The sequence below is a fragment of the Stenotrophomonas sp. PS02300 genome, assembly GCF_029959395.1.
GTDB lineage: Bacteria > Pseudomonadota > Gammaproteobacteria > Xanthomonadales > Xanthomonadaceae > Stenotrophomonas > Stenotrophomonas maltophilia_AD.
Window position 1 is genome coordinate 1 of sequence record NZ_JASCOP010000014.1, and the last position, 54,284, is coordinate 54,284.

Annotated in this window: 47 protein-coding genes; 21 read left to right on the plus strand and 26 right to left on the minus strand. The window is 63.2% G+C overall.

Annotation, left to right across the window (positions count from 1 at the left end; translation table 11 throughout):
• Window positions 1–95 precede the first annotated feature (95 nt).
• Window positions 96–521, minus strand: a complete 426-nt coding sequence (locus QMX79_RS04730) for a VOC family protein (protein WP_282244898.1) — start codon at window positions 519–521, stop codon at window positions 96–98.
• A gap of 30 nt (window positions 522–551) precedes the next feature.
• Entirely contained in the window at window positions 552–971 is a 420-nt protein-coding gene (locus QMX79_RS04735) for a YciI family protein (protein WP_184124501.1), read from the minus strand.
• A gap of 212 nt (window positions 972–1,183) precedes the next feature.
• Between QMX79_RS04735 and QMX79_RS04740 the strand changes: the two genes are divergently transcribed.
• Window positions 1,184–1,558, plus strand: coding sequence for a YciI family protein (locus tag QMX79_RS04740; protein WP_282244905.1), 375 nt, complete (start codon window positions 1,184–1,186; stop codon window positions 1,556–1,558).
• Window positions 1,559–1,679: 121 nt separating this feature from the next.
• On the opposite strand, the gene QMX79_RS04745 is transcribed toward QMX79_RS04740, so the two are convergent.
• Window positions 1,680–3,764, minus strand: coding sequence for an NHL repeat-containing protein (locus QMX79_RS04745; RefSeq protein WP_282244907.1), 2,085 nt, complete (start codon window positions 3,762–3,764; stop codon window positions 1,680–1,682).
• 143 nt (window positions 3,765–3,907) lie between these two features.
• On the opposite strand from QMX79_RS04745, the gene QMX79_RS04750 reads away from it, so the two are divergent.
• Window positions 3,908–5,425 (plus strand): hypothetical protein, encoded by a 1,518-nt coding sequence (locus tag QMX79_RS04750; protein ID WP_282244909.1) that lies wholly within the window; start codon window positions 3,908–3,910, stop codon window positions 5,423–5,425.
• Window positions 5,426–5,440: 15 nt separating this feature from the next.
• Here QMX79_RS04750 and QMX79_RS04755 read toward each other — a convergent pair whose 3' ends face one another.
• Both QMX79_RS04755 and cycA read right to left on the minus strand, forming a co-directional pair.
• Window positions 5,441–6,214, minus strand: a complete 774-nt coding sequence (locus QMX79_RS04755) for a lytic transglycosylase domain-containing protein (protein ID WP_282244911.1) — start codon at window positions 6,212–6,214, stop codon at window positions 5,441–5,443.
• A gap of 80 nt (window positions 6,215–6,294) precedes the next feature.
• Window positions 6,295–7,668: a D-serine/D-alanine/glycine transporter gene (cycA, locus tag QMX79_RS04760; protein ID WP_282244913.1), complete on the minus strand. Its 1,374-nt coding sequence runs from the start codon at window positions 7,666–7,668 to the stop codon at window positions 6,295–6,297.
• Window positions 7,669–7,901: 233 nt separating this feature from the next.
• On the opposite strand from cycA, the gene QMX79_RS04765 reads away from it, so the two are divergent.
• Both QMX79_RS04765 and QMX79_RS04770 read left to right on the plus strand, forming a co-directional pair.
• Window positions 7,902–9,503, plus strand: coding sequence for an EAL domain-containing protein (locus QMX79_RS04765; protein ID WP_282244914.1), 1,602 nt, complete (start codon window positions 7,902–7,904; stop codon window positions 9,501–9,503).
• Window positions 9,504–9,642: 139 nt separating this feature from the next.
• Complete coding sequence (locus QMX79_RS04770) at window positions 9,643–11,253, plus strand: ABC-F family ATP-binding cassette domain-containing protein (protein ID WP_282244915.1); 1,611 nt, start codon at window positions 9,643–9,645, stop codon at window positions 11,251–11,253.
• 9 nt (window positions 11,254–11,262) lie between these two features.
• On the opposite strand, the gene QMX79_RS04775 is transcribed toward QMX79_RS04770, so the two are convergent.
• The gene (locus tag QMX79_RS04775) at window positions 11,263–12,594 is read right to left on the minus strand and encodes a GTP-binding protein (protein WP_282244917.1); all 1,332 of its coding nucleotides are present in this window, start codon (window positions 12,592–12,594) and stop codon (window positions 11,263–11,265) included.
• A gap of 69 nt (window positions 12,595–12,663) precedes the next feature.
• Between QMX79_RS04775 and QMX79_RS04780 the strand changes: the two genes are divergently transcribed.
• Window positions 12,664–13,035, plus strand: a complete 372-nt coding sequence (locus tag QMX79_RS04780; protein ID WP_282244919.1) for a MerC family mercury resistance protein — start codon at window positions 12,664–12,666, stop codon at window positions 13,033–13,035.
• Window positions 13,036–13,088: 53 nt separating this feature from the next.
• Here the strand turns inward: QMX79_RS04780 and QMX79_RS04785 are convergent, their stop codons facing one another.
• Entirely contained in the window at window positions 13,089–13,424 is a 336-nt protein-coding gene (locus QMX79_RS04785) for a hypothetical protein (protein ID WP_282244921.1), read from the minus strand.
• A gap of 111 nt (window positions 13,425–13,535) precedes the next feature.
• Between QMX79_RS04785 and QMX79_RS04790 the strand changes: the two genes are divergently transcribed.
• A complete protein-coding gene (locus QMX79_RS04790) occupies window positions 13,536–13,961 on the plus strand; it encodes a hypothetical protein (protein ID WP_282244923.1) in 426 nt (141 codons plus the stop codon).
• A 342-nt stretch (window positions 13,962–14,303) separates the two neighbouring features.
• Here QMX79_RS04790 and QMX79_RS04795 read toward each other — a convergent pair whose 3' ends face one another.
• The gene (locus QMX79_RS04795) at window positions 14,304–14,789 is read right to left on the minus strand and encodes a transposase (protein WP_282244925.1); all 486 of its coding nucleotides are present in this window, start codon (window positions 14,787–14,789) and stop codon (window positions 14,304–14,306) included.
• Between the two features lie 97 nt (window positions 14,790–14,886).
• Window positions 14,887–15,708: a hypothetical protein gene (locus QMX79_RS04800; RefSeq protein ID WP_282244927.1), complete on the minus strand. Its 822-nt coding sequence runs from the start codon at window positions 15,706–15,708 to the stop codon at window positions 14,887–14,889.
• A 151-nt stretch (window positions 15,709–15,859) separates the two neighbouring features.
• Between QMX79_RS04800 and QMX79_RS04805 the strand changes: the two genes are divergently transcribed.
• From QMX79_RS04805 to QMX79_RS04815, 3 genes are all read left to right on the plus strand, one after another.
• The gene (locus tag QMX79_RS04805; RefSeq protein ID WP_282244929.1) at window positions 15,860–16,294 is read left to right on the plus strand and encodes a hypothetical protein; all 435 of its coding nucleotides are present in this window, start codon (window positions 15,860–15,862) and stop codon (window positions 16,292–16,294) included.
• Between the two features lie 4 nt (window positions 16,295–16,298).
• Window positions 16,299–17,141, plus strand: a complete 843-nt coding sequence (locus QMX79_RS04810; RefSeq protein ID WP_282244931.1) for an MnmC family methyltransferase — start codon at window positions 16,299–16,301, stop codon at window positions 17,139–17,141.
• 115 nt (window positions 17,142–17,256) lie between these two features.
• Window positions 17,257–18,186, plus strand: coding sequence for a GAF domain-containing protein (locus QMX79_RS04815; protein WP_282244933.1), 930 nt, complete (start codon window positions 17,257–17,259; stop codon window positions 18,184–18,186).
• 279 nt (window positions 18,187–18,465) lie between these two features.
• On the opposite strand, the gene QMX79_RS04820 is transcribed toward QMX79_RS04815, so the two are convergent.
• The 4 genes from QMX79_RS04820 to QMX79_RS04835 all read right to left on the minus strand — a co-directional run bounded on the left by QMX79_RS04820 (window position 18,466) and on the right by QMX79_RS04835 (window position 21,487).
• Window positions 18,466–19,278, minus strand: coding sequence for an alpha/beta hydrolase (locus tag QMX79_RS04820; protein WP_282244935.1), 813 nt, complete (start codon window positions 19,276–19,278; stop codon window positions 18,466–18,468).
• Window positions 19,279–19,415: 137 nt separating this feature from the next.
• Window positions 19,416–20,360, minus strand: a complete 945-nt coding sequence (locus QMX79_RS04825; RefSeq protein ID WP_282244937.1) for an XVIPCD domain-containing protein — start codon at window positions 20,358–20,360, stop codon at window positions 19,416–19,418.
• A gap of 3 nt (window positions 20,361–20,363) precedes the next feature.
• Window positions 20,364–20,981: a hypothetical protein gene (locus QMX79_RS04830; protein WP_282244939.1), complete on the minus strand. Its 618-nt coding sequence runs from the start codon at window positions 20,979–20,981 to the stop codon at window positions 20,364–20,366.
• A 134-nt stretch (window positions 20,982–21,115) separates the two neighbouring features.
• Entirely contained in the window at window positions 21,116–21,487 is a 372-nt protein-coding gene (locus QMX79_RS04835) for a helix-turn-helix domain-containing protein (protein WP_282244941.1), read from the minus strand.
• Between the two features lie 109 nt (window positions 21,488–21,596).
• On the opposite strand from QMX79_RS04835, the gene QMX79_RS04840 reads away from it, so the two are divergent.
• The 3 genes from QMX79_RS04840 (at window position 21,597) to QMX79_RS04850 (ending at window position 24,591) form a co-directional block, all read left to right on the plus strand.
• Window positions 21,597–22,586, plus strand: a complete 990-nt coding sequence (locus QMX79_RS04840) for an MDR family oxidoreductase (RefSeq protein WP_282244943.1) — start codon at window positions 21,597–21,599, stop codon at window positions 22,584–22,586.
• Window positions 22,587–22,723: 137 nt separating this feature from the next.
• A complete protein-coding gene (locus tag QMX79_RS04845) occupies window positions 22,724–23,848 on the plus strand; it encodes a hypothetical protein (RefSeq protein WP_282244945.1) in 1,125 nt (374 codons plus the stop codon).
• A gap of 74 nt (window positions 23,849–23,922) precedes the next feature.
• Entirely contained in the window at window positions 23,923–24,591 is a 669-nt protein-coding gene (locus QMX79_RS04850; RefSeq protein WP_282244947.1) for a hypothetical protein, read from the plus strand.
• Window positions 24,592–24,638: 47 nt separating this feature from the next.
• Here QMX79_RS04850 and QMX79_RS04855 read toward each other — a convergent pair whose 3' ends face one another.
• Entirely contained in the window at window positions 24,639–25,781 is a 1,143-nt protein-coding gene (locus tag QMX79_RS04855; RefSeq protein ID WP_282244949.1) for a YncE family protein, read from the minus strand.
• Window positions 25,782–25,979: 198 nt separating this feature from the next.
• Here QMX79_RS04855 and QMX79_RS04860 point away from each other — a divergent pair, with 198 nt between their 5' ends.
• Complete coding sequence (locus QMX79_RS04860) at window positions 25,980–26,195, plus strand: hypothetical protein (RefSeq protein WP_282244951.1); 216 nt, start codon at window positions 25,980–25,982, stop codon at window positions 26,193–26,195.
• 36 nt (window positions 26,196–26,231) lie between these two features.
• On the opposite strand, the gene QMX79_RS04865 is transcribed toward QMX79_RS04860, so the two are convergent.
• The 6 genes from QMX79_RS04865 to QMX79_RS04890 form a co-directional block, all read right to left on the minus strand.
• A complete protein-coding gene (locus QMX79_RS04865) occupies window positions 26,232–26,669 on the minus strand; it encodes a hypothetical protein (protein ID WP_282244953.1) in 438 nt (145 codons plus the stop codon).
• Window positions 26,670–26,701: 32 nt separating this feature from the next.
• Window positions 26,702–27,565: a hypothetical protein gene (locus QMX79_RS04870; protein ID WP_282244955.1), complete on the minus strand. Its 864-nt coding sequence runs from the start codon at window positions 27,563–27,565 to the stop codon at window positions 26,702–26,704.
• 359 nt (window positions 27,566–27,924) lie between these two features.
• Window positions 27,925–31,761 (minus strand): XVIPCD domain-containing protein, encoded by a 3,837-nt coding sequence (locus QMX79_RS04875; protein WP_282244957.1) that lies wholly within the window; start codon window positions 31,759–31,761, stop codon window positions 27,925–27,927.
• Between the two features lie 11 nt (window positions 31,762–31,772).
• Window positions 31,773–32,273 (minus strand): hypothetical protein, encoded by a 501-nt coding sequence (locus QMX79_RS04880; RefSeq protein ID WP_282244959.1) that lies wholly within the window; start codon window positions 32,271–32,273, stop codon window positions 31,773–31,775.
• A 264-nt stretch (window positions 32,274–32,537) separates the two neighbouring features.
• A complete protein-coding gene (locus QMX79_RS04885) occupies window positions 32,538–33,425 on the minus strand; it encodes a hypothetical protein (protein ID WP_282244962.1) in 888 nt (295 codons plus the stop codon).
• Between the two features lie 83 nt (window positions 33,426–33,508).
• Window positions 33,509–34,615, minus strand: a complete 1,107-nt coding sequence (locus QMX79_RS04890) for a hypothetical protein (RefSeq protein ID WP_282244981.1) — start codon at window positions 34,613–34,615, stop codon at window positions 33,509–33,511.
• Between QMX79_RS04890 and QMX79_RS04895 the strand changes: the two genes are divergently transcribed.
• Genes QMX79_RS04895 through QMX79_RS04905 form a run of 3 tightly spaced genes read left to right on the plus strand, consistent with a single transcriptional unit; the run spans window position 34,506 to window position 37,602 of the window.
• Window positions 34,506–35,369, plus strand: coding sequence for a hypothetical protein (locus QMX79_RS04895; protein WP_282244964.1), 864 nt, complete (start codon window positions 34,506–34,508; stop codon window positions 35,367–35,369). The two genes, QMX79_RS04890 and QMX79_RS04895, sit on opposite strands and share 110 nt — an antisense overlap.
• A gap of 24 nt (window positions 35,370–35,393) precedes the next feature.
• A complete protein-coding gene (locus QMX79_RS04900; protein WP_282244966.1) occupies window positions 35,394–36,731 on the plus strand; it encodes an XVIPCD domain-containing protein in 1,338 nt (445 codons plus the stop codon).
• 55 nt (window positions 36,732–36,786) lie between these two features.
• A complete protein-coding gene (locus QMX79_RS04905) occupies window positions 36,787–37,602 on the plus strand; it encodes an NYN domain-containing protein (RefSeq protein WP_282244968.1) in 816 nt (271 codons plus the stop codon).
• A 296-nt stretch (window positions 37,603–37,898) separates the two neighbouring features.
• Here the strand turns inward: QMX79_RS04905 and QMX79_RS04910 are convergent, their stop codons facing one another.
• On the minus strand, window positions 37,899–38,252 hold the full coding sequence (locus QMX79_RS04910) for a SymE family type I addiction module toxin (RefSeq protein ID WP_282244970.1): 354 nt from the start codon (window positions 38,250–38,252) through the stop codon (window positions 37,899–37,901).
• Window positions 38,253–38,833: 581 nt separating this feature from the next.
• Between QMX79_RS04910 and dcm the strand changes: the two genes are divergently transcribed.
• Genes dcm through QMX79_RS04925 form a run of 3 tightly spaced genes read left to right on the plus strand, consistent with a single transcriptional unit; the run spans window position 38,834 to window position 41,875 of the window.
• On the plus strand, window positions 38,834–40,084 hold the full coding sequence (gene dcm, locus QMX79_RS04915; protein WP_282244971.1) for a DNA (cytosine-5-)-methyltransferase: 1,251 nt from the start codon (window positions 38,834–38,836) through the stop codon (window positions 40,082–40,084).
• A 2-nt stretch (window positions 40,085–40,086) separates the two neighbouring features.
• The gene (locus tag QMX79_RS04920; RefSeq protein ID WP_282244972.1) at window positions 40,087–40,518 is read left to right on the plus strand and encodes a very short patch repair endonuclease; all 432 of its coding nucleotides are present in this window, start codon (window positions 40,087–40,089) and stop codon (window positions 40,516–40,518) included.
• A 19-nt stretch (window positions 40,519–40,537) separates the two neighbouring features.
• Window positions 40,538–41,875 carry a type II restriction endonuclease gene (locus QMX79_RS04925; protein ID WP_282244973.1) on the plus strand — a complete coding sequence of 446 codons (1,338 nt, stop codon included), beginning with the start codon at window positions 40,538–40,540 and terminating at the stop codon, window positions 41,873–41,875.
• 37 nt (window positions 41,876–41,912) lie between these two features.
• On the opposite strand, the gene QMX79_RS04930 is transcribed toward QMX79_RS04925, so the two are convergent.
• From QMX79_RS04930 to aceE, 5 genes are all read right to left on the minus strand, one after another.
• Window positions 41,913–42,662, minus strand: coding sequence for a hypothetical protein (locus tag QMX79_RS04930; RefSeq protein ID WP_282244974.1), 750 nt, complete (start codon window positions 42,660–42,662; stop codon window positions 41,913–41,915).
• Window positions 42,659–43,441, minus strand: a complete 783-nt coding sequence (locus QMX79_RS04935) for a hypothetical protein (RefSeq protein WP_282244975.1) — start codon at window positions 43,439–43,441, stop codon at window positions 42,659–42,661. The genes QMX79_RS04930 and QMX79_RS04935 overlap by 4 nt, the downstream gene beginning before the upstream one ends.
• Window positions 43,416–45,323 (minus strand): hypothetical protein, encoded by a 1,908-nt coding sequence (locus QMX79_RS04940; protein ID WP_282244976.1) that lies wholly within the window; start codon window positions 45,321–45,323, stop codon window positions 43,416–43,418. The genes QMX79_RS04935 and QMX79_RS04940 overlap by 26 nt, the downstream gene beginning before the upstream one ends.
• Window positions 45,324–45,623: 300 nt before the next feature.
• The gene (locus QMX79_RS04945; RefSeq protein WP_282244977.1) at window positions 45,624–49,340 is read right to left on the minus strand and encodes a hypothetical protein; all 3,717 of its coding nucleotides are present in this window, start codon (window positions 49,338–49,340) and stop codon (window positions 45,624–45,626) included.
• A gap of 331 nt (window positions 49,341–49,671) precedes the next feature.
• On the minus strand, window positions 49,672–52,359 hold the full coding sequence (gene aceE / locus QMX79_RS04950; protein ID WP_282244978.1) for a pyruvate dehydrogenase (acetyl-transferring), homodimeric type: 2,688 nt from the start codon (window positions 52,357–52,359) through the stop codon (window positions 49,672–49,674).
• A 413-nt stretch (window positions 52,360–52,772) separates the two neighbouring features.
• Here aceE and QMX79_RS04955 point away from each other — a divergent pair, with 413 nt between their 5' ends.
• Both QMX79_RS04955 and QMX79_RS04960 read left to right on the plus strand, forming a co-directional pair.
• The gene (locus QMX79_RS04955) at window positions 52,773–53,276 is read left to right on the plus strand and encodes a PadR family transcriptional regulator (protein ID WP_282244979.1); all 504 of its coding nucleotides are present in this window, start codon (window positions 52,773–52,775) and stop codon (window positions 53,274–53,276) included.
• 93 nt (window positions 53,277–53,369) lie between these two features.
• A complete protein-coding gene (locus QMX79_RS04960) occupies window positions 53,370–54,164 on the plus strand; it encodes a siderophore-interacting protein (protein ID WP_282244980.1) in 795 nt (264 codons plus the stop codon).
• The last annotated feature ends 120 nt before the right edge of the window (window positions 54,165–54,284 follow it).

The following is a 54,284-nucleotide window of genomic DNA, read 5'->3' on the forward strand; positions in this document are numbered from 1 at the left end:
CTCCTGTTGGGGGGGGCGCCGGGGTCTGGCGGGGGCGATTCTCTGGGGTCGGGGTGGGGCCGCCCCCGGCCCGCCGCTACCGGTTGGGGGCAGGATCAGTACGGCTTCATGCAGTTGACCATCCACGGCTTGCCGTAGCGGTCTTCGAGCATGCCCCAGCGCTTGGCCCAGAACGTTTCGCCGATCGGGAACGTGACCTTGCCGCCTTCGGACAGTGCCTTGAACACACGCTCGGCCTCTTCTTCGGTTTCCACGTCGATGTTGATCGTGGTGCTGCCCTGGCCCGAAGAAGGCGGGCCATCGGCGGCCATCAGGATCGCGCTGCCCACTTCCAGCTGGCTGTGCGCGATCAGGTTCGGATCGGCCGGGCCAGGGTTGTCGCCGCAGCCGTCCATGTTGTCGCTGGGCGGCATGTCGCTGTACTTCATTTCCGAGGTGACCTTGCCACCCAGCACCTGGGCATAGAACGCCATGGCTTCGTGGGTCTGGCCGCTGAAGCCAAGGAACGGAATCAGTTTCATGGGAATCTCCTGAAAAGCACGGTGGGTGGGTCAGTCGGCCTGGCCGATCTGCTCGCGCAGACGCTGTTCCTGCGCACGTAATTCCGGGGTGAAAACCTCGCCAAAATCTTCTTCGGTATAGAACGGGCGGATCTCCACCACGTCGCCCGGCAGGAACGGGGCGCGCTTGAGCCATTCGGTGGCTTCGTCCACCGAGCGCACCTGCCACAGCCAGAACCCGGCCACCAGCTCGCGGGTTTCGGCGAACGGCCCGTCGATCACCTGCGGTGCCGCACCCGTGTAAGCGACCCGGCGGCCATGACTGCTGGGCCGCAGCCCATCACCGGCCAGCATGATCCCGGCCTTCACCAGTTCCTCGTTGAAGGCACCCATGTCCCGGAACTGCGCCTCGGTGGGCAGTACCCCGGCCTCGGTGGCTTCGGTCGCCTTCACGATCACCATGACTTTCATCGGCTTGTCCTCGTTGTCGGCCCGGTTGGCGGGCCCTTCACTGGTTACGACGCCCCAGTGGAACGGAAATCGACATGGCTGCCAAAAAATATTCCGATGCCGCAAGAAGGTGACGGTCACAGCCCTGAACAGGCCGGCGGCGCTGCACTGCAACAGGCTCGTAGCGCCGGCTGGGGCATCATGGGCGTCCCCTGTCCAGCGGTGCGCCGGCCATGCAATTCCTGCTGCTGATCTACATCGACGAAGCCCTGATCCAGGACGTGCCCGCCGAGGAATACGACGCCATGATGCGCGGCTGCATCCAGCACGCTGACAAGCTCAAGGCCGAAGGCACGCTGGTCGCTTCGCAACAGCTGGAGCCGGTTGCCGAAGCCCGTACCCTGCGCACGCGCCAATCACAGGCCCGGATCACCGACGGCCCCTTCGCGGAAACCCGCGAACTGCTCGCTGGCTTCAACCTCATCAACGCCCGCGACCACGACGAAGCCCTGCGCATCGCCCAGGCGTTCCCGTGGTCCCGTTACGGCAGCATCGAAGTCCGCCCGGTAGCCGACTTCGAAGCAGAGCGCCGCCGCGTCGGCGCCTGACGCCTGACGCCCTGCACCGTGGCGGCGCCGCTCTGGTGGGGTCGGTTCCCAAACGACTGCACGCACATTCCGCGACCGCTTTAACGCATCGCCCCATGCAACCTGGGCTGTTGCTTCACAATCACGGCAACACCGTAACCTTCAACTCCCGCGCCCCTACCGCCTCATTCCCGCTGTAATCGCGTGCACTCCCGCGAATGATGTAATCCCCCGCCGGCAACGCCTCCGGCTGCCAGCGCCCGGCTTCCACCAACCCATCGCGCACGGTGTTGGTCACCAGGTAGCGGAACCGGGTCACCGCGCTGCCGTGCACGGTTATCCCGCTGTCAGGCGCATACGCCACCACCGTGGCGCTGTCCTCGCGCGGCATCCGGTTGAACACGATGTTGAAGCGCGGCTGCTCGTACCCGGCCAGCGGCGTGCCAGCCGCATCCAGGATCTGGTATCCCACCTGGTACGCCCCCAACCGTCGCCGTGGCAGGTTGTTGTCCACCTGGTCCCACGCCTCAACCACGATCTGTACGCCCGGCCCCGTGCGCGGAACCGGCACGCGCCCGTTCGCGCCGGCCTTGATCGGCTGGTCCAGGTCATCCAGCACCGCCACCTCGGTAATGCGCGGCGCAAAACTGTCGGCATAGCCCACGAAGCCCAGCGCCACGGCGTTACGCTGGAAGCCACCGGCGCCCACGCTCAGATGCACGTGCGCCATGCGGTTGATGCTGCCCAACGGCTCACCGGCCTTGAAGCGCGTGCCCCGGCGCACCCGTACCCGCTCCAGCTTGCCGTCCAGGTCCCGCAGCTGCGGCCAGCGCGCGTCGAACGCGCGGTCACGCGCATCGCGGCCCACTTTCATATGGATGTAGCGCAGCCGATCCAGTGACAGCCCTTCAGCCTGCCCGCCCACCGACCAGCTCGGGAACGGGCTGCTGACCTTGGCATCGGTCATCGCCAGCACCGTCTGTCCCACGTCGCCACGGATATCGAAGCCATCGTGCAGATGGTGGCGGCTCTCGCCACTGAAGTTGCCGCGCACCTCGCCCAGCGTGCCCACCACCTCATGCCAGCCCAGCTGCGGGGCCAGCGGCCAGCGCCCGCCGGTGTCGGGCAGCGCGGCATCGGCGGCGGGTCCAATCAATGCCGGCGCGGGCGTGGTGCCGGAAGCCAGCGCGCGCAGGCGATGCACCCGGTACGACGCCGCATCGGATACATACAGCCCGCCCTCGGCATCCAGTGCCAGCCCACTGGGCCGCGAGAAGCGCGGCTGCGCCGACGCGCCGGTAAGGTCCACCACGTGGCCCAGCGCCGACAACTGCACCACCTTGCCGTCGAAATCGCTCACGTACACCACGTCATCGTGGGTCACCGCCAGCGCCAGCGGCCCGTTGAGCAGGCTGCCGCGGGCCAGCGGCGTATCCACGGTGCCGTTCGGCGCCAGCCGGCGGATCGCGCCGTTGAGCAGGTCGGCGATCAGCAGGTTGCCATGCGAATCCAGCGCCAACGCTACCGGTGTATCCAGCCGCGCACCCACCCCTGCACCGTCCACGTTGCCCGGTGCATCGCCGCCGGCCAGCGTGCGCACCTGGCCATCGGGCTCGATCACGCGGATGCGGTCGTTCCAGGTATCGGCCACGAACACGCGGCCATCGGCGCCCACCGCCACGCCCATCGGCCCATCGAAGCGCGCCTGCGCGGCCGGGCCATCGGCGTAACCCGCGGTGCCATCACCGGCGATCGTGCTGACCACACCATCGGTGCCGATCCGGCGGATCACATGGTTGCCGGTGTCAGCCACGAACACGTTGCCGGCCGCGTCCAGCGCAAGGGCCGACGGCGTATTGAACTGCGCCTGCAGCGCCGGGCCATCGCGCCAGCCCTCCCCCTGCCCGGCCAGCGTGTCCACCCGCCCATCGGGAAACACCCGGCGGATGCGGTTGTTGTCGCCCGCATCTGCCACATACAGCACGCCGTGCGCATCCAGCGCCAGGCCGTAGGGATCGGCAAACTGCGCCTGCGCCGCCGCGCCATCGCGCAGCCCGCCCACGCCGTCACCGGCCAGCAGGCTGACCTGCGGCGTCCAGCCCAGCACCGTGGCCACCGGGCCCGGCGGCGGTGCCGGTGCGGCCGGCTCGCGTACGAAGGTCCACGCCAGTGCCGCTGCCACCGCAACGCCCACCAGCGCCACCATTACCCATCGTCCGCGCGTCATCGCTGTCCTTGCCTGCTGCCAGTTCGGGACACGACCTTAGCCGCTCGCCGCATGCCTGCAAACCCTGCGTGCGTCCGCATCGACTTGTGTGGATGCCGCGTTCCGGTTTCAATCGAGGCTTACGCCACGCAAGGACGCACCGCATGACCTGCCGTACCGGCACCGCCCTCGCCCTGTTGCTCTCGCTGTTCGCCACGCCCGTCGCCCGCGCGCACGCGGCCGCGCATGACACCGTGGATGCAGCTGCCAGCACCGCGCCTGCCGCTGACGCTGGCTTCCTGGCCGACGTGGCGGCGGCCGGCGAACAAAGCGACCGCGGCGACAGCCTGGGGGCGTCACTCGCGTTCGAACGCCTGCTCGCCGATCCACGCCTCGCACAGCTGGACGACGCGCAGCGCAGTGACGTGTGGCTGGCCGCGGCAAGGGTGGCCGGGCTGCAACGGCAGGACGCGCTGGCCGCGCAGCGCCTGGACACCGCGCTGTCGATCCATCCGGGCAACGCCACCGCACGCTTCCTGCTGGCCAGCGGCCAGCTGGTCGACAATGAAGTGGAAGCTTCGGCGCGCAACATCATCCGCGCGATCGGCGATACCGATGGCGTGCCGGACCTGCACAAGGACATGGTCTGGCAGCTGGACCTGCTCCTGAAGGACACCCCAGCGACCCGGCTGGACCTGCTGCAGGCGCTGTTCGACCGCAACTGGAAGAACGACGACATCGATCCGGCCGCACTGTGGGTCACCCTGGCCACGCTGCAGGTTGAAGCCGGGCAGCGCGACAAGGTGCGTGCCACGCTGGAGCGGATCGACCAGCCGCTGGCGCTGATCACCCTGCGCAGCGACAAGCGCTTCGACCGCTACCTGCCGCGCACCGACCCCCGCTTCGATCCGGTGGCATCGGCGCAACGGCATATCGACCGCCTGCGCGTGCAGAGCATGCTGGCGCCGGCGCTGGATGAGGTGGCCGTGGAGCTGGCCTACGCGCTGCTGGTGGCCGGCAAGCCGCAGGAAGTGATCGGCATGACCCAATGGCTGGCCGACTTCGCACCCAACGCCACCACCGTGCCCGCGCCGGAAGAGGTGGAATCGATCGGCTGGCTGCTGGACCTGCGCTCGCGTGCGCAGCACCAGCTGGGCCAGATCGATGAAGCCGTGGAGACCCAGCAGCTGGCCGTGCGCATGACTTCGCAGAGCGGCCTGGCCAACCAGCCGCTTGGCCTGGCCGTGCTGTACATCGGCCTGCACCGCCCATCGATGGCCCGCCAGCAGGTCAGGGACCTGGAGCACCTCAACGCGCTGGGCGAAGGTGCACGGCAGCTGGTGCAACTGCTGGCCGCGCTGCAGCTCAAGGATGACGCCGCTGCGCAGGAAGCACGCGATGCGTTGTTCGCTGCGCGGGAAGCGGACGCCGCCCACTACATGGCCGGGCTGGTGGCCGACAACCGCCTGGACGAAGCGGTGGTGGCACTGACCGCACGCCTGGACGACCCGATGGAACGCGGTACCGCGCTGCTGGAGCTACAGGACACCCGCATGTCGCCGACGTTGCCGGGTGATATCGAGTCCAACGCACGCTGGGAACAGTTTGCGCAGCGTGCCGATGTAAAGAAGGCGGTACGCCGTGTCGGCCGGGTCGACAGCTACCCGCTCTATAACGAGTGATGTGGGTTCCCCCGGCTATCGCGCCGGGGTTTCCGCCTTGAACCCCATCGCCTCGCGGTAGCGTGCGTACAGCGTGCCCACCTTCTCCACGTAGGCCAGCGTTTCGGCATACGGCGGCACGCCCTTGTAGCGGGTCACCGCACCGATGCCTGCGTTGTAGGCGGCTGCCGCCAGCGTGCGGTCGCCCTTGTAGCGCGCCAGCAGCGCCTTCAGGTACCGCGCGCCGCCGTTGATCGACTGCTCGGCGGACAAGGGATCGGACACGCCCAGCTCGGTGGCGGTATCGGGCATCAGCTGCATCACCCCCTGCGCGCCCTTGGGCGACACCGCGCCGGCATCGAAGCCACTTTCGGCATGGGCAATCGCGCGCAGCCAGGCATCGTCCACGCCCGTGGCACGTGCGGCCGCCTTGAACTGTTTCGCATGCCGGTTGAGCTGCGGCGCGCCGACCTTGCCCAGCCCTTCGTGCGCCGGTTCGCCCGGCGGCGTGGCCACCGTGAACTTCAGGAACACCCGCGAACCGGGCAGGTTGCGGGTGGAATACACCAGTTGCCCATCCTGCTCGCGCTCATACAGGGTGCCGCTGAACACCCCCATGTTGCCCCACAGGTTCGGTGCCTGCACCGCGTTGTCGTCGATCTGCTGCGCCTTGCACTTCGAGCCCGGCTCCGGCGCCGTGGCCAAGCTCACCGTGTTGTTCTGCACGCAGCGGTACACCGTGCGCGCGGCCGCCGTGCCGGGCAACAGCAGCGGCAACAGGGCCAGCACGGCAGGCAGCAGGGGCTTCATGGCTCCGGGGCCGCCCGGGGGCGGCCAGATCGAGGGGTGGCGCGATCATCCGGCTGGCGGTGCGAACTGCAGGTGAAGCCCTATCGGGCGGTGGCCTTGCGTATCGCGTAGCCCACGCCCAGCAGCAGGAACCACAGCGGGCTGATCGCCAGCGCCTGCAGGGTATCGGGCTGCAGGGTCAGCAGCACCAGCACGCACGCGAAGAACACCAGGCACACCCCGCACATGAAGATGCCGCCCGGCATCTTGAATTTCGACGCCACGTGCAGCTGCGGCCGCTTGCGGCGGTACACGATGTACGAACACAGGATCAGCGACCACACGAACATGAACAACACCGCCGCCAGCGTGGTGACCAAGGTGAAGGCCGTGACCAGGTTCGGGATCAGGTAGATCAGCATCGCGCCCAGCAGCAGGCAGATGCAGGAGAACAGCAGCCCGCGTGCCGGCACCGCCGCACGCGACAGCCGCTTGAACAGGCCCGGCGCATGCCCTTCCTCAGCCAACCCGTAGACCATGCGGCTGGTGGAGAAGATGCCGCTGTTGGCCGACGACGTAGCGGAGGTAAGCACCACGAAGTTGATCAGGCTCGCCGCCGCCGGAATGCCGGCCAGCACGAACAGCTCCACGAACGGGCTCTTGCCCGGCACCACGTCGCGCCAGGGCGTGACCGCCATGATCGCCACCAGCGCCAGTACGTAGAACACGATGATGCGGATCGGAATGGAGTTGATCGCCTTGGGCAGGTTGCGCTCCGGGTCGGCCGTTTCAGCGGCCGTGGTGCCCACCAGCTCGATGCCGACGAAGGCGAACACCGCGATCTGGAAACCGGCGAAGAACCCGGCCAGCCCCATCGGGAACACCCCGCCGTCGTTCCACAGGTTGGCCAGCGAGGCCACGTGCCCCGACGGCGCCTTGAAGCCCCACGCCACCAGGCCCAGGCCGGTGATGATCAGCGCGCAGATCGCGATGATCTTGATGAGGGCGAACCAGAATTCCATTTCGCCGAACAGCTTCACCGTCACCAGGTTCAGGCTCATCAGCAGCACCACGCACATCACCGCCGGTATCCACGGCGCCAGGTCCGGGAACCAGAACTGCGCGTAGGCGGCAATGGCGATCACATCGGCGATCGCGGTGATGATCCAGCAGAACCAGTACGTCCACCCGCAGAAGAAGCCGGCCCAGGGGCCGAGCAGGTCGGTGGAGAAATCGATGAACGACTTGTACTCCAGGTTGGACAGCAGCAGCTCGCCCATCGCGCGCATCACGAAGAACAGCATCGCGCCGATGATCAGGTACACCAGCACGATCGACGGCCCGGCCAGGCTGATGGTCTTGCCCGACCCCATGAACAACCCGGTGCCGATGGCGCCGCCGATGGCGATCAGCTGCAGGTGGCGATTGGACAGGCTGCGCCGAAGATGTTCGGGCGGGGCGGCGGGGTCGGACATGGGCGGGGCCGGGCAGGGACGAAGTGCCGACCATAGAAGACAGCCGCAGGTTTGACTACTGCCGATAGGCGTCAGTCATGGTTGCCCGGGCTGACGGCTTCACCTTCCCCATGCGACCTGATGCCGACACTGGGGAAATACCGACAGGAATCTACGTGAAGCCCTGTTCCAAACGAGCGTTCCAGATGGTCATATAGGGCTCAATCCAGGCCCCGACGGGCAGAGAGGTCCGCTTGAAGCGCGCCAGCACCATCGCCGCCATCGCGCTTGCCGCCCTCCTCGGGGCCATCCTGCCTGTGGCCGCGCTGGTCTACATCAGCTGGAGCCGCGCCCAGGTCGCCGAGACCGACCGCCTCGAGCGCACCGCCGAACGCACCCTGCAGCGCGCCCACCGCGCCTACGAGGCCGGCCTGCTGGCCCTGCGCAAGCTCAACCAGGCGCAGCTGCCCGGCTGCTCGCCCGAGCACCTCAAACTGATGCGCAGCCTGGCGCTGGGCACCACCTCGGCCGAACAGGTGGGCTACTTCGAGGAAGGCCGGCTGCGCTGCACCTCCTGGGGCATGGTCGACGACCTGGTGCCCGAACCCACCCCGGACCACATCACCGCCGACGGCGCCTCCATCACCTTGGGCGTGCGCCCGGTGGCCGGCGATGGCGCAGCCTCGCTGCTCTCGCTGCAGCTGGGCCGCCACGACATCCTGATGGACCCCTCCCGGTTCGTGGATGTCATCGCCGAACCCAACGTGCGGCTGGCGGTGGCCACCCCCGATGGCCGCCTGATTGCCCAGCAATCGATGGCCGACCCGGAACTGCTGCAGCGGCTGCTGCGCGAGCCGCACAACGGGCATACCCCGCGCACGCTGTTTGCCAGCGCACAGGACCAGGAATGGCTGGCCATCGCCATCGCTCCCCGCGTCGGGCTGATGGCCGCCTTCCAGCAGCAGTTCTGGCAGCTGGTGCCGCTGGCCGTAGTGGGCGCGGTGCTGGCCACCGTCGCTGGCATCTGGCTCTCGCGCCGGCGGCTGTCGCTGCGCAACGAACTGTCCAGCGCGGTGCGCCGCCGCGAGTTCCGCATGGACTACCAGCCCATCATCGAACTGGACACCGGCATCTGCGTGGGTGCCGAAGCGCTGGTGCGCTGGTCGCGCGCCGACGGCACCCAGGTACGGCCGGATCTGTTCATTCCGGTCGCCGAGGAAACCGGCCTGATCGAAGCGCTCACCGACCACGTCATGGATCTGGTGATCAGCGACATGCGCGAGCTTCTCATCCACGACCGCAGCGCGCATATCGCCATCAACCTCTCCGCCGGCGATGTCAGCAGCGGGCGGGCGCTGAAGGTGCTGTCGGGCAAGCTGGTCGGCAGCGGCATCCACCCGCAGCAGATCTGGCTGGAAGCCACCGAACGGGGCTTCCTCGATATCCAGGGCGCACGTACGTCTCTTGCTGCCGCGCGGCGTGCCGGGCACTGCGTGGCCATCGACGATTTCGGCGTCGGCTACTCCAGCCTGCAGTACCTGCAGCAGCTGCCGCTGGATGCATTGAAGATCGACAAGTCGTTCATTGATTCCATCGGCACCCACAGCGTCACCAGCCCGGTCACCTCGCACATCATCGACATGGCCAAGACGCTGGGGCTGTTCACCGTGGCCGAGGGCATCGAAACTTCCGCCCAGCTCGCCTACCTGCAGTCGCGGCAGGTGGAGTTCGGGCAGGGCTGGCTGTTCTCGCGCCCGCTGCCGGCCCCGGAGTTCATTACCTTCCATGAGCAGCGGCGCACGCAGTATGGGAAGGCGCCGGAGGACATGCAGAACCCCAATTCGATCACCGAGTAGCCATATAATGCACACGCGGCATCCAGCCGTCCCCGTAATGAGGTGTGCCTGCATGCGCCAGTAATGCCGCCGTCGTTTGACGGCCAGTCTCCTTCCCGCCCTGTTCGCAGGGGGAGTCCTTGGCATTGCTGGAGGTCGCATGACCGCATTCACCCTCACGCTCGACCGCGTGACGTTCATCCTGCCCGATGGCCGGGTGCTCTTCCCTGAGCTTTCTGCTTCGTTCGATACCACTCCCACTGGCCTGGTCGGTCGCAATGGCGTGGGCAAGAGCGTGCTCGGCCGCCTGCTGGCCGGGCAGTTGCAGCCCAGCAGTGGGCACATCCAACGGCAAGGCCAGGTACACCTGTTGGCCCAGCACAGTGGCGTGCTGCCCGGCCGCATCGTCGACCTGGCCGGCGTCGCCCCGGTACTGGATGCGCTGGACCGGATCGAAGCCGGCAGCGTGGACCCGCACGACTTCGCCCTGGTAGCCGAACGCTGGACCCTGCGCGAGCAGTTGCAGGCGCAATGGCAGCGGCTCGGCCTGCCCGAGCTGGATCCCGCGCAGCCAGCCGCCACCCTCAGCGGCGGCCAAGCCATGCAGGTGGCGCTGGCCGGTGCCCTGCTCTCCGACGCGGATGCCTTGGTGCTGGACGAGCCCAGCAACCACCTCGACAGCGCACATCGAACGCGGCTGATCGATGCGCTGGCGCAATGGCGCGGCGGTCTGATCGTCATCAGCCACGACCGCGCACTGCTGCGCGAGATGCAGCGCATTGTCGAGCTCACCCCCAGCGGGCTGCGCAGCTACGGCGGCAACTACGACCTGTATGCCGGGCAGAAGCAGGCCGAGCTGGCCAATGCCGAAGCAGAGCTGGCCCTGCGCAGGCGCGAACGCCGGCAGGAGCAGGCCGCACTACGCGAACAGCGCGAGCGGCAGGAACACCGCCAATCACGCGCGCAGCGCGATGCCCGCACCGCGAACCAGGCGCCGATCCTGCTTGGGGGCATGAAGAACCGCGCCGAAAACAGCGCCGGCCGGCTGCAGGCGCAGCAGCTTGAACGGCGTGCAGCGGCCGACAGCCGTGTACGGGAGGCGGCAGCGGCTGTGGAGGAGGCCGCCCAGATCGCGATGCTCGGGCCCAGCCTGGCGGCGCCCGGTCCACAACAGGTCGCCACGCTCACCAACGTGCAGCTGCCGTGGGTCGAGGCGCCCTGGCAGGACATCACCCTGCACCTCCAGCGCGGCGACCGCATCGGCGTGCGTGGCCGCAACGGCAGTGGCAAGTCCACCCTGCTGCGGGTGCTGGCCGGTGAACTGCAGCCGCTCCGTGGCGAGGTCAAGCGCGCGGCCACCACGGCCCTGCTCGACCAGACCCTGTCCTCGCTACCCGCGCAGGATTCGGCACTGCAGCTGTTGCAGCGCGCGAACCCGATGGCCAGCGAGGGCACCCTGCGCACCCAGCTGGCCTTGCTCGGCCTGGATGCCGAGCGCAGCCTGCGTCCGCTGGGCACGCTGAGTGGCGGCGAGCGGGTCAAGGCCGCGCTGGCTGCGGTGCTCTACGCGGAAGTGCCGCCGCAGCTACTGCTGCTCGACGAGCCCGGCAACCACCTGGACCTGGCCTCGCTGGCCGCACTGGAGCAGATGCTCAACCAGTATCGCGGCAGCGTGGTGATCGTCTCGCACGACCAGGCCCTGCTGGATGCGGTGCAGCTGACCCATCAGCTGGATGCCAGCGAGGAGGGTTGGCAGTTGAAGCTGTTGTAGTCGCGTACATCAAGTGCGCGCCCAGGCAGGAAATGCATCCGGCAACAGCTGCCACAACATCGGCCCGGCCTGCATCTCGCCGTCATCCAACAGGCACGCATCCAACTCCGCACGCACCGCGTGCTCATCCATCCCCACCCCGATCACCGCCAGCTCCTGGCGGCGATCGCCCCACCACGGGTGCCACATCCGGCGCATCGCCTGGTATTCGCCGGCATCGGCGACCTCATGCACGCCGGGCAACGGCGCGGTCCAGCACCCGGCCTGCTGCCGCACCCAGCCCACATCGGTGTACGGCACACGCGGCGGCGGCAACAGCGGCACCGTGTCTTCCAACCCGGCCTCCACCCGCTCGCGCGCCGCGTACCAGAACCCTGCCGCCTGGGTGCGCGTGGCCGCGCCAACGCTGGACAGCTCACCCACCCAGTCCATGCGGTTGGCCAGCCAGAAGAAGCCCTTGCTGCGGATCACGCTGCCCAACCCGTGCTCCAGCAGGCGCGCGAAGCGCTGCGGATGGAACGGCCGGCGCGCGCGATACACGAAGCTGGTAATGCCGTACTCCTCGGTTTCCGGCGCGTGCTCGCCCCGCAGCGCCTGCATCCAGCCTGGCGCCAGCTGCGCGCGCACGAAATCAAAGCGGCGCGTGTCCAGCAGCTCATGCGCCGGGACATCACCGTTGCGCGACAGCAGCAGCCGCGCATCGCGGTTCATCGCGCGCAGCACCGCCAGCGTCTGCTGCAGCAGGTCATCGTCCACCACATCGGCCCTGCTCACCACGATCACGTTGGCGAACTCGATCTGCTCGGCCAGCAGGTCCACCACCCCGCGCGTGTCGTCCGCCCCGGCCTGCTGCCCGTGGTCGGCCAGCAGCGCGTTGCTGCTGAAGTCCCGCAGGAAGTTCTGCCCATCCACCACCGTCACCAGCGTATCCAGCCGCGCGATGTCGTTGAGGCAGAACCCGGCGTCATCGCGCACCGAGAACGTAGCTGCCACCGGCATCGGCTCGGCGATGCCGGTCGATTCGATCAGCAGGTAGTCGTAGCGCCCTTCGGACGCCAGCCGCTTCACCTCCTGCAGCAGGTCATCGCGCAGCGTGCAGCAGATGCAGCCATTGCTGAACTCCACCAGGGTTTCCTCGGTGCGGCTCAGGGCCGCCCCGCCGTCGCGCACCAGCTGCGCATCGATGTTGATCTCGCTCATGTCGTTGACGATCACCGCCACCCGCAGCCCCTCGCGGTTGCGCAGCAGCTGGTTGAGCAGGGTGGTCTTGCCCGCGCCAAGGAAGCCGGACAGCACCGTGACCGGCAGGCGGGAGTCGAAAGAGGTGGCAGAGGCAGTCATGGTGGCGAAAGCTTGGAAGTGGACTTAAATGTTACTATATAACATCCATCGTTCCAGACCCCTTCCCCCATGAAGACCACCAACGCCCTGCTCGACGCCGGCGCCATCGCCCTTTCCAGCCTGTGCCTGCTGCACTGCCTGGCCCTGCCGCTGCTCGCCGCCGCCCTGCCGCTGATGGCGGTGTGGGCCGAAGCGGAGTGGGTACACATCGTGTTCGTGGCCATCGCCGCCCCGACCACCGGCTTCGCGCTATGGCGCGCCCACTGCCAGCAACCGCTGCCGGCCGTGGCGATCATCAGTGCAACCGCCGGTCTGCTTTTGCTTCTGGCGGGCGCAGCAGGGTGGCCGAGCCACGACGCCGAGACCCCCATGACGGTAGCGGGCAGCCTGCTCCTGGCCAGCACCCACATATGGAATGCCTGGCGCCGCCACCGTCATTGAACTCGCGTGGCCCCACAACCGCGTAGAGCCACGCAGGGCGTGGCTCTACGGAGTTAAAGGCGCAGCAGCATTCCTGCCAGGAACAACGACAGCGGCAGCGCGCTGATGACCGCGCCCACAATGCCCACCCATGGCCAGCGCTCGCGGCGTACGCGCGAGCCGATGGTCAGCAGCAGGCCCAGTACCGACGACGCCAGCACACCCACCGCCACCCCGGCGCTTCCGACCAGCAGCCGCCCCATCTCCGGTGATGCCTGCGCTACCGCATAGGCCGCCGCGAGGATCGCGGGCGCCACCAGCCAGCTGGCGGTGCCAAGCAGCGGCCACCGTTGGCCTGCACCAGGGGAATCGACACGGTTGTGCAGCGGCTGGGAAGTGGGTTGTGACATTTACTTGCTCCGTAGGTCTCCCCAACCGTACACCCAACGCAGCGCGTACACACCGCCTGCGCAGGCAAAGGCTCACGATGACCGTGAACCTGTCCCTGGGGGGGATCCGCCATGCGCACATCGCCGTTCCTGCTTCTGCTGCCCAGCCTGTTGCTGCTCTCAGCCTGCCGAGACCGTGACAACACCGCCGGTGTGTTCTCTTCCGACCCGCTGCTGGGCTGCTTCGCCACCCACCCCCGCAAGCCGGCCGAATTCCGCATCGAACAGCAGCAGGGGCAGTACTTCGTCTCCTTCAACCGCGACGAGCAATGGCAGCGCGACACCACGCCGCTGCAACTCTCCTCGCGCGCCGATATCGCCCGCTTCTTCAAGGATGACGCCGACCAGATCGACAAGGCGCTGGTGCGCCCCACGGGCGGCTTCGGTATTTTCCACTTCAATCCCGGCGCCACCCTCAAGGGCAAGGACAAGGACAGCGACTACATGGCGCTGGTCCTGATCGGTGCCGGCCCGGTGTTCCAGGTGACCTGCCCCTGAGCGCCTCACCCAAGGCGCCGCCCTGCGGCGAACCGCGGATATGCAGTTGCCGCCGGGGTTTCCTCGTCGGTGCGGATCCCCACCGCACCAAACCCCGGTGTGACGTCCGCACGTAGCGGCGCATGTGCCGCCGTGCTCCCGCTCCCCTGTACGGCCGGCCCGCGCAGGCAGTGGAGCCTGCCTGCACCGGCGCAACCGCCCAACGCCACGTCCGCCCTCGCTGCAGGGCCACACCCGGTAGCGGCATACGGCGGCGCGAATCCCCGCGCACAGGACGCGCCAGCCATCCGAGTCGGCCGCCCACCATCCAGCGCACGCCGCGCGGCACGACCCGCCCGTACTTCAGCATGGCCCGCCCTCCCTGGCGCAGCGGCGGTGGATGGAGCTGTAGGGCCACTCGCAGGCCTCGCGCACGAACCCGTGCTGCACGGGATAGCTATGCACGTAGGCGATGTGGCGCTGCACGTCCTCAGCGTCGAGCAGACGACGTTCGCGGAAGTCGGTGTGCCAGAGCGGACGAACCGTGCGGTCACGGCGCACCATCGCGCGGGGTGGATGGCCCGGCAGCTGGCGGTCGAACACCGCCTGGATCTGCAGCCATCGCCGGTGGCCGCCTTCGTCCCCATCCGGCAAAGTCCACACCCCGTGCAGATGATCGGGCAGCACCACGATGGCATTGATCCGGAACGGCCGCGCCTGCTGCGCTACCCGGAATGCAAGCCGCAGTACCTGCGCGTGCTCCACCAGCAGGCGGCTGTAGCGATCACGAAGATGCGCGCTGAAGAAGTACGCGCTGCCGGGTTCCCAGGAGAGGTGTTCAGTAGCCATGCGCGCAGTGTGCAAATCTGCGCGAGCACGAACGATCAGGTCAGTGCGTGCAGCCGTGTCGGCGTGACACCTGACCAGTCGTCAGGCTGGGGCATGCTCAGGGCGCAGCGCGCGCGCCACCCAGCTCCTTCACACACTGCTGCTCCGCCGCAGCAGCCACCCTCGACGCAAGATGGATGTCGGCGTCCATCGCCAACCGCTGGGCAGCCTGCGAGGTGGTCGGCAGGAGCCGGCGCAACGCGTCACTGACAGGCACCGACCAACTGTGCGGGCCCGCGTTCGCGGGTCCCGGCACAGGCAGCTCACCCAGCGTCCATGGCAGCATGAGCAGCGCCTGCGATTTCGACGAGATCACCCGGTCAGGCGCGTTGCGGAACGAGATCACCACCCGCATCTCGGGGTAATCGTCGGTCCACGGCATCCCTTCGTAGTAAGCATCCAACTGGGTACGCAACGCAGCGCCACCCAGATGCGAAAACATGCGGTTGCGGATCTCCTCTTCCGTGTCACAGCCGGGCACGTTACCGCGTGCGGAGATCAACGCGTTCTCCATCATCCACGCCGCCGGCACCCTGCGTGCCACTACCTGCACTGCCCGCTCGCGCGGCCAGGGTGGTGCCGACAGCGCCCACACCAGTTCTCCCACCCGCTGCGCCGGCACCGTGGCCTGCGTGGTTTCAACGCCCTTGGCGGTTTCCACCTTCGAGGTACGGGTAAACGCGCGTTGGCCGCCACTGCGCTGCAGCCGGTGGACTTCGTCTGTATGGCTCCAGCCGCTGTACTGGTAGTGGATCTCCACCGAGCGCACGTTGTCTATCGCGGCCGGTGGCGGCCCACTGCCCGGCACGGCGCACGCCACCAGCAGCACGGCAGGTACGCAGCCAAGGAAGCGCAGAACGACGCGGTGGAATATAGGCATGCTGTCATTCTAGACCCGTCCACAGGCGACGCGCCGCACAGTATTGAGCCTCTCAATCGCTCCAGTTCCGGCTCTGCGACGCAGTGCACGGCGACGGTCCGATAGACCGGGACAAAGTGCCCTCACCTCGGCCCATCGCGCAGCCCCTTCCATGTTCTCCGTGCTTCTGTTCCTGCTTGCCAGCACCCGTTCCGAGCCGTTCCCACCCGGCTACCACGACCGCCCCGGATTCTCGGACGACGGCACCCACATCATCATCCGTACCGCGCTGTGGGACGACTTCAGCGGCGGCAAGGCCCCCGTGGAGCAGGTCTTGATTCCCAACGAGGACGGCTCCTTCACCTACCAGTACGCGCGCCAGTCCCGCGCCACGCGGATCTACCACGCCACCTACTGCTGGTTCCACCATATGTCCCCCGAAGACTCGACCTTCAGCGGCCCCGGCACCTACGGTGGCTGGAGCTGCGGCCGCAGCACGGAACATCCACCGGCGCCCCTGCGTGAACCAGCCCGGCGGCCATCTCGGTTACGATGCCCACCCCTTCCTGCCCGTCGGCCGGCTGCCCCACAGCGCGGTCCGCCCTGATCCCGTGACCCATTACACCGGCCCCCTGCTCACCCGCCCCCTCGCCGAAGCCCTGGTCCGCGCCCGCGATGCAGGTGCTCCCGAGTGGACCGGCTCGCTGGATCTGGCACGCTCCACCGGCACGGCCACGCTGGGCGCGGAAAGCTGGCAGTGGAAGGGCGAAACCTATGCCTACCCGGGCAAGACCAAGGACCGCACCCTGTACTACTGGGATGGCGAGGAATTCCTGGCGGTTTCCCGGTTCGGCTCGGCGCTGATCAAGCTGGTGCCCACCGAGTGGGACGCGCCCACCTTCGAGATCGACGGCATCAAGATGCTGCCCAGCGCGCAGGTGTCGCCCTTTGAAGATGCGCGCCGCAAGGTGGCGCTGGTGGCACCGGCTGGCAAGACGGTGCTCGATACCTGCGGCGGGCTGGGCTACTTCGCCGCCTGCTGCCTGGAAGCCGGGGTGACCCGCATCCAGTCGTTCGAGAAGAATCCGGATGTGCTGTGGCTGCGCACGCTCAACCCGTGGTCGCCCGACCCGGATGCGCCCAGCAGCGGCGGCCGGCTGTCACTCACCCAGGGCGATGTATCGCAGGCGATCGAGGCACTGGAAAGCAGTTCGGTGGATGCCATCCTGCATGACCCGCCGCGCTTCGGCATCGCCGGCGAGCTGTACTCGCAGGTGTTCTACGACCAGCTCGCGCGGGTGATCCGCAAGGGCGGGCGCATGTTCCATTACACCGGCGCGCCCAACAAGCTCACCAGTGGCCGCGACGTGCCGCGTGAGGTAGCCAAGCGGCTGGAGAAGGCCGGCTTCAAGGCCGAGCTGGCGCTGGATGGCGTGCTCGCGGTCAAGCGTTGAACTGCACCAACCGCACGCCCACATGAATCGGCAGGCGGCTCTCTACCCAGGCTTAACCTGAACGCTCTGCGGCTGACCTAGGCTTGGGCCATGTCCACGTCTTTCAGGTAGCTGCATGACTCCAAGCCCCTTTGCCACTGTCGACGAAACCGAGCGCCAGCGCGCCCTTGATGCACTCCACATCGTAGGCAGCCTTCCCGAACCCGCCTACGACGACATCGTCAAAGTCGCCGCCGCTGTCTGCGGCACCCCGATGGCGCTGGTGACCCTGATCGACCGCGACCGCCAGTGGTTCAAGGCCCGCACCGGGCTGGAAGGCATCCAGACCGAACGCAACGTTGCCGTCTGCGACCACGCCATTCGCCAGCCTACCCAGCTGATGGAAGTAGGCGACCTCTCGCAGGACGCGCGCTTCGCCGACAACCCCGTGCTGAAGGACATCGGCGCCCGCTTCTATGCCGGCATGCCACTCGTTACTGAAAGCGGCGCCGCAGTAGGCAGCGTGTGCGTGGTGGACCTCAACCCGCGCGAGCTCAATCCGACCCAGCGTGAAGCCCTGCAGGCCCTGGCCCGCCTGACCATGAACCTGATGGAAGGGCGCAGCCGCGAACGCGAGCAGCAGGTGGCGGCCATCCTCGACCACGGCATCGCAGAAGAGGCAGCCATCGCCCCCGACGCCGCCGGCGCCTACACCGTGGTCATCCTGGAACTGCAGAACCTGTCCGAACTGGCCCAGCGCCTCGGCGAGCGCACCCTGGAGCGCCAGCTGCAGCAGCTGGACCAGGCGCTGGAGCAATGCCTGGACACAGCGCGCGGCGACAGCATCAACCGCGTCACCGGCAGCGGCGAATTCATTGCCGTGCTGGGCAGCAGTGAGCCCAGCGACACGCTGGCAAGGTTCGATCAGGTAGCCCGCAATCTCCAGGAGAACGCAGGCGCCACCCTGCTGCGCGGCGCAGCATCAACCACCACCGCCGAATCCAACACCGCCGTATTCCTGCGTGCCGACCAGGCCCTGAGCGCCGCAAAAGACGCCCTGCGCTGAGTAACGCAGGGCATCCACCACCTTCGGACCAATCACCTACGGTTCGTGGGCCGATCACCCTCGTAGAGCCACGCCCTGCGTGGCTGAACGGGCCGACCCAGCTCAATCCCCCCGAGGCAGCTTCGCCGCCCACATGTTATCCACCAGATTCGGATAAGCGCGCCCATTCTCCTCAGCCCGCTGCCGCGCCGCATCCTTCTGCGAAGCGGACAGCGGCTGCCCTTTCCCGGCCTTCTTGGGACTGGGCTTCTTCCAAGGCGGCGTAGTGCTCTTTCTCACTTATCGGCCCAGAAATTCCACCAACGCCGCGTTGAACTGCTCCGGATGACTCGCATTGCACCCATGCGGCGCATCCTCAAGCACCACCACCGAACTACCGGCAATGGCAGCATGCGTACGCTTGCCCGAACCCTCAAACGGCACGGTCCCGTCGCTGTCACCATGCAGCACCAGCGTAGGTACAGTCACCTTCTTCAGATCCTCACGGAAATCGGTAGTACCAAACGCCTTCATGCACCCCAGCGCAGCGGTCTGATCCGACTGCTTGCACAACGCGATCGCTTCCTGCCGCTGCTTCTCGCTGACCTTCAGCACACCCTTGGCGCTGAAGAAGCCCGTAGTGAACCCATCAAAGAAAGAATCCCGGTCGCTCTCCAGATCCCGCCGCATCTGATCGGCCTTCGACTGCGTGAGCGGCCCCTCGGGGTTGTCAGGCGTCTGCAGCAGGTACGGCGGCACCGCCGCAGCAAACACCACGCTGTGCAGCCGCTCCTCGCCATGCCGCGTGATGTAGCGCGCCACTTCACCACCGCCCATCGAGAACCCCACCAGCGTGACATCGCGCAGGTCCAGGTCGTTGATCACACCGGCAAGATCATCAGCCAGCGTGTCGTACTCATACCCATCCGCAGGCTTGTCCGAACGCCCAAAGCCGCGGCGATCGTAGGCAACTACCCGATAACCAGCGGCCTTCAGCACAGGCACCTGCGCCTCCCACGATTCGGCCGACAACGGCCAGCCATGGATGAGTACAACAGGGCGGCCGGTACCACCGGAATCTTCAACGTGCAGGCGAACGCGGGGTGCAGTCATGGGGGAGCCTTCGTGTTTGGAAATGAACCTTGACGATAGACAACCCGCCAGCCCACTCCCGTGAACGAATCCGCCGGCACCATGACGTGGCATGCACGCGCACCAGACCCGCTCTCCACGCGCCGCGACCAGGGCTCTTAGCCCATTTGGCGGGCGCTGACCTCACGCTGCTGGGACTGTGCCTGCTCGTTCTGTGTCACCAGCTGCTGTTGGGCCAGCTGTTCGCCGCGTTCCAACGAGGCTTCCACCGGCGTTTGCGCCGCCAGAGCAGTTGGCATGGAAGCACGCAGATGCCCCGGGTCGGTGCGCTCGCCCTGCACCACGAAGATGTTTTCCGCTGCCGTCGCGTTCGGGGTGCGCTCACTGAGCATCACGTGATCCACGCGCGACAGCCCATTCTCCTTGGCGAGCACATACAGGCTTGCGCTGACACGCTCACTGGTGGGGTCGAAGGTGCGGCCATTGGCGGCGTCCAGTTCCGCCACCTTCTCACGGATCTGGGACAGCATGGGGTCGCCCCTGATGCCCTCGTACGAATCATTCTCGGAGATCATGCGCTGCAGCAGCGACCGCTTTGGCATCGGGTTTTCATGCTCGGTGTTGAGCTTGCTGCCCGGAATCTGCTCTGGGATGCTCTTGATCTCGCGCTTGTTATCAAGTGGCTTGAGCGCACCTTCGAAGGACTGGTCCTGCCCGGATTTGGTTTGCCGGTGGATGCCGGCATGGTTGAGCGAACCCCAGGTGAAGTCGATACAGCTGTTTGAGAAGCCGTTGTACTCCATGTTGAACCCATGCTTGGCGGCATTGGCTCCGTACGTGAGGATCTTGTCGTACTGCTCTTTGCTGATCTCCATCGTTCGTGAGTAGAACGGGTTCTGGTACTCATCCACATCCCGCCCTGTGACGGCGCCGGGCCCGCTGCTTGCGCCGTGCCTGGCGGGCGCGAATCCAAAGCTGCGCGTCTCACCATCATGCGCAACAGCAAGGTACATGTGCCCGGCCGCCGAGGTTCCGCCGCTCTTCAGCGGCGTTCCGGGAGCAGCGACATAAATGGTTACCGTGTAAGGCGCTTCCTTGCCCATATCTTACTTACCCCTTCCCATGTAGGCGATGAGAAGCTCTACCGGTTCTGGGCCAAGCCCGGGATGATCCTGGTCCAGCTGTATGGTCAACCGGTAGTGTCCAGGCGTTGCATCCTGAGTTCCTGCGAACATCAGAACGTCATGGAAAAGCGCGTCGTCGAACAATCCTGCGTTCTCCAACTGCGATCTCTCGACATCGGAGGAAGTAACCCCTGGCACTGCACCATCAGCGCCTATCGCAACCCGGTCCTGCAGGTCTGGTGTGTTACGGAAGAGCGGGATCTGGCTTATTGAGTCCTGCTCGATGCGCAAAAGGCGTACCCGGGCTGACAGGTGCGAGCGGATGATCTCACTGGATCGCTTGAGGCCGGCTTCAGTATCGGGCGTTACTACGCGAAGCCCCAACAGCAGCGTGGACGATGCGTTCTCAATCGGAGGAGGAAGCTCGAACTCGAGATTGACGATCTCACCGGCTTTATCCAGTGCGACTGACCTGATGAGCGGGACTTCACTACGCATCGCAGGGTTCTCCTTGGTGACCCTCTGAGTGGGCTGTGCGTTCTCCGTGCTTTGCCCGCAGCCCGTGACGCCGGCCACGACGAGCATGGTCAGCGCGCTCAACAGAATCGAAGTTCTGGTCCTTTGCTTCATTGACTACGCCTCTTTCGGATACGTGCAATCCTATCGCCTAGGCAGTCTGGAGCACCTGAGCACGCTGAAGAATAGGAAAAGCCCTACTCACAGCTTGAGCCACGTCACAGTTCAGTCGCGTCGCCGTCGCCCCTCTTCGCGGCCTGCTCCCGATTCTTCTTCTTATACGCCGTCCCCCAATCCCGCATCGCCAGCAACACCGGCACCAGCGTCTGCCCCAGCTCCGACAGCCGGTACTCCACCTTCGGCGGTACCTCCGGGTACACATGCCTCACCACCACGCCATCGGCCTCCAGCTCCCGGAGCTGGCTGGTCAGCATCGATTGGGTGGCGTTGGGAATCAGCCGGGTCAGCTCCATGAAGCGCTTGGTGCCGGACACCAGATAGAACAGGATCACCGGCTTCCACGTGCCGCCCATGACCGAAAGCGTAGCCTCTACGCTGCAGCCGGTTTTGCCATATACGCGCCGTGCCATTACGGGATACTCCTGAAAACCGTAGTACCTATGGAAAAGCATAGTTCTTGTGACATCCACGGCACGACCATAGCATGCAGCTCATGTCCCCCGAAGGTGATGCACGCCCATGAAATTCAATGCCCTGCTGGCCAGCAAAGACGATGGCCAGGTATCCACCACGCTGGTGAGCTTTGACGAAGCGGACCTGCACGACGGCGATGTGCTGGTGCAGGTGGACTACTCCACGCTGAACTACAAAGACTCGCTGGCGATGACCAACCGCTCGCCGATCATTCGCAGCTTCCCGATGATTCCCGGCATCGACCTGGCCGGCACCGTGGTCGAATCCAGCCACGCCGGTTTCCGCGCAGGCGAGCGCGTGGTGCTCAACGGCTACGGCCTGAGCCAGACTCACCACGGCGGCCTGGCCCAGCGCGCGCGCGTGCCCGGCCAGTGGCTGGTGAAGTTGCCCGACAGCATCAGCAGCAAAGACGCCATGGCCATCGGCACCGCCGGCTACACCGCCATGCTGTGCGTGCTGGCGCTGGAGCACGGCGGGGTGAAGCCCGAGCATGGCGACATCCTGGTAACCGGCGCCAACGGCGGCGTGGGCTCGATCGCCCTGGCGATCCTCTCGAAGCTGGGCTACCGCGTGGTGGCCTCCACCGGCCGCCCGGAGCACGCGCAGTACCTGAAGGACCTCGGCGCCGCCGAGCTCATCGACCGCGCCACGCTCGCCGCCCCGCGCACGCGTGGGCTGGATGCCGAGCGCTGGGCGGGCGTGGTGGATGTAGCTGGCAGCCACACGCTGGCGAATGCGCTGGCGCAGACCAAGTATCGCGGCGTGGTGGCAGCGGCCGGACTGGCGCAGGGCGATGACCTGACCACCTCCGTGCTGCCCTTCATCCTGCGCAACGTGACCTTGGCCGGTATCGATTCGGTGCAGGCGCCGCACAACGTGCGCGAAGAAGCCTGGACGCGGTTGGCGACCGACCTTGATCTGGGCAAGCTCGACAGCACCGTGGAAGTGATTGGCCTGAAAGACGTGCTGGATATCTTCCCGGCATTCCTGGAAGGCAAGGTGCGCGGCCGGTTGTTGGTGGATGTAAACGCCTGAGCACCGCGCGGTAAGACCGAAGACGCAACGCAGCGCTTCAGCGCAAGCACCGTCGGGCGCCGACACCAGGCGCCCGACCCTCTGGTAGGGTCGCACCCCAGTCGACTGCACGGATCGGTGCATCACCCGATCACGGCATGATCCAGAACGAAGCCACGCGCGCCTCAGCGCGAACACTCTATCTATTTGATAATGCTGAACTTTACGAGAATGTACCGCACTTTTGCACCGTAACATGCTCGATGTTACAGTTGATTTCTGCGTTACACTCCGGTGCAAAGATGCACACCTCGCTGCTGAGTACCCATCTCTATCTCTCGGAACTGCTTCCAGGTGAGGTCTCCGAGGTATTGCCTTGGAAGCATCCAGCCCTCCCCTATTTTCTGCTGGATGCCTTCGATCTAGCCCAGCTGCACGTGCACGGGCACCCCGTCATCCTCGCGGCAAGCAGAGAGGTCACTCCCCAGCAGACACTCCGCAAGATGCTCGCAAGGCTGCGGGGTATCGCGGGGTGCAGAGTGCTGTATGTAGCACCCCAGCTCAGCACTTACGAGCGCAGCAGACTCCTTGGCGAACGCGTCGAGTTCGTGGTTCCGGGCCGGCAACTTTTCGCACCCAGCCTGGCTCTGAGCCTGGCCGAAGGCGTATCCGCTTCCGCGCCGCCTTCCGAGGTTCTGGTCCTGGCGCACGCGACGCAGGCAATGTTGATAAGCCTGCTGCTCAGCGGTGAGGTCAGCACGTCTACGCGCACCCTCGCCCGGCAGCTGGGGTACTCGCCCATGACAGCGAGCCGGGCCAATCGCGAGCTGGAAGCCGCTGGGCTGGTCACCATCGAACGAGCAGGTTCGGCGTCGGTTCTCACCCTCACCGACACATACCAATCAACATGGGAACGGGCAAAGCCGCTCATGCGAACGCCAGTGGCCAAGCAGCTCCATGCTGTTGGCCCTACAGCACTTCTCAAAACTGCGGGCGAAACGGCGCTCGCCGGGCTCACGCTATTGGTTCATCCATCGGAAAGCGTGTACGCGATTGGACAAAACGATTGGCGCGAAATTGAGGCGGAGTTCACCATCATCCCCGAGGCCGATGCAGGCACGTTCAAGCTGCAGGTCTGGAGCTACCGCCCGTTGCCGTGGGGAGACGCCCCCAGCGTAGACCCGTTGTCCCTGGTCTTGAGCCTGAGGGGCGAGGTCGACGAGCGCGTGCAGATCTCGCTGGAGGAACTGGAGAACAACACGTGGGAGAGGTTAAAGGACTAGCACTGTTCCGCGACAGGTTCGCTGCACATAGCGACAAGTACGTCCTGATTGGTGGCTGCGCGCTGCATGCCGTAATGAGCCAGGCGGATATGGATCCGCGCGTCACGAAAGATCTGGATATCGTGCTGGTGGTTGAAGCAATTGATGCTTCTTTTGTTGAGTTGCTCTGGCAGTTTGTTGATGAAGGCGGGTACCTCCTGCGGCAGGTCAGCCCCGGTGGGCAGCGCAACTGCTATCGCTTCCAGACGCCGACCAACCCTGAGTTCCCAGCGATGATTGAGCTCTTCAGTCGAGAGCCATCGCTTACGGCCCCTCTGGCCAGCACTACCCATCTCACGCCAATACCGTGTGCAGAGGGCGTTGAAAGTCTCTCCGCGATTCTTCTGGATACGGATTACTACAACTTCATCCTGGCCGAGCGCCGCGATCTGATGGGCATGCCTTACATTGGCGAAGCCTGTCTGATTGCCCTGAAGGCAGCCGCCTGGCTGGAAATGCGTGATCGCAGGAACAGCGGTGTCGCAGTCGACAGCAGAAGCATCCGAAAGCACCTTATGGATGTCCTCGCGCTCAGCCAGATACTCGCGCCCCATAGCCGGTTCCAAGTCACCTCACGCATCGCCGGTGACATTGCCCGGTTCGTGGCCGAAGCGCGGACGGAGCAGATCGATGTCCGCCGATTCGGACGGAACGCCAACGTGGATAGCATGCTCCAGCTGGTGAGTGCTGCGTACTACGTGTGAAGGGAAGGGCCGCCCCACCCAGGTCGGGCGGCCCTGACACAGCGACCTTACAGCGCAATCCGCGCCACAGACTCCTCACTCCCCTTCTCGTCCTTGTCGCCATTCTTGATGGTCACGTACAGGACGTTCTTCTTCGCATCCAGCGCCAGGCTGTTCGGGTGGGTCGGCACGTCATAGGTGCCTACCTTCTTGTAGCTCCCGCTGTCATACGCCGTCACCGTGCCCGCTTCGCGGTTGGTCACGTACAGGCGCTTGCGCGGTGCATCCAGCAACAGGCCCAGCGGGCCGGCGTCGGTGGCGATGCTGGCCAGTTCCTTGCCGGTGGCGGGGTCCAGCACCAGCACGCGCTGGCCCGGGTGCTTGGAGACGAAGCCCGGAATGCTGCTGGCCTGGTACTTGCGGATCATCTCCAGGCCCTGGTCGGTCACGAACAGGCGCTTGCCGCTCGGGTCCAGTACCAGGTTCATCGGCTGCTCGGCGCTGATGGCGAAGCGGTTTTCCACCTTGCCGCTCTCAGTGCCCACCGTGACCACTTCCCCCAGCAGGTTGGAGGTGAGCACGCGCTTGTTGGCCGCATCCAGGGTCAGGCCCGGTGCCTTGGCGTTGCCCAAGCCCGGAATGGTGTTGATCAGCTTCAGCGACTGGGTATCCACCACGAACAGCACGCTGCCTTCGCCGGAGTGGCCGGTGACATACAGGCGGTTGTTCGGGGAATCCACCACCAGCTCGCGCAGGTCGTGGGTGTAGCCGGCCTTGCCATCCTTGCCGACCTTCTTCTCCATCAGCTGCACGATGCCCACGGCCTTGTTGGAGGCGGTGTCGACCACGGTCACCGAGGTATCCACGGTGTTGCCCACGTACAGGCGGTTGTGGGCGTCATCGAGCACCACGCCGAAGGCTTTGCGCTCCAGCGGGATCCTGGCTTCCACCGCGAGCGAATCCGGGTTCAGGCGCAGCACCTGGGCCGGGCCGGCGGCATCGCCGAAGCCGCCGGAGGAGGCCACGAACAGCGCGTTCTGGGTGGGGCTGAAGGCCAGTTCGTACAGGCCTTGGGCAACGGCGGCGCGCTGCACGGAGGAAGCGGCGGCGGTGGTGGCGGCCTTTTCAGCGGCAAAGGCAGACGGCGCGCCAAGGGTCAGGCTGACGGCCAGCGCCAGGGCGGCCGAACGGAACAGGGAACGAGGGTGCATGCGAGCGTCCTTGTGAGAGGCATAGGAAGGATCCTGGCTCGCGTGGCCGCTGGGAGGAGCGGCCAACCACACGGTCGAATGACGTGGGAAGGCTGGCTGGCCCGGACATCTTAACAGGGGTGGCAAGCGGCTGGATTCTTCCGTCCCACGCCATGAGACGCCCCTGCGCGATGCTGCCATCCGCTTCGGAGGATCAACATGAACAAGATCGACCTTGATTGGCTGGAAGAGTTCGACCAGGCCATGCTCGGGTTGTATGCCATCAATCACAGTGACGCCGGCATGGATGAGCAGCTGCTGGTGAGCTACTACGACCTGGAGCCGCGTGAGGCGGCGCTGGCATTCGGCAATGATTACGACCTGGACCGGACGAATCCACTGTGGCCGCCGATGGGGCTGGCGTTGAACAGCTGAGCGCAGGCCGTGCCGCCCACACGCCCGCCTGCTGAATCATTTCCCTGACGGCTGCGGTTCCTCGGGGAAGTACGCGCTGAGCGGCTGCCCATCGCACAGGAGCTCCACCAGCCCCACTTCCACTGCTGCCGAATCAGTCAGGTGGAGCGCGGTGACGGTCAAGAGTGACTGCAGGTCCTCAAGCTCCCCGCCGTTGATCGTGGGTACGAAGCCGCGATCGAGCACGATGGTGAGCTTCTGCTGTTCCAGGTCGATGGCTGCCTGTACGTGGATGACTTTGCTCTGCCCGGCCAAGCGGGGCTGCTTGTCCAGCACGCGCTGTAGTTCACGGCTGACAGCGGATTCAAGCTTAGTCCGAGTCTGCTCGGCCTGCACTTCGAATGGGAGGGCCGAAACTGCGGGCACCGCAGTAAGTGTCAGCAAAGCAAGCGCCAACACCAGAACCGTAGAGGGGAATGGAAGTGTGCACTTCATGTCGTCTACCATCCTTGTGTTGAACACGCCAATCACACTGCCTTCTGCAGCAGTCGCGATACCTCATCGACCTTCTGCTCAAACGCATCGCGCTGTTCATCGGTCTTCAACTCCGAGCGAACCATCTCTTCAAAGTCACCCCCGCCACATCCCCCCATGAACAGACAAGCGCTCTCCATCAGGTCACTCGATGGGCCGCAGTCGTATCCCATCCGACACCCCACCACCATCCACGCGAAGCTCGCATTCGGTCCGCTCATCGCCTCTTTGTATTCCGCGCTTACCGCTTTCATCGGCGCCCCGCCCACCGTATTTCCCAAGAGAAATATGGCAGCCGGATCATTTGAGCCAACGACGCTCCGGATGAACTGGTCGGCTGCAGCTTGGTCCAGAACTGTCTGGTTGAGCGCATAAGACATGGCTTGAGCGCCAAGGTCCCCGTTCCTTGCCGCTTGCTCGAACCAGCCTACAATCAGGTCGCGGGGAATGATGGCGCCCCCATCAACGTTTCTGCATTCTGCTTCCCGCTTATGGGCGATCTGAATCATCCTCGGCGCCTGGCCAGGGTCTTTCAGCAACTTGGCCTGCTGCTCGTAACCGGATGCAAACACGCCAGGCTGGATATTGGGCATGAAGCATGCATCGTAGACCTGTGCCAACTTACGCTGGGCAACCGGGTCGCCGCGCTTCGCACGCAGCTTCAAGTCCTCGAACTCCAGAGCCTTGCTCGCCAGATTGATCGCAGAGGGCTGCATGCTGGGCCCTTGCTCGCGCTGCAGCCGTGCATCGGCAGATGGCAGGGACGTGGCAACCGGGGTTCTTGCCTGCCCACTCAAAGACGACGCCTGCGACCTCGTCCAAGCCAGATAGCCCGCAGTTGCCAAGACCACAAGCATGCCAATCAGGAGGATCCATCTTCTTGCCAGCATTCAGCATCCTTGTTGAGTAGTTTGCGTTATGAAGATTCGGTGGCCTTGAATGCCGCTGTTGCCACTCCGCTAGCGTAGCGCCTCAAATAGATTGCCGAACAACCGGCCAATCTCTGCACCCTCGCTCCACAGGAACCAAAGTGACAGAACCAATGCGAGCCCGTGCAGATCTCGCTTCCTGACCCGAAACGTGTAGTACTTGGTTTCGACCGTCTTGCTTGAATCTTCCTGATTCATTGCTTTTCTCACGTTTTAGTTCGATGAACTTTCATCAACCGATGAGCCATGCCAACCAACAACAAACTTTTGGTTCTTCTGTTGAAAAATCAGTACCCCATGCTCGCCGCCGCAACCTGCATCTCCTGCTGCACGCGCTGATCTTCGTCCTGCTGCTGCGTTGCCAGCTGCGCGGCGCGCTGTTCCTGCTCGAATGCCGCAACGTCAAACTGCTCAAGTGACTCTTCGAACGGTGTCTTCACTGCCTGCGCCGTTGGCATGCCGGCGCGTTGGTGGCCGGGGTTGTCCAGCTCGCCCTGAACCACGAAGACGTTCTGGCCGCCGGGTTGGCTTTCCGTAGGTTGGCTGAGCACTACGTGGTCCACGTTGTCCAGGCCGTTGCTCTTGGCCAGCACCATCAGGCTGCCGGTGAGGCGCTCGCTGGTCTGGTCGTAGCTGCGGCCGTGGGCCTCGTCCAGCTTCGCTACGCCCTCGCGGATCTGCTGGTAGAGGGCGTGGTCGGGGTGCTCGGGGTTGAGGGGTGTCCAAGGGTCCTGCTCAGCGGGCTGCGCCATCCGCTCCATGGCAGCCTCTGGTTCTGGCTCCGGATGTTGCTCCGGCACAGCCTGATTCGCGATGACGTCGTTCGCGGGTTCTTTCAACGGAACGGCCTCGAGTTCCTCGGCTACCACCACCTTCTCAATCACATCTCTCGGCGGTGCCTCTGTAACAGGCTGGACGAGCGAGACTTCATCCGGCACTGGGTGCCGTATTGATGCTGCATCCTCCATCGCCGGTCGCTCCGACGCCTCAGATTGCGCCGCGACCTCAGTCTGGCTGTCGTCCACGCGAACGACAGTCTCCGGCACCGCTTCAGGGGTTACCTGCTGCTCTACCTTCGCTTCTGATGCAGCGACGGCCGCATCGAGGTCAGGGACTTCCACCGGTGGCCGCACGACAGGTTCGGGCTCTGGCACTGGGTGTATCGGTGTAGAGGCGATGTCGGGTGGAGTGGGCGGCGAGTGCGCTAGCGGCTCGGCCACGGACGCTTCACGGCGAGCCTCGTCTTCCTCAGCCGTACTAACGAACGCCTCCTGGGCACGCTGCTCTTCGACGTGCTCGCGTGCGTCCTGCTCTGCTCCCTGAGCTGCCTGGGGCTCTCGCTGGGCCGTGGGCTGCTCCTCGACCGCGCTGCGCTCGGCAGAAGCCGCAATCGCTGCTGCCGCCAGATGAGGGGATGGCTGCGAGGGAGGTGGCTGAGTGGTAGTGCTTGGCTCATTCCCAACCAACTCCGGCACACGCGCTTCAGCGACATCCATGCCATCTGCCCGCATCGCCGCCACTGCAGCCAGCTGTGCGGCTTCCTCCGTGGAGGCGCCCTGCCGGTTGGCCTCCCTCAGCGCCTGCTGATGGGCATCCCACGCGTCGGGCGAGAGTGCCTCGATGCGCAGCACCGGCGCGTTCTGGATCGGCACCTCGTCCGCCACATTGCCCTGCAGAGCAGCGGCGTGCTGCAGTGACGCCTGAACCCTCGCAACATCCTCCACCGTGGTGGTCGCCGTGAGGACCATGCGGTTACCGCCGGCATCACCGAACGTAGCAATCGCGCTGTCAACGCTTGGCGCCTGGGTGCGCGGGTCTGGGATCAGTTCAAGTACCAGGTCACCCTGTCTTCCATTGTCCGCAAGACCCTGCTCCACCGCCGCCGCCGTGGCCGCCAACTGCGCTTCGCTGCGTTCGATACCATGCCGTGCGTAAAGTGCTTCCACCTGCCCGCGCACGCCTTCCGGCGCCAGTTGCACCGTTTGCTTGACCTGCTCGGCCATGTCGCCCAGACCGGCCACGCCAATCTGCTGGCTCTGCCATGTGACATCCAGCTCGTCGCTGAGGTTGCCGTCCGCCGCGCCCTTGAAGACCACCCCGTCGGCGAGCCACTGGCCGTCGTCCTGGCGGGTGTACGTGCGGCCGTTACTTGCCTGCAGCGTGCCTGATTTGCCCTGTGCGTCCTGGATGGCGGCGGGCACTGAAGGATTGTTCGCATCGCCAAAATCGCTCCAGCGCCCTTCTGCATGCGCCACCATGTAGCGCGCCGCAACGGCAGCTGGCGTGTTGGCGGCATTCTGGGCGATCACCGCCCGCGACTGCGCATCAAGGGCTTGCGCCTGCTCCGCTGAAACGGGTTCGTGGCGTGTGGTCGGCGCACGCCCATCCTGCATCTGCGTGATCTGCAGGTCCCATTGCCGCGAGCTGGGGTCGCGCACGAATGCCCTGCCGGTTTCGAATGGAGCCGGTGGCGTTCCCTGCTCAGCACGAGCATTCAGGCGATACGGGTCCTGCGGTGGAGGAAGGTGGGCCAAGCCCAGCTCGTACGACGCCTTGGCCGCCTGCCAGTTCAACTGGCGCTCCAGCGTACCGGTCGCCACGTAATCGGCGCGGAAGGTGACGTCGTCCCCCTGCGCGGTCTGCACTGGTCGCACTTCCACGCCTGCGCCCAGCTCAGCGGACTGCACCTGTTGCTGGTGCGCGGCACGTAACCAACGCCCTTCCTCATCACTGGGACTTCGGGTCCAAGTGCGGCCCATGGGGTCCACCTGGACGTAGATGGCTTTCATGTCCTTCTGGTTTGCCCATTCCTCGCCGAGGTGCGCCCCCAGAACACCGCCGCCTACGCCGATGACCAGCGCACCCGGTCCGGTCCAGGAACCGGTAGTGAGGCCAACACTGGCGCCGGCGACAAAGCCGCCCAACGCGCCGCCCACATTGCGCCCGACGAAGTGGGCTGCCGTTGAATCAGCCCCCGCTGCGTTGCCCTGGGAACTCAGCTCCACCCACTTGTGGCCGGAGATTGCGAAGTCCTGCGCCAGCAGTGCCACGCCGGCAACACCGGCGACCTTCATGCCTGGGCTCAAACCGGTGTGCGGTGCACGCGGCGCGCTCTCGGCGACTGCCTCCGCAGCGGTTGCTGCTGTACCGGGTGGGGCCCGCGCCGCACCGGGCTGCGACCCATGCGACCTGTTTTCGGGTACATCGACGTAAGCGCGCGGTGCTGTCGCCAGGCTGGAGCCGGTGGCTATCCACTGCGTCCGCGTGGCCGTCATCTCGGCCAAGCTCAGGGCTCTGAACTCGTCCACCGGCAGGTTGAACAGCGATTTGGCCACGGCGTCGTAGCCCTCGATCGGCCTCAACTGCAGACGCACCTCGGCAACGGTCACCGCGTGGCCGCTGTTGATGGCGGCCTCCCGCGCTATGGCGATCTCCAGCGCCTGGTACTCGGCAGCCGACTTGCTTACGAAGGGCAGCGGATCTGGGCCAAAGGAACTTACCGGGTAGCCGTTGATCCTGGCGTTTGGATGCTCAAGTGCCGTGGTGAGCTCGAAGTTGCTGAAGCCCCGGTTTGGAGGAGCATTCTCAACCAAGGCGAGCAAGGGCTTGCCGGTGGCGATGGCGTTCTCAAAGTACTGAGGGCTGCCGGCGTTCCACATCATGTCCAACAGGGCGCCGTTGTAGTTCTTGAGTCGGGGCTCCAAGCCCTCCGCCATCATGAAGCTCTGGAACTTGTCTTTGACAGCAATGAAGTCAGGGTGCGCTTTAGGATCGGTGCCAACCCTATCAACGTACTTGCCCCACGGCGTATCCCCAATGATGCCGGCAGCCTTGTCGACATCCTTTACATACCTGATGGCATTGTCGAAGTTCGAGGTCCTCGCACTGTCTTCGCCGGAAAAGGCTACGTAGTCCACGCCCGGCGGCAATTCAGGAGGGAAATCGCGCATCCTCGCCTCGACGAACTCCGCGTAACTTGTTGCGCTATCAGGCCCTGAGCCAGGCGCTTTCAGATAGCCGATGACCCTGTCCAGCTGTTGCGGCGAAGGAGGCGTACCGCCAGCGGTATTCCTGGCAGCTGCCAGCGTGGTTCGAGCAAAGTCGTCAAACGCGAAGCCGCTCACCGTTTGCGCCCTCAGACCCGGTGCGCGGGGACATGACGTTCGGCAAGGACGATAGTCCCTTGCGCCATGACCTGAGCGCTTGCAGGTACAGGAATACCCAAGGCGGAGAGCGCTTCAATAGAGGTAAACGCGACATAGGACAGGTTGTCGCGATTGTCATCCTGCCCTGCAAACACATTCACCAGACCCTTTGCGAGCGCTGTGAGGAACGTGATGTCGTCATCCGTGCTCCCGATGCTCTCTTTGGAGCGAAGCATTGAACGCAGAGCCGACTCGGAGCTGAGATCGATGGTAAATACCCATTCCCGCTGCCCAGATGCCTCTATGACGCCCTCTGTCCCGAAGAACCCCAAGCCATCGATACGCTCATCGCCTTTACGAATCGAGAACTGATACTCAACCCCCTCGCGGCCATCTTGGAAGGTATGCGGCAGGATTCTAGGCAGCGGGATGTGGACGCCGCTCTCCTGGTCAAACGACGAGGTTCCCCTCGGCTTAAAGTCTGTGGGCATGGCCGCTTTCCTGGATAACGCGCCTTAAAGTAACAAACGTACTTCGCCTGTACGAGGGCATCTCAACTCAGGCGATAGCCGCACAAGCGTTCGGCGTACTCTATCGCCGCCAGAGTGCCACATGAACATCGTCCGCAACTATCAGAGAATTCCTATCTGCCATCAGGAGCACAGGTCGATTGAAGTCTCGCAACTGCTGAGAAGGAGACTTCGTCCGTTTCACATACTCGCCCGGCATGGTGGTACGCCAGATCTGCGCGGGGGCTACCCCTCAACCAACCGAAGTATCTCCGTCACCCGGCGCTCCAGGTCCCTTCGCTGCGCTTCGCTCATCATCTCCCGCTTGAGGTAGGCCTCGAAGTCCTCTCCCGTACAAGCGTTCTGCAGCAGGCACAGCGTTCCCATTAATTTTCCGGTGGGCCCGCAGTCGTAGCCCATGCGGCAGCCAGCTACCAACCATGCATCGCTGGCGTGCTCCCCGGTCATCAAGCCCGCCGCCGGGCCTTCTGCGCTGGCGGGGTAGTTGCTGTGCAGCGTGCTGCCCATGGCAAACACGGCCGCTGGATCATTGGAGCCCAATACCTCTTCAAGCTGCTCGGCAGCTTCAGCCGTATCCAGCCTCTTGCGCTTGAACGCATTGTCCATCAGCCGGGCGGCCAGGTCGCCGTTCTCGGCGGCCTGCGCGTACCAGCCCGTTACGAGCTGCATCGGCACGATGGCGCCACCGTCCACTGCCCCGCATTGTGCGAAACGTTCGTCCGCTACGTGCTCCAGCACAGAGAGCTGGGCGGGTGGCCTGATCATCTGCTTGTTGAAGTCGAGACTGCCCATGAACTTGTCGCGGTCGATATTGACGAAGTAGCAGCCTTCATAGGTATCGGCCAACAGACGCTGGGCAACGGCATCACCCGCCTTGGCCCGCTGCTTCAGGTCCTCGAAGGCCTTTACCCGGTCTACTTCCGCGGGGCGGCCGTGGCTGGCGCGGGCTACGGTTCCATCGGCGCGTACATCGGCAGCAGCGGGCAACTGTGCCGCTCGGGCGTTTGCAACGGACGCGTCACTCTGCGCCGCCGGAACACCCCGCCACAGCACAACGCCAACCAACGCGACGACTACGCCAACTGCCACCCAGCGTCTGGTTTTCCAAGCCATTGCGTCAACTCCCTTTGTCTTCACGGCCACTGCAGATCAATACCACGCACCCGCAGTTCCCTGCATGTGCCGCAGTTCCGGCGTCACTGGCCTTCAACCAACGCCAGGATCTCGCTCACCCTGCGCTCCAGCTCCGCACGTTCGCCGTCGGTAGGCAGCTCCCGCCGGAGGTAGGTCTCCACGTCTTCGCCGGTACATCCCTCCACATTCAGGCAAGCGGAGTTCATCACCCTGCCAGAAGGCTCGCACTCGTATCCCATGCGGCAAGCCGCCACCATCCACGCCTTCGTTGCCAGTTCGCCGGTGGCCAGCGGCTCGCTCGGTTCGCTGTTGCTGGTGGCGAAACCATTGCGCAGGGAGAGTCCAAAGGTGAAGACAGCCGCAGGGTCACCGGACGCAAGTACTTCCTCGAGAAGCTGAGCCGTCTCCGCCGGATCCTGGCGGTTGAGGTTGTTCGCGCGCACCATTGCACGGGCGGCCAAGTCGCCATTTTCTGCGGCTTTGGCGAACCAGCGAGGGGACAGGTCCAGGGGCAGTGGGTCTCCGCCCTCCACGGCGTCGCACTCCGCAATACGTTCGCTTGCGGCCCGTTCCATCAGTTGCTTTGAGGCATCGTCGTTGAGCAGGTTCTTCTTGATCTCCAGGCTGCTCTTGAACGCCTCGCGGTCAAGGTTGACGAAGAGGCAATCGGCGTAGGTCTGCGCCAGCAGGCGCTGGGCCACAGCGTCGCCCGCCTCGGCCCGCTGCTTCAGCGCCTCGAATGCCTCCACCCTGCCTGCTGCGAGGGGGCGGCCCTGGATGGGGCGGCTTGCCGCTGCATTCGCACGCAGGTCGGCCACAGCGGCCGACGGCGCCACCTTGCTCCCGCCCGGCGCGTCACCCTGCGTCGCCGGAATGTTCCACCACAGCGCAACGCCCGCCAAACCGGCGACCACGGCAAACGCCAACCAACGTAGGGTTCTCCCAACCACAGCGCCAACTCCCTTGCCATTGCGGCCACAGCCGTTGAATACCACCATTCCTGTCCCGTTGACACCACATTCCCTATAGTTGACCCCAACCAATGCAATGGAATGGCCCATGAGCGTGATGTCATCCGGCCGGTGCCTGGCAGTTGCACTCGCCGTCGCCCTGAGCGCCAGCGCCTGCGCACGGACGCCGCCCACCGAACACAAAGGGACTTCGAACATGTCGGAAGCAACAGAAACCGGTCGCACCCTCAACGGCCACACCTACACCGATGCGCCGGTGGATGTGAAGCTGGGGCCGAACACCTTCCGCATTCCCGCCAACTACCTGGACAGCCAGATCGCACCGTGGCCCGGCGAGGGCGTCAGCCTGGTCATCGAGTGGCCGGACATGAAACCCACGCCCCCGGGCGCCCGCGCCAACCCCCGCACCAATGATTTCCGCAAGGAAATCCGGATCCTGGTTGACCACATCGACCGGGTGCCGATCGAGAGCCTGCTCCAGCGCCAGGTGAGCAACGACGCCATCACCGTGGAAGGCTCATTGGAGCGCAATGACCCTTCCAAGCGGCTCGATCTGCGCGTTGCCCAACCCGAGCAGCTGGGGCTGACCCCCTATGCCATCAACGAAGCGCTGATGGCCGAATATGCACGCGCCTATGAGGCGAAGTATGGCGCTCCGCATCCCCGCAACCCGGCATACGAGGATGACTGGTACATCGGCCGCGACGCAGCCGGCCAGCTCAGCACCTTCATTAAGTGCGACAGCCGCAAGCATCGCGAGGACGGGCTGCAGATCAACGGCAGCGAGGTCGTCAACACCGATTCAAGGACGGTTGCCAGCTGCACCCACTACATCGTGGATACCGAAAACAGCCTGTCAATCAGCCTCCACTACAACCGTGTGTTCCTCAAAGACTGGAAGGCCATGGAAGTGGCCGTACGGGATGTCTTGAACCGCTCCAAGGTCAAGTAGTCCCGATAGATACAGGAGTTTTCCATGAGTGGATTGACTGCAGACAACCTGCGCGTGCTCGGGCATTACGCCACCACCGGCAACCGCGAGCTGTACTGGAACTACCTCTCCCAGCTGCCCGGCGCCGATGGTTACGGAACGCTGGCGCTCGGCGTGGTGCGCAACGACAGCCTGCCCGGCCGGGTGGCCAACAGCTATGCCCAGTCACACGCTTCAAGCCAGGGCGATTCGGGCTCGCAGTTCGCCAACGCCAACCTGAGCGAGCGCGAATGGGAAGATTTCGGCCAGACGCTGCTGAAGAAGGACCTGGAGCTGCGTTCGCAGCAACTGCAGGCCGGGCGCGGCGACCTGGCACTGAACCTGCCCGGCAAGGACGTCATGCTGGCCCATGACCAAGCCTTCGTGGAGCACCGGCTGGACCCCAACTGCTGGACGCCCCGCGTGCTGCTCCAGGCCGCGCGTGAGAACAGCGGGCCGGAAAAGGTCGAGCAGATATGGGCCAACATGCTGGATAACGGCTACGCAGGCGCAGTGCGCGTCGGCAAGACCAGCTACGACACCTTCGCCCAGATGGGCGCGGCGGAGGGAGGCAAGTACCTGGCCAAGCTCACCGCCATTGAGGCCACCCAGTTCCTCGAAGGCCGTTCGGCCGTGGATCCCAACGTCATTGGCGGCAACAGCCGCTACGCCATGTACTTCGAAGCGGACCAGAAGTGGGCGAACGTCAGCACCGGCGGCGGCCACGTTTCCATGCGGGAAGAGACCAACCCCAGCCGCATTGCCGAACTCAACGACGCCCGCGAGGTGCGCCTGGAGCGCCAGCAGAAGGCCACCCAGTTCCACGAGGATGACCCGTACCGCACCATCACCCCCAGCCCGTTCACGGCCTCGATAGACGGCGCGCCGGGGGACCGGCAGCAAGCCCCCACCCGCCTGGCCGACATCGGCCCGGGCCATGCCGACTACGCACTGCTGCAGCAGGTACGCGAAGGCGTGGCCGCCATCGACGCCAGGCAGGGCCGCGCGCCGGATGGGAGCAGCGAACGGCTCACCGCCAGCGTGGTGGCACTGGCCCGCCAGAACGGGCTGGACCGCGCCGACCACGTGCTGCTGAGCCACCAGACCGCCGACAGCCCCGCCGGGCGCAACGTGTTCGTGGTGCAGGGCGACCCTGCCGATCCGGCGCACCGCCGCGCCGCCATGCCCACGGATGTGGCCGTGCAGACGCCAGTGGAGCAATCGCTGCAGCGGCTGGATGAGGTGGGACAGGAGCGCCAGCAGCAGGTTCTGGCCCAGGCCCAGCAGCAGGAGCAGGACACCCGGGTGCGGGAAACGCAGTCCCCGGCGATGCGCATGGGCTGAGGAAAATTGCCTATAGTTCGCCTACCGGCACCCCGGCCCAGCACAAGGAACTGCCATGGCCCTCCCCACCCAGGAAGCGTCCGTCGCTCTCCTGATTGATTGCGACAACGTGCCGCCGGAGATCGCCGAGTTCGCGCTGCAGCGCGCAGCACAGGCAGGGCGGGTGACGGTTCGCAGGGGCTACGGCAACCCGAACACCATCAACAAGGGGTGGGAACAGGTTTTGGTTCGGCAGTCGTTTACCAGTTGCCTGCAGTACCCCTACGCGCCCAGGAAGAACAGCACCGACATTGCCTTGTCGCTGGACGCGCTTGAGCTGCTGCTGGACAAGCGTGCACAGACCTTCTGCCTGGTCACCGGTGACAGCGACTTCGCCTACCTGTGCCGCAAGCTCAGGGAACGTGGCGCAGTTGTCTACATTGCGGGCGCCGCCAATAGCCCGGAAGCACTGCGAAAAGCGTGCGATCAGTTCTTTGAGTGGACGCCGGCAGCAAAGCCCGTAGCGAAGCCTGCGGTTAAGGTGGCAGTCGTGGCCAAGCCCATCGTTGCACCCGTGGCGAAGGCCAAGAAGCAGGCAGCGAAGAAGGCTCCGGCGGCCAGCCCCCTCCCGAAGCAAAGCCCGCCATGCGTCGTGAAGGCGGTAGAGGCGCTAGTGCCATCCTCTCCCAACGGTTTGGTGACGTTGAACGCACTGCTGGCCCAGATACGGCTCAGTGACCCGGCATTCAAGTCGAAAACCTACGGCCACTCGTCTATGGTGAAAATGATAGAAACGTACCCGAGGCTCAAGATCAACTTGGGCTCCGATAAGCACTGGGTGGTGAGCTTGGCCCCCAAGACCACAAACGGATTAACCACCAAGAAGGCCTAGGCCGAGAAGCCACGTGCACATGGCTTCGCGGAACTCCCCATCAGGGCCGGTGGCGCAGGCCGGCCCGGCACTCCCTCAGCGGGGCCTGCCCGGCCCCTTCGGTACTTCGCTCCCCACCGGGAACGAATCCCCCCAAACGTAGAGATCAACGCCTTGGGCGCTCCGATCCAGGTTCACGCAGTCCTGGATCAACGACCGCAGCACGTTCGTAGGCGAACGCTCGCTACGCCACGCCGAAAGCTGAAAGGCGCGGCGCAGATCGGGGTCTACCTTCACCCTCATGTATACCTGCTTTTTCATCGGATGACGTCCTCGGGGACGAACTGCCCCGTGTCGGAATTGATCTCACCGTGGTAGATCGTGCGCTCCACGAACCGGGGCACCCGTGGGTCTTCCACCGCCGGCGGACCCAGCAGCTTGATGGTGATGACTCCAGCGCAGGCCTCGATCTGCAGCTTGCGGCCCACGTCGAAGCCCATCTGCCGCAGCCAGCGGCCGCGGATCTTCAGGTAGGGCACCTTCAGCTCCTCGTGGAACTCCGGGGGCGGTGAGCAGGCTGCAGGCTTTGCGGTGCCGGACAGATGCGCCCGGCGAGCGCGCCGGCGAGAGGGCAGTTCATCGAAGGACGTGTCGTCCCAGTGCGTTTGCATGTTGGACCTCCTGTAAGGATCGCCCCTCGCCGGGATGGGGAGGGGGTCGGGAGGTTAGAAACCGACTAGTGCGAAGCGGCGGGCGTATTTCCTGTCGAGGGTGTTGTATTAGCCACCCTCCCGACAAAGGGAAGTCCAACTTTCGCACTAGAGGAGTTTCTACGCTCCGGAATCGACCATGCAGGACATTGCAAGCGGTGGGAAATCGTTTGTTTCTGTTGGTTTTGCGAATTCGGTATGCGTAGCCTTTCTTTGACGGTAGTGACTTCTTTTTTCCTGAAGATCTGGAACGAGCCGCACAACTTGAAGTGTGTTCGCACTGAGTATCCGGTTGAAGCAACAGCGCGTACTTAGGACTAAAGGTGCCGATCGCGCCAGTCGCCCCCGCCTGATGCCCTCCTCGCCGGGCCACGCCTCTGCGCAGCCTAGGTCTCCGCTCATGAGACTGGCAAGCCTTACCCTCGCGCAGCTGCCCGTGCGCCGCGGGGCCTTCTGACACCGCAAAGAGCTTTCAGACGATTGCCCCCCTTCACCCACGGGACAAAATTGGACATACTGTCCACAGAATTCCCGGAGCACCCATGAATACGTACGAGCTGATCGACCTCTCCCTCCAACGCTTCAGCACGAAGGAGGTCGCACAAGCCCTTGGAGTTGATCCAAAAACGGTGAAGCGCTGGCAGGTTCGCGAGACCGAGCCCAAGCCCTACGTTGCGGAAGCCATCCGCCAGCGCCTGCTGCCCTTCGGCGACCCGCCGACCGGCGAAGGAAAGTTCCGCTTCATTGATCTGTTTGCCGGCATAGGCGGCATCCGCACGGCCTTCGAGAAGCAGGGCGGGCGCTGCGTGTTCACCAGCGAATGGGACCCGTATGCTGTCAAGACCTACAAGGCGAATTTTCATGATGGCCCCGGGCACACGTTTGCGGAGGACATCACCAAGGTGCATGAAGCCGACGTGCCCGACCACGACGTCCTGCTGGCGGGCTTCCCGTGTCAGCCCTTCTCCATTGCAGGCGTTTCCAAGAAGAACGCCCTTGGACGTCCTCACGGCTTCTCCGACAAGACGCAGGGAACCCTGTTCTTCGACGTGGCACGCATCATCGCCGAGAAGAAGCCGCGTGCGTTCCTGCTTGAGAACGTGAAGAACCTGATGAGCCACGACAAGGGCCGCACGTTCTCCACCATCATTGACGTGCTGCAGAACGAGCTGGGGTACCAGGTCAAGTACAAGGTCATCAACGGCAAGCATTTCGGACCTCAGCACCGCGAACGCATCATCATTGTGGGCTTCCGTGAGCCGAACGACTTCGACATCCACAAGGTCGAGCTGCCGAGCTTTGAAGATGCCCCGAAGATGGGCTCCGTTCTTCACAGCCAAGATGGAACAGAAGCCGCTGACTCCCCTTACACTGATGGCGCGAAGGGCAAGGTGCTTGAGAAGTACACACTCTCGGACAAGCTCTGGGAGTACCTGCAGAACTACGCTACGAAGCATCGCGACAAAGGGAACGGCTTCGGCTTCGGACTCGTGAACACCGAAAGCACCTGCCGCACGCTCTCTGCCCGCTACTACAAGGACGGGTCGGAGATCCTTATCTCGCAAGGTGCCAAGAAGAATCCCCGCCGGCTCACGCCGCGCGAGTGTGCGCGCCTGATGGGGTTCGATGACAACTTCCGGATTCCTGTTTCCGACACCCGCGCCTACAAACAGTTCGGCAACTCCGTGGTCGTTCCCGTCATCAGTGAGGTGGCCCGCATCATGGTGCCTTACCTGATTGACAGCACGGCGGCTGAGCCGGCGAAGCCGGCAAAGAAGAAGGCGAAGGCCTGACATTGGTCGACAGCCTCACTCCGGAGCAACGATCCGCGCAGATGTCCCGCATCCGCGGGACGAACACCAAGCTGGAGGTCCTTGTCCGCAAGGGCCTTCATGCAAGGGGATTCCGGTATCGATTGGGTGGGGCTGGGCTGCTTGGGCGGCCAGACATTGTTCTGCCCAAGTACGGAACCGTGCTGTTCGTTCATGGCTGCTTCTGGCATGGGCACAGCTGCCCCCTGTATCGGCTGCCAAAGACGCGACCCGAGTTCTGGGCAGATAAGATAGGAAAAAACAGATCGCGAGACGAGCGGGTGGTTGCGGAGCTGGAATCGGCGGGCTGGCGCGTCCTGACTGTTTGGGAATGCTCCCTGCGTGGCAAGTCCGCAAGTGAGCAGGCTTCATTCCTTGACAGCTTGGCCAGAGAATTGCGGGAAGGCGTGCAATGAAGAGGAGACGGGAGTGGAGATGACTTTTATGGAACAGACCTCAGACCAGTGGTCGCTGGCAGACGCGCTGATTGCTCGCAGCGGAAAGTTGTTCCTGAAGAAGCTCTCGCGTAATGACTCTTCGTGGGCCAACGAGGGCGGGGGGCATCAGTACGGCTTCTATGTTCCTCGCGCTGTGCGCGAGTCAGGCTACTTTCCCGAACTTCATGCGAGGGAAGACATCCCCCACATTCTTGAAGCCGAATGCCCTTCCTTCTGGCCTCAGACCGGAGAGATCAGACAGGATTCCGGCGTCAAGTACTACAGCAACAAGCAGTCCGAGTGTCACTTCACAAGGATTCCGCCAGAACTGTTCAGGGGCCTTAATCCAGCTTCCTGGCTGCTGGGTGGAACACTTGCCGAACCCGAAGGAACCGCGCATCACTGGTTCATGGTGATCGACTCAGCATCCGCCGAGGCAGAGCTCCTTGAAAGTCGCCTTGATATTCAAGCGAATTTTCATTTTGGCCTCTTCAGCCCTTCCGATTTCAAGCGAGCGTCATCCATTGAGGCAGACGAGGCGGCCGAGTTGATCGAGGAGATCGATGCAGCGCTTCGGAACGGCACGATTGAAGCCCTCGTCGCAAAGTACTCCAAGCTCCCTAGTCCGGACATGCTTGCGAACGCGGCGCGGGCAGATTTTCTCAGTTCGGGTAAAGCAAAGGCTTTCGATCCTTGGGCGATCAAGAAGCCTGGCGACGCGCTCATGCGTGTCAGCCGGGACATCGAGTTCGCCATCTACCGCCGGTACGAGCTTCGCATGAGAGCAGTCGAAGTCGCCAAGGTATTGGCTGGGTATGACCGCACCGCGACGGCCGCTGTACGCGGTTTCCCTTCGATGGACTCGATATTTCTTTCTGCCAGCCAACAGCGAAAGAGTCGTGCAGGCAAGTCTTTCGAAGGACACTTGGCAGCGATGTTGACAGCTGGAGGAGTCAGGTTCGAAGCCCAGGCGATTCTTGGACAGCGACGCCCTGACTTCGTGCTTCCGGACCAGGCAACGGTCGCTTTGGACAAGAGCCGGAACTTTGAAGATGCGGCCATTCTTTCCGCCAAGACCACCTTGCGTGAGCGCTGGAAGCAGATCACCCATGAGCGGTTCAACTGCGCCATCTTCCTCGCGACCGTAGACGATCGCATCTCAAAGGAAGCACTAGCGGACCTTCAAAGGGCTGAGATCACCCTCGTAGTGCCAGAGTCATTGAAAATGAAGACCAATGAATCTCTCTACTATCACGACTCGAACGTGATCTCATTCCGTGAGTTCTTCGACGAAGAAGTGGCACGCAAACGACCATCGCTTCTTTTCGCTGGCTGAGCCCATGCACGATATCGTGCATGGGCTTACGTCAGCGTCACCCTCCCACTGGGCTTTTCCAACGCCCATACTCTCCAGGGAGGATGGCAAGAATCTCTTCGGAACTCATCTCGCGAAGCAGATACGTTCGTTCGAACTGACCAAAGCTGGTTACCAGACGCCTCGCCGCGCCGAGGCCGACTTTGCTCTTGGGGTCCTTCCGGTGTTCCTTATTTCTGATGGTTGCGACCCCTGCCTTCTGAACACCGTCAGGCTTGAGGTACAAGCTCTCAGCCACCGTCCAGAATCCCGGGTGTGCATAGACTTCCTGCCGACCAGCTATCTGCTCGGCAACATCTCCCCATGCTGTCCGCGGTGAACTCAACGCAACCCGAGCCTTCCGACCATGAAGATGAACAAGTTCCCATGCCGTCCGCACAATCAACCGGTATGCGACGCGCGCTTCGATTTCGATGTAGTGCGGCAGATCAAATGGCTCTCCGTCCTTCCCGCGCCCCCGCTTCAGAAGGTTCGGGAGGAGTGCCAACGAGATCCATGCCCAGAGCCCCTTATCTGCTCTAATTGCGAACCGGTCGACGTCCTTGCCGAACACGGTTTCAACCAGATAGACGCCGAGCTCGTAGCTGGTGCTGAAGCGGGCCGAGCTATCAATCAACCATTCCCCAGCTGCTTCTCTGCAGAATCCATCATCCGTGAGAATGCTGTACGGTGCCGGGCCATCCGGCGCTGCGAGCCAAGTGCGGAATCGCTCAATTCCTTGCTCGTTCAAGGCTTTGACTGGGATCACTCCGACACCTCCCCTTGCATTTCAGCAGCAACGCGATTGATCTGAAGGCGAAGCTGACCAGACGACGCAAACTTGCGGACCACGGATGCAGCCCATTCGTCCACTCGCTCATCCTCCTCTTCCGGAGGTTCGCCCACACCGAGCTGGTCGATGTACGCCTTCCATGTCCCTGTCCAAGTGTCCTCGTTGTCGAGGGCCCCTGGATCCTCTGCGATGCGTAACGCAACGCGGCGCATTACCTCAGGCATGACAAGGGATACAAACCAATGATGGTTCACCGCCGCAGACGCGACATTGAAGATACTCCGCTCTACAAGAATACATGGCTTGGCTGACACTTCCGCAGTGGCCTCGGGAAGTTCCAACTCCCAGACGGGACCCTCTAGATCGGTTGGGAGGATGTCGACCAAGCTACCGCCCAAGTTTCCCGACTCATCAATTGCCCTTACGCCATCCGCAAACCCGATCAGCCTCTTCTCACCCGGCATGTGAAACACAAATCGGAAGCGAAGGGGCTTGTTGCGAACAAGCTCGTTGACCGCACGTGCAGTTCGGCTGAAGTTCGACGCCAATCCTAAAGCGAAGTACTGCTCGGACGCGCCGGCTGTGGCAATGCAGTTGATCATCGCTCCGGCTGGAATGCCGGCCGCCTTGAAGTCAAATCGCTCGAGCCAGAACGTGCGATCAGACTTGCCGTCATCGCTCATCCGCAAGGAGAAGTGCCTTCGATCGACTTCACTAAGGCCAGTGGGATTAGTTCGACGCAGTATCTGCTTCATCAGCAACCTCCTTATACTTTAACCGAACCTCAAGCTGGCGATTCTCGTCGAACCCGCGAACTACCACTGATGCATCATCGGCGTTCAAGCGGAACCTGAGCTCATTCCCATCAACTACGAGGTCGGTAGCCCCGCTTGCATCAATGGTGAACCTCTTGGAATCGTCAAGCCAGAAATCTGCGGCATCCCACAGACGGAAGGGATCACCATGGACCGTTGCGTAGGCAGCCTCCACCCGGCACTCCAGTGGCACGAACTTGTCGTCTGAAACTTTATGTGCATGTACAGTAAAGCCGGTCTTCTGCGGTTTCACGCTGACTGGCTTCGGCTTGGGTGGCGGTATTTCCAAGAGGGAAATGTCGCCGGGCTTTTCCTTACTCCCGTCGTCGCCACTTGGGCCCTTCTTGACCTTGACGGCCTGAGCCGGATCAGCGAAGTAGACGGCCAACGCAGTTTGATCGCGCTGACCAACCGGAGCAACCAGCTGGACAAGTTTTGCAGCTGCGTTTCGGACCGCCGCCAGGAACACATTCGGCGTCATGTACGCAGACTTGACCTTAGGTCGCTGCGCATTCCACGTGCGATGAGTCGGCTCCTCTGCGCACACGAGGAACTCGGACAGAAGTGGGTCGTCGATGAAGGTGAGCGCAAGAACCGGTTGCGCTGCACGGACTGACTTTAGTTTCTTCTCGCCATCAATCGCCAAGTCCTGCCGGATGAACAGCTCTTCGCTTCGCTCTAGACCTTCCTCCGACTGGAGGAAGACTCGGAATGTAGTCGACTGGATCACACCCTTCTTAGTCTTGATGGCTAGCGGTAGATCCACAACGATTGGATCGCCCAGCTCGAATGTATCTTTAAGGTTGATGAGATCTTTCGGATCGAAAGAAGTGTCGTCAAACGCCTTATGCCAACCCGGCTTGGCGGTTGCCAAGGCCTGCAGCCCACTCTTTCCTGCAGCCAGACGAAGAAATTCTTTGAACGACGGACTCTGACGATTATCGTTGCCCAAGGCGGCAGAAGCCGCCTCGATGGAGGTCATGTTCAGCACGGCATCGCCAACCGTTACCTCAAGACGGCCGCGACTGATGGCGAAGAAGAACTCGTTAATGACGGCAGCGCGGATTCCGTCCTCGGTAAGGTTGTCCTGGGGCAACGGGACAATGAAGCTGGTTCCTGCAGCATCGCCTCGACTAAGCTTCAGCTCTTGCTTTATCGCATCGACCAAGCCCTTATCGGTAATTGGCGTTGCCAACTTGTTGGCATCTGACTCACTGCCCCATCGCGCCTCTTTCGCCCACCGGTCCTTTCTGCCTTGCAAGCGATAGTTCCGCAAGAAGCGGCTGCAGCCGAACAGCAGATCACGTCCATCTGACTTCCGACGGGTTAGTGCGATGACAGTACGCACCTCACTAGCGAGGTAGAGAGTGATCTTTCCCTGCCCCGCGCCACCGTTGGCACGGGCATGTTTTGCACCCTCGCCCTCCCGGAACCAGAATGCGTTCCAGTTCTCGCTCGACCCATCAACTGACGAATCTTTGTAAGCCCCTTCCAGCCCGGTGGTTCCAAAGTCCTCGATCAGCAGGAACCGAGCTGTATCAGGCAACGGCTTTTGAAGCAGTTGCCCAGCTTTCGCATGTTCCACCCAAGCTTCGGGAAACAGGGCCTTCGCGACGTTGCTGCGGGCCAAATCCACCTCAACGATCCGATAGCGGACCTTGACCTGATCGTCCACGGACGCTCGCGCGTCCAGTGGGTTCTGCAGTGTTTCACGCACCAGGATCTCGACGTTGGTGCGTTCCTCAATCGAAAAATTGTCATCTGAAATGCTGGAACCCGAGTTCTCATTCGGATTAAGCATCCTAAACTGCCAAGCAGCCATGCTCGTCCCCCGATCCTTGCCAATATTGGGCAACACTTCATAACAGCAGCAGCGCGCCAAATGCAAGGACTAAGTTCCACGAGTCGGAACTCGCTCGTCTCAGACAATAACGCTCTTAGCCAACAATGCCACGGCGGGCTGAGAAGGTGCCCACTGACCGCCCCCCACCCACTGCGTGAGAACCCGCGATTGCAAATTGTTCACACTCCACCCGAGAGAAAATGAGGAATGAGGCAACCTTGAGGGCGCTGCTCGATCACCCGGGATAAAGCACCTCTAGCCCTCTGGCGAGTTCGGAGGTTACGTGAGCGACCTCTTCTTGTTGACCCTAAAGTAGTCCTCCTCCCTCTTGAAGCTGCTTATGCAACCAATATCCTTCAGGTGAGCAAGGATACTCTCCACTCCCGTCAATGCCGGAACCTTCGGCTTCTTCGCGTCCACAGTGCAAAGGTCTGAGAATGGTTCACCGAGGCTGGAGATCATCTCAAGCAACGCCTCATCTTCCACTTCAGGCAAATGATCCGGCAGCAGGCCGAAAATCACTTCTACCGCATCCTTAACCTTGGCAAGCCTTTGGAGAAACGCAATAGGTAGAGAGATACTATTCTCGATCGCAAAACGTGCCATTGCGATCATGCCGCGCGGACGATTGGGCGCCGCATAGTCAAGCGACCTCTCAACTACGGCAACCTTCAAGCTCCGCTTGACTCTTGAGCTACCCATGAAGTTTGCCAAATCGCCACCGATTAACTCAGGTGACAGATATGCGCCGAACCGCTTCGACATGGTGATGTAGAGCTCGCGCGTCTTCCAATCTGTCCCACTGAGACGAGAGAACGTGTCGGCGTCGTCTTTTAGGGCGCCGAGGCTCATAAGGCGGGGGATAAGCTCACCTGACTCGGGCGGCACTGCATCGGGTACTAGCGACACAGGAAGCTGTGAGACCAGTATCGCTCTATTTCGGGAAGAGAGATAATCCCCTGCAGCCAGGATAGCTTGAGCAGTAGCTTCTGCCTTGCCCTGATCTTCTATCGTCCCTGGGATAGACTTGGCATCCGCAAGGGAAGCAGCCAGATCTTGGTCAACGCCGCCGTACATCTCTACATAGCGCGCAATATTAGCTTTTGTGATATTGACCCTTCTGCTTCGGGCGACCACTCCCCATATTTGCGAAGGCACGGAGTCGAACGTCACCAGTCGGCATGCAGGAGCTGCCCTTTTCAGCACTGCACCCACTTGGTGGAAATCGACAATCGCCAAGTCCCTCAGCACCGTTACGAACGCACTGTTCGACACTACGCTAAACTCACCATCGTCAAGTGCACCGAGATAATCCACCAAATTGTCGATCGCGTACCAGTACACGGCTTGGCTGGATCTTCGCATCACGTCAAGCGCCATTGCGCCGCCCCCTTTTGAGGCAGCCATCAAGTTCTTCCGAGTCACCGAGTATAGGTTTCGAGCGACAAGGATCTCCTGCAACTCCTCAGAGAGCTGAGTCAGATCCCCCACGCTCAGCGAAAGGCGTTGAAAGAGATCACCAGCCTGCGGTGTCCACGACCCACCGCTTTGGACGATTCCCCGATCGATCGCCAATATGTTGCCGGAAATGAAGCTAGCCAGTGACTCTCCAGCTGAGTATTCGATTTTCGCATCAAGGTTGCTGAGAGCATCACCAATGAGGCGCGCTCTCGTACCATCGTCCATATCCATACCAGCGAGAAATTCCAGTATGCCTTTGGCCTCGGGTGCCAGCAGTCGAACAAGATCACTTCTTTTATCGCTAACAGACAAGAAAATATTCAGGAAGCTGCGCTGGTCCTCCTGAAGAACTGCGAGCGATCTTGCAATAACTCTCGCCTTCACTGGACTGGAAGATAGGAGATTATTGAGGATCGATACATTGTAAAAGGTTGCATCAGCTAGTGCGTTAGGCCTCTCTTTAATCAATGACTCCACATCTCCTGAGCTTAGTTCAAAGTGCATGTCCATCACATTCCTATCAATGTGATGGACAATAAAGTTCATTGCGGCAGGACCTACGCTGCGGCTTTGAAATACTGCTGTGTATAGAGTGAAGTCTGCGCGGATGTGACCTGCGCGCACTAGACGGTAGGCCAACCCGTCTTTCAGGTGAGTCTTTGCAATGTCATCAAACGTCAGATCGACTCCGTCTTTCCGAACCGTGAAGTCTTTTCGGCCCAACAGCTCGCTGAAGCCAGCCCCGCGAAGGAAATCAACATCGACCGCCCTCTGCCTCTGCTCTGCAGAATACAAATCTCCCTCTGATCGTTGCCACTCGTTTGGATCCAGCGTCCCTAGCACCAGCTCCAGATCGGCCCGGCTAAAGTACAGTGATCTGACCATATTGTATCCATGGTCGGAAAATCGAATTTCTAGAGGGGAGGCTTCTTCGGAGCTAAGCAGAGTTCGCCAGAATTTTGGCCCGCCGAGTGCGTCCTCAGAGACGGGGTTCTCAGCGTACATGTACCGATGGGGATTTCCCCCTCGACCACATATCCTCGCAACCATATCTACGTACTCGACCAGCCGACGCCCCAATTCGGCGCTACGTGCAGCAATTGCAGCTTGTCGCTCTGCCTTGCGTTTAGCTGCGATGCCTTGGTGATCTAGATGTCGTATGTTTGAATCCACCATCTTCCTAAAATCTGTGTACAGCAGATCAAGGGAACTGGTACCTAATCGAATCTTCTCAAAATCGATAAGATGCGTGGCCTTGTACAGCATCATTGCGAACAGTCTGGTGTCCGTGACATTCAGGCGCGCGCCGTCGCCAGATAGAATTCTTTCGCGGAAAACGATGAACTCGTTACGGACGTTCTTAAGTAGTCGCATTTCTGGCACATGGCGACTTGCTAGATCTATTAGTTCATCATCGATCTCGTGATCCACATCATCCATGATCGACTTGACCAGGCCCTTGGCGTTCTGATGAGTGATGAATGGCACGACCGGTATCACGAGATCAAAAAACTTCGTTCTGTTTGACCTACTAACTTCTGCCACTTCAGGCAAAGCCAGCCCAGCTTCATCGGATCCAGGGTGCGTGGGCGCGCCCCCTAATCGCCGGTAGTCAAACATGCTATCGCGAACTGCGTAGATGAACCGCACTGATCGTCTTGTTGTTGGCGCATTGAGTAAAGTATTCAGCGCCCTTAATGCTTCGAAGATGTGATGGTCGTCGAATCGGTCAATATCTTCGAATATTACAACGTCTCTCTTCGAGACTTCAAAGAAATACACGATCTCGTCAAGATACTGATCGAAGAAAGAAGCAGATTTTTCGTCAAGCGTTACCGTCGCGGCGCCTGCGGACAACTGCCGTACGTTTACACGCCCATGCAGGTGCCAGCGCACGGAGAACACGAGCAACGCTGCGAATAATGCCATCAACAAATGAACCCAGACCCCAATACTTACAAGGTGGAATGCAAGTGATAGCTTATGCGTCCATCCTGCCAGCAGGAACACAACGGAAAGACAGACACCTACGATTGATGCCGCAATTGTCTCTCGAAGGGGAAGGAAGCGCTCAATTCTCCTGAACCGAGAGCCACGCATTTTCTCGGGAGCCTCTCGATAGAGAAGCTGCTTGACAATTTCCTGCTGAATTCGATTCGTTGTTGTGGTTGCCTGCGGGGGGAGAGATTCATCGCCCATCTGCGCAGGCGCCAGCGCGGAGAGAGATATCTGCACAACTCTCTCTTGATGTTTCTCCGCGACCTTCCTAAGTACGCTGCTCTTGCCTACGCCATAGTTTCCGGAGAGCGCAACGTTGTTAACACCGGGCGTATCGAGCGCGAGGTCGATCTGCCTAACGTATGGTCCGTGGTCCTTCTCAACGTAGGTCGGGATTAAAGGGAGGAGGCGCGCTGATTCGTACCCGGAAACTGCCGCAGACTCATCCGGACCGTCCCGGAGCGCTGAAACGTCATGGGCATTCCCTGCGGTTCCGCCATTCCCGATGGTGTGCGTGTCTGCGCCGAATGCGTGCATTTTTACCTTCCTTAGACTTCCGCAGTTTTACCCGGCCACTTGTTGGTCCTGCATTGGCCTAGTAGCTCGCCCCCCCGCGTCAATAGCACGCGCGGCGCCCCGTGGGCAAGTATACCCAGTGGCAAACGTGATCACCCACCTATGTAACTAATAATCATAGGCCCTTTTGCAAACTGTACTTTGCCCGCAGCGCACGCTGCTTCCGCGACAGCGGTCGACACCTTTTCACTGGCCGTCAGGTTTGAGCGGGCCACTCGTCACCGTTCCGCCGTCATTGCAAAAAGAAAGGGCGGCAAGAGCCGCCCTTTCTCATTCCTCCGCAAGGGTTTTGTCAAACCCCGACAGGATTAGCCTTCTCAGGATCAATCTTGTACTGCTTGATCGCCCGGGCCACATCCTTCCCGGTCATCTTCCCGTCCTTGGCCAGTGCCGCAATCGCGGCATGCGCGATGTAGTACCGGTCCACTTCGAAGAAGCGACGCAGGTTCGCACGGGTATCCGAACGGCCGAAGCCATCGGTGCCCAGCACGGTGAAGGTAGCCGGCACGAACGCGCGGATCTGGTCCGCGTACGCACGCACATAGTCGGTTGCGGCAATCACCGGGCCCTGGCGGTCTTCCAGCAGCTCGGTCACGTAGGCCTTGCGCTGGGTGTCTTCCGGGTGCAGGCGGTTCCAACGTTCGGCGTCGAAACCATCGCGGCGCAGTTCGTTGTAGCTGGGGCAGCTCCAGATATCGGCGGTGACGCCGAAGTCCTTCTCCAGCAGCGCGGCCGCTTCAATGGCTTCGCGCAGGATGGTGCCCGAACCCATCAGCTGCACGCGCAGCTCGCCCTTCTTCGGCTTGCCGGCGTCGGTGAGCAGGTACATGCCCTTGACGATGCCTTCAGCCGCACCTTCCGGCATTTCCGGGTGGGTGTAGTTTTCGTTCATCAGAGTGATGTAGTAGTACTCATCAATCTGGTCTTCCATCATGGCCTTGGTGCCGTGCTGCAGGATGACCGTGACTTCGAAGCCGAAGGTGGGGTCATAGCTGCGCACGTTCGGAATGCCGCCAGCAGCCAGGTGGCTGTGGCCATCTTCGTGCTGCAGGCCTTCACCGTTGAGCGTGGTGCGGCCGGCGGTGCCGCCGAGCAGGAAGCCGCGGGTACGCATGTCGGCGGCCTGCCAGGCAATGTCGCCCACGCGCTGGAAGCCGAACATGCTGTAGTAGATGTAGAACGGCAGCATCGGCACGTTGGAAACCGAGTAGCTGGTACCGGCGGCCATCCAGGAGCTGATGGCGCCCGGCTCGCTGATGCCCTGCTGCAGCACCTGGCCGCTCTGGTCTTCGCGGTAGAACATGAGCTGGTCTGCGTCGACCGGCTTGTACTTCTGGCCGAACGGGGCGTAGATGCCGATCTGGCGGAACAGGCCTTCCATGCCGAAGGTACGGGCTTCGTCGGCCACGATCGGCACGATGTGCGGGCCCAGTTCCTTGTCGCGCAGGGTGATGTTCAGGCTCTGAACGAAGGCCATGGTGGTGGAGTAGCTGCGCTCGCCGCTGCTCTTGAGCAGGCGTTCGTAGGTTTCCAGCTTCGGTGCGTTGAAGCTCTTGGTGGCCTTGCGGCGGCGCTGCGGCAGGTAACCGCCCAGTGCGGCGCGACGCTCCTGCAGGTACTTCACTTCCGGCGAGTCCGGGCCCGGGTGGTAGAACGGCACCTGGCCATCGGCCAGCTGCGCGTCGGTCACCGGAATGTTGAAGCGGTCGCGGAAGTGCTTGACCGCTTCGTCGTCCAGCTTCTTGGTCTGGTGGGTCGGGTTGAGCGCTTCACCGGCGCTGCCCATGCCGTAGCCCTTGACCGTCTTGGCCAGGATCACGGTGGGCATGCCCTTGGTGTTCACGGCCTCGTGGTAGGCGGCGTACACCTTGTGCGGGTCGTGGCCACCACGGTTGAGGCGCCAGATGTCGTCGTCGGAAAGACCGGCCACCATGGCGGCGGTTTCGGGGTACTTGCCGAAGAAATGCTCGCGCGTGTACGCGCCACCGAAGGCCTTGCAGTTCTGGTATTCGCCGTCGACGGTTTCCATCATCAGCTTGCGCAGCACACCGTTGGTGTCCTTGGCCAGCAGGGCATCCCAGTAACCGCCCCACAGCAGCTTGATGACATTCCAGCCGCCGCCACGGAACACGCCTTCCAGTTCCTGGATGATCTTGCCGTTGCCGCGCACCGGGCCATCGAGGCGCTGCAGGTTGCAGTTCACCACGAAGATCAGGTTGTCCAGGCCTTCACGGCCGGCCAGCGCGATGGCGCCCAGGGTTTCCGGTTCGTCCGATTCGCCGTCGCCGATGAAGCACCACACCTTGCGGTCGCTCTTTTCGATCAGGCCACGGTTTTCCAGGTAACGCAGGAACTGCGCCTGGTAGATGGCGGCCAGCGGGCCCAGGCCCATCGACACGGTGGGGGTCTGCCAGTAATCGGGCATCAGCCACGGGTGCGGGTAGCTGGAAAGGCCACCGCCATCGACTTCCATGCGGAACTTGTCCAGCTGCTGCTCGTCGATGCGGCCTTCGAGGAACGAACGCGCATAGATGCCCGGGGCGCTGTGGCCCTGGATGAAGAGCAGGTCGCCGGGGTGGTTGTCGCTGGGGGCGCGCCAGAAGTGGTTGAAGCCCACGTCGTACAGCGTGGCACCCGAAGCGAAGCTGGCGATGTGGCCGCCCAGGTCGCCCGGCTTGCGGTTGGCGCGCACCACGGTGGCCATGGCGTTCCAACGGATGATGGAACGAATGCGCCATTCCAGTTCGGCGTTGCCCGGGCTCTTGGCCTCCAGGGTCGGCGCGATGGTGTTCACGTACTCGGTGGTGGGAGAGAACGGCAGGTAAGCACCCGAACGACGGGTCAGTTCCACCATGCCTTCCAACAGTTGATGCGCGCGCTCAGGGCCCTCGACATCAATAACGGCCTTCAGCGACTCGATCCATTCCTGGGTTTCCACAGGATTCGGGTCGTTGTTCAGCACCTCGTTCAACCAGTTCATTAGCGCTCCCATGACCGCACGCACGCGCGCGACTGTTTTAGATTTCTAGCCGCAAAGTGTAGCGCACCAATGGGTTTGCTTACTTCGCTACGGGTGCGTATGGAAGTGGTGCGGTTGTGTCTTGGGGACATGGGGCGACAGTGGCGCGCTGTCTTGAGCGGGTTCCACGGGCGGTTTCAGGGCGCCTGCGTTGGCTAGCGCTGTCATGTGGGCGTGGAACCTGGGGAGTGTTCTACCTGGGGGACGAAGCGTTGTGGTGGCCGGCGGACCGGGTAGAGCGAGGCCATGCCTCGCTGGGCGCGGTCCTTCCGGGGTCAATGGTTGCTGAACGTGCGCGCAGTCACGCATGGCGTGACCCTACACGGCCGGGGGTTTTCGATATATCGTTTGCGCACTTCATTCGATATATCGAAATGACCGCTCCCCGTGATCTGGATGGCCCTGCCCGTCCGCTGACGTCCCGGCCGCTCAGCCGCGGCGACCTGCGCCTGCTGGTGCTGTCGCTGCTGGCGGCGCAGCCGCGCCATGGCTATGAGCTGATCCAGTGCATCAGTGAGATGTTCGTGCGGGTGTACACGCCCAGCGCGGGTTCGATCTACCCGGTGCTGGCGCAGTTCGAGGCCGCCGGCTGGGTCAGCGCGCTGGAAGAGGCCGGGCGCAAGCGCTACCAGCTCACTGCGCTGGGCCAAGCCGAACTGGCCGCCCAGCGCGAGGAGGTGGACGCGGCGCTGCACCGGGTGCGCCACAGCGCGCGCTCGATCGCCAAGGCCAACCTGCCGCCGGTGGTGCGCGATGCGATGCGCGAGCTGAAGCAGGCGCTGGGCCTGCACCACGCGCGTTGGCAGGTCGACAACGCCGTGGCGGTGGCCCAGGCGCTGCGCGAGGCTGCGGCGCAGATCCGCGCGCAGGGCCGCTGAACCGTTCTTCCCCTTATTCGACCCCGCCCGCGTTTCGCCAGCCAGGTCTTTCCCCCTACGCCGCTGCGGCGGCTTTGAAACAGGTACATCGCCATGGCTCTGCATGAAAACAAGTTGGTGCGCCACACCGTGAAGTTCCGCCCGCTGCAGATGCTGCGCACCGAGGAAATCAGCCCGTGCATGCGCCGGGTGATCGTGGGCGGTGAGGCGCTGGAGGGCTTTGAGTCGCCCTCGCCGGATGACCACGTGAAGCTGTTCTTCCCGAATGCGGAAGGCCAGTTCGTGGTGCCCACCATGACCCCGGAAGGCCCGCGCTACCCGGAAGGCCAAGAGCCCTCGCCCGCCCGCGATTACACCCCGCGCTGGTGGGACCTGGAAGCCAAGGAGCTGGCCATCGACTTCGTGATGCACGGCGATGGCGTGGCCTCGCGCTGGGCGGCCAATGCCATGGCCGGCGACGCGATTGCGGTGGGTGGGCCGCGTGGCTCGCATATCACCGCCGATGACTTCGATACCTATGTGCTGTTTGGCGATGAGACGGCGCTGCCGGCCATCGGTCGCTGGCTGGAGACGCTGCCGGAAGGCGCGCGGGCGGATGTGTATATCGAGATTCCGGAAGCGGATGACCGCCAGGAGCTGCCGGAAGATGAACGCATCCGGGTGTCGTGGCTGGAGCGCAATGGGTTTGATGCGGCCACCAGCACCCTGCTGGAGGACGTGCTGACCGATTTCGAGGAGCCGGAGGGCGATACGTTCTACTGGATCGCCACCGAATCGCGCCGGGCGCGGATGATGCGCAAGTACGTGGAGGGGCACCTGGGCGTGCCGAAGGACTGGATCCGCTCGAAGGGGTATTGGAAGGCGCATCCGGAGCACGAGGGGGATTGATTTCCCTGAGGCGCACGACCAACGGTCGTGCGCTACCGCGTGTAGGTCACGCCCGTTGGTCGTGACCCCGCCACCCCCACCCCCGTAGGGGCCCCCCCCGTGTGGGGTGCCCCCCCCCGC

What these genes read in the sequence shown, in the direction of transcription:
- QMX79_RS04940 (WP_282244976.1), bottom strand. Translation starts at nt 45,323, where the DNA reads ATGGCTGCTTGGCAGTTTAGGATGCTTAATCCGAATGAGAACTCGGGT.
- QMX79_RS04860 (WP_282244951.1), top strand. Translation starts at nt 25,980, where the DNA reads ATGAACAAGATCGACCTTGATTGGCTGGAAGAGTTCGACCAGGCCATG.
- QMX79_RS04905 (WP_282244968.1), top strand. Translation starts at nt 36,787, where the DNA reads ATGGCCCTCCCCACCCAGGAAGCGTCCGTCGCTCTCCTGATTGATTGC.
- QMX79_RS04800 (WP_282244927.1), bottom strand. Translation starts at nt 15,708, where the DNA reads ATGCCTATATTCCACCGCGTCGTTCTGCGCTTCCTTGGCTGCGTACCT.
- QMX79_RS04745 (WP_282244907.1), bottom strand. Translation starts at nt 3,764, where the DNA reads ATGACGCGCGGACGATGGGTAATGGTGGCGCTGGTGGGCGTTGCGGTG.
- QMX79_RS04865 (WP_282244953.1), bottom strand. Translation starts at nt 26,669, where the DNA reads ATGAAGTGCACACTTCCATTCCCCTCTACGGTTCTGGTGTTGGCGCTT.
- QMX79_RS04825 (WP_282244937.1), bottom strand. Translation starts at nt 20,360, where the DNA reads ATGGGCAAGGAAGCGCCTTACACGGTAACCATTTATGTCGCTGCTCCC.
- QMX79_RS04910 (WP_282244970.1), bottom strand. Translation starts at nt 38,252, where the DNA reads ATGCAAACGCACTGGGACGACACGTCCTTCGATGAACTGCCCTCTCGC.
- cycA (WP_282244913.1), bottom strand. Translation starts at nt 7,668, where the DNA reads ATGTCCGACCCCGCCGCCCCGCCCGAACATCTTCGGCGCAGCCTGTCC.
- dcm (WP_282244971.1), top strand. Translation starts at nt 38,834, where the DNA reads ATGAATACGTACGAGCTGATCGACCTCTCCCTCCAACGCTTCAGCACG.
- QMX79_RS04785 (WP_282244921.1), bottom strand. Translation starts at nt 13,424, where the DNA reads ATGTCACAACCCACTTCCCAGCCGCTGCACAACCGTGTCGATTCCCCT.
- QMX79_RS04880 (WP_282244959.1), bottom strand. Translation starts at nt 32,273, where the DNA reads ATGCCCACAGACTTTAAGCCGAGGGGAACCTCGTCGTTTGACCAGGAG.
- QMX79_RS04935 (WP_282244975.1), bottom strand. Translation starts at nt 43,441, where the DNA reads ATGAAGCAGATACTGCGTCGAACTAATCCCACTGGCCTTAGTGAAGTC.
- QMX79_RS04775 (WP_282244917.1), bottom strand. Translation starts at nt 12,594, where the DNA reads ATGACTGCCTCTGCCACCTCTTTCGACTCCCGCCTGCCGGTCACGGTG.
- QMX79_RS04750 (WP_282244909.1), top strand. Translation starts at nt 3,908, where the DNA reads ATGACCTGCCGTACCGGCACCGCCCTCGCCCTGTTGCTCTCGCTGTTC.
- QMX79_RS04890 (WP_282244981.1), bottom strand. Translation starts at nt 34,615, where the DNA reads ATGTTCGAAGTCCCTTTGTGTTCGGTGGGCGGCGTCCGTGCGCAGGCG.
- QMX79_RS04730 (WP_282244898.1), bottom strand. Translation starts at nt 521, where the DNA reads ATGAAACTGATTCCGTTCCTTGGCTTCAGCGGCCAGACCCACGAAGCC.
- QMX79_RS04790 (WP_282244923.1), top strand. Translation starts at nt 13,536, where the DNA reads ATGCGCACATCGCCGTTCCTGCTTCTGCTGCCCAGCCTGTTGCTGCTC.
- QMX79_RS04955 (WP_282244979.1), top strand. Translation starts at nt 52,773, where the DNA reads ATGACCGCTCCCCGTGATCTGGATGGCCCTGCCCGTCCGCTGACGTCC.
- QMX79_RS04835 (WP_282244941.1), bottom strand. Translation starts at nt 21,487, where the DNA reads ATGGCACGGCGCGTATATGGCAAAACCGGCTGCAGCGTAGAGGCTACG.
- QMX79_RS04870 (WP_282244955.1), bottom strand. Translation starts at nt 27,565, where the DNA reads ATGCTTGTGGTCTTGGCAACTGCGGGCTATCTGGCTTGGACGAGGTCG.
- QMX79_RS04840 (WP_282244943.1), top strand. Translation starts at nt 21,597, where the DNA reads ATGAAATTCAATGCCCTGCTGGCCAGCAAAGACGATGGCCAGGTATCC.
- QMX79_RS04770 (WP_282244915.1), top strand. Translation starts at nt 9,643, where the DNA reads ATGACCGCATTCACCCTCACGCTCGACCGCGTGACGTTCATCCTGCCC.
- QMX79_RS04925 (WP_282244973.1), top strand. Translation starts at nt 40,538, where the DNA reads ATGACTTTTATGGAACAGACCTCAGACCAGTGGTCGCTGGCAGACGCG.
- QMX79_RS04945 (WP_282244977.1), bottom strand. Translation starts at nt 49,340, where the DNA reads ATGCACGCATTCGGCGCAGACACGCACACCATCGGGAATGGCGGAACC.
- QMX79_RS04855 (WP_282244949.1), bottom strand. Translation starts at nt 25,781, where the DNA reads ATGCACCCTCGTTCCCTGTTCCGTTCGGCCGCCCTGGCGCTGGCCGTC.
- QMX79_RS04815 (WP_282244933.1), top strand. Translation starts at nt 17,257, where the DNA reads ATGACTCCAAGCCCCTTTGCCACTGTCGACGAAACCGAGCGCCAGCGC.
- QMX79_RS04850 (WP_282244947.1), top strand. Translation starts at nt 23,923, where the DNA reads ATGAGCCAGGCGGATATGGATCCGCGCGTCACGAAAGATCTGGATATC.
- QMX79_RS04735 (WP_184124501.1), bottom strand. Translation starts at nt 971, where the DNA reads ATGAAAGTCATGGTGATCGTGAAGGCGACCGAAGCCACCGAGGCCGGG.
- QMX79_RS04780 (WP_282244919.1), top strand. Translation starts at nt 12,664, where the DNA reads ATGAAGACCACCAACGCCCTGCTCGACGCCGGCGCCATCGCCCTTTCC.
- QMX79_RS04820 (WP_282244935.1), bottom strand. Translation starts at nt 19,278, where the DNA reads ATGACTGCACCCCGCGTTCGCCTGCACGTTGAAGATTCCGGTGGTACC.
- QMX79_RS04740 (WP_282244905.1), top strand. Translation starts at nt 1,184, where the DNA reads ATGCAATTCCTGCTGCTGATCTACATCGACGAAGCCCTGATCCAGGAC.
- QMX79_RS04795 (WP_282244925.1), bottom strand. Translation starts at nt 14,789, where the DNA reads ATGGCTACTGAACACCTCTCCTGGGAACCCGGCAGCGCGTACTTCTTC.
- QMX79_RS04885 (WP_282244962.1), bottom strand. Translation starts at nt 33,425, where the DNA reads ATGGCTTGGAAAACCAGACGCTGGGTGGCAGTTGGCGTAGTCGTCGCG.
- QMX79_RS04960 (WP_282244980.1), top strand. Translation starts at nt 53,370, where the DNA reads ATGGCTCTGCATGAAAACAAGTTGGTGCGCCACACCGTGAAGTTCCGC.
- QMX79_RS04895 (WP_282244964.1), top strand. Translation starts at nt 34,506, where the DNA reads ATGAGCGTGATGTCATCCGGCCGGTGCCTGGCAGTTGCACTCGCCGTC.
- QMX79_RS04845 (WP_282244945.1), top strand. Translation starts at nt 22,724, where the DNA reads ATGATCCAGAACGAAGCCACGCGCGCCTCAGCGCGAACACTCTATCTA.
- aceE (WP_282244978.1), bottom strand. Translation starts at nt 52,359, where the DNA reads ATGAACTGGTTGAACGAGGTGCTGAACAACGACCCGAATCCTGTGGAA.
- QMX79_RS04900 (WP_282244966.1), top strand. Translation starts at nt 35,394, where the DNA reads ATGAGTGGATTGACTGCAGACAACCTGCGCGTGCTCGGGCATTACGCC.
- QMX79_RS04755 (WP_282244911.1), bottom strand. Translation starts at nt 6,214, where the DNA reads ATGAAGCCCCTGCTGCCTGCCGTGCTGGCCCTGTTGCCGCTGCTGTTG.
- QMX79_RS04805 (WP_282244929.1), top strand. Translation starts at nt 15,860, where the DNA reads ATGTTCTCCGTGCTTCTGTTCCTGCTTGCCAGCACCCGTTCCGAGCCG.